The 56650-nt window shown below is 59.8% G+C and carries 53 protein-coding genes and 3 pseudogenes (2 of these 56 only partly in view); 26 read left to right on the top strand and 30 right to left on the bottom strand.

The annotated features are described in order from the left end of the window. The 8 genes in view from trbE to AFIDRAFT_RS04225 are tightly spaced (at most 10 nt apart) and all read left to right on the top strand, a layout consistent with a single transcriptional unit that may run on beyond the window. A protein-coding gene (gene trbE / locus AFIDRAFT_RS04190) for a conjugal transfer protein TrbE (RefSeq protein ID WP_009337889.1) crosses the window boundary here: on the top strand, window positions 1-326 show its end. Its footprint begins 2113 nt before the window's first position; only the last 326 of its 2439 coding nucleotides appear in the window; the start codon falls outside the window, past its left edge; the stop codon is at window positions 324-326. Further along, window positions 323-1078 (top strand): P-type conjugative transfer protein TrbJ, encoded by a 756-nt coding sequence (gene trbJ / locus AFIDRAFT_RS04195; protein WP_009337890.1) that lies wholly within the window; start codon window positions 323-325, stop codon window positions 1076-1078. The genes trbE and trbJ overlap by 4 nt, the downstream gene beginning before the upstream one ends. 10 nt (window positions 1079-1088) lie before the next feature. Continuing rightward, a complete protein-coding gene (trbK-alt, locus tag AFIDRAFT_RS04200; protein ID WP_009337891.1) occupies window positions 1089-1376 on the top strand; it encodes a putative entry exclusion protein TrbK-alt in 288 nt (95 codons plus the stop codon). Window positions 1377-1379: 3 nt separating this feature from the next. Then, a complete protein-coding gene (trbL, locus tag AFIDRAFT_RS04205) occupies window positions 1380-2759 on the top strand; it encodes a P-type conjugative transfer protein TrbL (RefSeq protein WP_009337892.1) in 1380 nt (459 codons plus the stop codon). After that, complete coding sequence (trbF, locus tag AFIDRAFT_RS04210) at window positions 2756-3445, top strand: conjugal transfer protein TrbF (protein ID WP_009337893.1); 690 nt, start codon at window positions 2756-2758, stop codon at window positions 3443-3445. Before trbL ends, trbF begins: the two co-directional genes overlap by 4 nt. After that, window positions 3442-4425, top strand: a complete 984-nt coding sequence (trbG, locus tag AFIDRAFT_RS04215) for a P-type conjugative transfer protein TrbG (RefSeq protein WP_009337894.1) — start codon at window positions 3442-3444, stop codon at window positions 4423-4425. Before trbF ends, trbG begins: the two co-directional genes overlap by 4 nt. Further along, a complete protein-coding gene (locus AFIDRAFT_RS04220; protein WP_009337895.1) occupies window positions 4422-5579 on the top strand; it encodes a TraB/TrbI/VirB10 family type IV secretion system protein in 1158 nt (385 codons plus the stop codon). Before trbG ends, AFIDRAFT_RS04220 begins: the two co-directional genes overlap by 4 nt. Window positions 5580-5581: 2 nt before the next feature. After that, the gene (locus tag AFIDRAFT_RS04225; RefSeq protein ID WP_009337896.1) at window positions 5582-5821 is read left to right on the top strand and encodes a DUF2274 domain-containing protein; all 240 of its coding nucleotides are present in this window, start codon (window positions 5582-5584) and stop codon (window positions 5819-5821) included. A gap of 165 nt (window positions 5822-5986) precedes the next feature. On the opposite strand, the gene AFIDRAFT_RS04230 is transcribed toward AFIDRAFT_RS04225, so the two are convergent. From AFIDRAFT_RS04230 to AFIDRAFT_RS04265, 8 genes are all read right to left on the bottom strand, one after another. Continuing rightward, window positions 5987-6883 carry a LysR family transcriptional regulator gene (locus AFIDRAFT_RS04230; RefSeq protein WP_009337897.1) on the bottom strand — a complete coding sequence of 299 codons (897 nt, stop codon included), beginning with the start codon at window positions 6881-6883 and terminating at the stop codon, window positions 5987-5989. 52 nt (window positions 6884-6935) lie between these two features. Beyond that, a complete protein-coding gene (locus AFIDRAFT_RS04235; protein ID WP_009337898.1) occupies window positions 6936-9584 on the bottom strand; it encodes an ABC transporter permease in 2649 nt (882 codons plus the stop codon). Next, window positions 9581-10984 carry an ABC transporter ATP-binding protein gene (locus AFIDRAFT_RS19290; protein ID WP_009337899.1) on the bottom strand — a complete coding sequence of 468 codons (1404 nt, stop codon included), beginning with the start codon at window positions 10982-10984 and terminating at the stop codon, window positions 9581-9583. The genes AFIDRAFT_RS04235 and AFIDRAFT_RS19290 overlap by 4 nt, the downstream gene beginning before the upstream one ends. A gap of 1 nt (window position 10985) precedes the next feature. Next, window positions 10986-11573 carry a hypothetical protein gene (locus AFIDRAFT_RS04245; RefSeq protein ID WP_009337900.1) on the bottom strand — a complete coding sequence of 196 codons (588 nt, stop codon included), beginning with the start codon at window positions 11571-11573 and terminating at the stop codon, window positions 10986-10988. An 83-nt stretch (window positions 11574-11656) separates the two neighbouring features. After that, window positions 11657-12256 (bottom strand): undecaprenyl-diphosphatase, encoded by a 600-nt coding sequence (locus tag AFIDRAFT_RS04250; protein ID WP_009337901.1) that lies wholly within the window; start codon window positions 12254-12256, stop codon window positions 11657-11659. Between the two features lie 45 nt (window positions 12257-12301). Then, window positions 12302-12562: a PA2433 domain-containing protein gene (locus tag AFIDRAFT_RS04255; RefSeq protein ID WP_009337902.1), complete on the bottom strand. Its 261-nt coding sequence runs from the start codon at window positions 12560-12562 to the stop codon at window positions 12302-12304. Between the two features lie 93 nt (window positions 12563-12655). Next, entirely contained in the window at window positions 12656-13468 is an 813-nt protein-coding gene (locus AFIDRAFT_RS04260) for a COG4705 family protein (RefSeq protein WP_009337903.1), read from the bottom strand. Between the two features lie 433 nt (window positions 13469-13901). Continuing rightward, window positions 13902-14528, bottom strand: coding sequence for a DedA family protein (locus AFIDRAFT_RS04265; protein WP_009337904.1), 627 nt, complete (start codon window positions 14526-14528; stop codon window positions 13902-13904). A 399-nt stretch (window positions 14529-14927) separates the two neighbouring features. Between AFIDRAFT_RS04265 and AFIDRAFT_RS04270 the strand changes: the two genes are divergently transcribed. After that, window positions 14928-15203, top strand: coding sequence for a hypothetical protein (locus AFIDRAFT_RS04270; protein ID WP_009337905.1), 276 nt, complete (start codon window positions 14928-14930; stop codon window positions 15201-15203). A gap of 190 nt (window positions 15204-15393) precedes the next feature. On the opposite strand, the gene AFIDRAFT_RS04275 is transcribed toward AFIDRAFT_RS04270, so the two are convergent. The 3 genes from AFIDRAFT_RS04275 to AFIDRAFT_RS04285 all read right to left on the bottom strand — a co-directional run bounded on the left by AFIDRAFT_RS04275 (window position 15394) and on the right by AFIDRAFT_RS04285 (window position 17473). Then, a complete protein-coding gene (locus tag AFIDRAFT_RS04275; protein WP_009337906.1) occupies window positions 15394-15633 on the bottom strand; it encodes a PilZ domain-containing protein in 240 nt (79 codons plus the stop codon). Between the two features lie 232 nt (window positions 15634-15865). Next, window positions 15866-16195, bottom strand: a complete 330-nt coding sequence (locus tag AFIDRAFT_RS20150) for a hypothetical protein (RefSeq protein ID WP_245258108.1) — start codon at window positions 16193-16195, stop codon at window positions 15866-15868. 495 nt (window positions 16196-16690) lie between these two features. Then, window positions 16691-17473, bottom strand: a complete 783-nt coding sequence (locus AFIDRAFT_RS04285) for a COG4705 family protein (RefSeq protein WP_009337908.1) — start codon at window positions 17471-17473, stop codon at window positions 16691-16693. A gap of 388 nt (window positions 17474-17861) precedes the next feature. Here AFIDRAFT_RS04285 and AFIDRAFT_RS04290 point away from each other — a divergent pair, with 388 nt between their 5' ends. The 3 genes from AFIDRAFT_RS04290 to AFIDRAFT_RS04295 all read left to right on the top strand — a co-directional run bounded on the left by AFIDRAFT_RS04290 (window position 17862) and on the right by AFIDRAFT_RS04295 (window position 21121). Next, window positions 17862-18518: a response regulator transcription factor gene (locus AFIDRAFT_RS04290; RefSeq protein ID WP_009337909.1), complete on the top strand. Its 657-nt coding sequence runs from the start codon at window positions 17862-17864 to the stop codon at window positions 18516-18518. Between the two features lie 442 nt (window positions 18519-18960). Then, on the top strand, window positions 18961-19263 hold the full coding sequence (locus AFIDRAFT_RS19705; protein ID WP_009337910.1) for a hypothetical protein: 303 nt from the start codon (window positions 18961-18963) through the stop codon (window positions 19261-19263). A gap of 256 nt (window positions 19264-19519) precedes the next feature. Then, window positions 19520-21121: a glycosyltransferase family 39 protein gene (locus AFIDRAFT_RS04295; RefSeq protein WP_245258109.1), complete on the top strand. Its 1602-nt coding sequence runs from the start codon at window positions 19520-19522 to the stop codon at window positions 21119-21121. A 297-nt stretch (window positions 21122-21418) separates the two neighbouring features. On the opposite strand, the gene AFIDRAFT_RS04300 is transcribed toward AFIDRAFT_RS04295, so the two are convergent. The 3 genes from AFIDRAFT_RS04300 to AFIDRAFT_RS04310 form a co-directional block, all read right to left on the bottom strand. Beyond that, the gene (locus tag AFIDRAFT_RS04300; RefSeq protein WP_009337913.1) at window positions 21419-22717 is read right to left on the bottom strand and encodes an ATP-binding protein; all 1299 of its coding nucleotides are present in this window, start codon (window positions 22715-22717) and stop codon (window positions 21419-21421) included. Then, window positions 22714-23379, bottom strand: coding sequence for a response regulator (locus AFIDRAFT_RS04305; RefSeq protein ID WP_009337914.1), 666 nt, complete (start codon window positions 23377-23379; stop codon window positions 22714-22716). Before AFIDRAFT_RS04305 ends, AFIDRAFT_RS04300 begins: the two co-directional genes overlap by 4 nt. Window positions 23380-23599: 220 nt before the next feature. Beyond that, window positions 23600-24487: a MurR/RpiR family transcriptional regulator gene (locus AFIDRAFT_RS04310; RefSeq protein ID WP_245258144.1), complete on the bottom strand. Its 888-nt coding sequence runs from the start codon at window positions 24485-24487 to the stop codon at window positions 23600-23602. A 99-nt stretch (window positions 24488-24586) separates the two neighbouring features. Here AFIDRAFT_RS04310 and AFIDRAFT_RS04315 point away from each other — a divergent pair, with 99 nt between their 5' ends. From AFIDRAFT_RS04315 to AFIDRAFT_RS20155, 6 genes and pseudogenes are all read left to right on the top strand, one after another. Further along, window positions 24587-25348 (top strand): COG4280 domain-containing protein, encoded by a 762-nt coding sequence (locus tag AFIDRAFT_RS04315; protein WP_009337916.1) that lies wholly within the window; start codon window positions 24587-24589, stop codon window positions 25346-25348. Beyond that, window positions 25345-25560 (top strand): hypothetical protein, encoded by a 216-nt coding sequence (locus AFIDRAFT_RS04320; RefSeq protein ID WP_009337917.1) that lies wholly within the window; start codon window positions 25345-25347, stop codon window positions 25558-25560. The genes AFIDRAFT_RS04315 and AFIDRAFT_RS04320 overlap by 4 nt, the downstream gene beginning before the upstream one ends. A gap of 298 nt (window positions 25561-25858) precedes the next feature. Beyond that, the gene (locus AFIDRAFT_RS04325; RefSeq protein WP_245258110.1) at window positions 25859-26113 is read left to right on the top strand and encodes a hypothetical protein; all 255 of its coding nucleotides are present in this window, start codon (window positions 25859-25861) and stop codon (window positions 26111-26113) included. Between the two features lie 100 nt (window positions 26114-26213). Further along, a complete protein-coding gene (locus AFIDRAFT_RS04330; RefSeq protein WP_009337919.1) occupies window positions 26214-26531 on the top strand; it encodes a YMGG-like glycine zipper-containing protein in 318 nt (105 codons plus the stop codon). Window positions 26532-27035: 504 nt separating this feature from the next. Then, window positions 27036-29561: a caspase family protein gene (locus AFIDRAFT_RS04335; RefSeq protein WP_009337920.1), complete on the top strand. Its 2526-nt coding sequence runs from the start codon at window positions 27036-27038 to the stop codon at window positions 29559-29561. Window positions 29562-29625: 64 nt separating this feature from the next. Then, window positions 29626-29810 (top strand): annotated as a pseudogene (locus AFIDRAFT_RS20155) (Mu transposase domain-containing protein); the annotation flags it as partial. A gap of 78 nt (window positions 29811-29888) precedes the next feature. On the opposite strand, the gene AFIDRAFT_RS04345 reads toward AFIDRAFT_RS20155, so the two are convergent. Beyond that, window positions 29889-30455, bottom strand: coding sequence for a hypothetical protein (locus AFIDRAFT_RS04345; protein WP_245258111.1), 567 nt, complete (start codon window positions 30453-30455; stop codon window positions 29889-29891). Between the two features lie 25 nt (window positions 30456-30480). On the opposite strand from AFIDRAFT_RS04345, the gene AFIDRAFT_RS04350 reads away from it, so the two are divergent. The 4 genes from AFIDRAFT_RS04350 (at window position 30481) to mdoH (ending at window position 36800) form a co-directional block, all read left to right on the top strand. Next, a complete protein-coding gene (locus AFIDRAFT_RS04350; RefSeq protein WP_198007798.1) occupies window positions 30481-30807 on the top strand; it encodes a PilZ domain-containing protein in 327 nt (108 codons plus the stop codon). A 490-nt stretch (window positions 30808-31297) separates the two neighbouring features. Further along, complete coding sequence (locus AFIDRAFT_RS04360) at window positions 31298-32266, top strand: GGDEF domain-containing protein (protein ID WP_198007799.1); 969 nt, start codon at window positions 31298-31300, stop codon at window positions 32264-32266. Between the two features lie 881 nt (window positions 32267-33147). Then, window positions 33148-34659: a glucan biosynthesis protein G gene (locus AFIDRAFT_RS04365; protein WP_040297797.1), complete on the top strand. Its 1512-nt coding sequence runs from the start codon at window positions 33148-33150 to the stop codon at window positions 34657-34659. Continuing rightward, window positions 34647-36800, top strand: coding sequence for a glucans biosynthesis glucosyltransferase MdoH (mdoH, locus tag AFIDRAFT_RS04370; RefSeq protein WP_009337925.1), 2154 nt, complete (start codon window positions 34647-34649; stop codon window positions 36798-36800). The genes AFIDRAFT_RS04365 and mdoH overlap by 13 nt, the downstream gene beginning before the upstream one ends. A gap of 476 nt (window positions 36801-37276) precedes the next feature. Here mdoH and AFIDRAFT_RS04375 read toward each other — a convergent pair whose 3' ends face one another. The 3 genes from AFIDRAFT_RS04375 to AFIDRAFT_RS04385 all read right to left on the bottom strand — a co-directional run bounded on the left by AFIDRAFT_RS04375 (window position 37277) and on the right by AFIDRAFT_RS04385 (window position 40208). Continuing rightward, a complete protein-coding gene (locus AFIDRAFT_RS04375; RefSeq protein WP_009337926.1) occupies window positions 37277-38485 on the bottom strand; it encodes a sensor histidine kinase in 1209 nt (402 codons plus the stop codon). 169 nt (window positions 38486-38654) lie between these two features. Continuing rightward, window positions 38655-39920, bottom strand: a complete 1266-nt coding sequence (gene dmeF / locus AFIDRAFT_RS04380; protein WP_009337927.1) for a CDF family Co(II)/Ni(II) efflux transporter DmeF — start codon at window positions 39918-39920, stop codon at window positions 38655-38657. Window positions 39921-39929: 9 nt separating this feature from the next. After that, on the bottom strand, window positions 39930-40208 hold the full coding sequence (locus AFIDRAFT_RS04385; RefSeq protein WP_009337928.1) for a metal/formaldehyde-sensitive transcriptional repressor: 279 nt from the start codon (window positions 40206-40208) through the stop codon (window positions 39930-39932). 83 nt (window positions 40209-40291) lie between these two features. On the opposite strand from AFIDRAFT_RS04385, the gene AFIDRAFT_RS04390 reads away from it, so the two are divergent. The 3 genes from AFIDRAFT_RS04390 to AFIDRAFT_RS04400 are packed head-to-tail and all read left to right on the top strand — an operon-like array spanning window position 40292 to window position 45065. After that, complete coding sequence (locus AFIDRAFT_RS04390) at window positions 40292-40570, top strand: metal-sensing transcriptional repressor (RefSeq protein ID WP_009337929.1); 279 nt, start codon at window positions 40292-40294, stop codon at window positions 40568-40570. 37 nt (window positions 40571-40607) lie between these two features. Then, complete coding sequence (locus tag AFIDRAFT_RS04395; protein ID WP_009337930.1) at window positions 40608-41822, top strand: efflux RND transporter periplasmic adaptor subunit; 1215 nt, start codon at window positions 40608-40610, stop codon at window positions 41820-41822. Between the two features lie 3 nt (window positions 41823-41825). Then, complete coding sequence (locus AFIDRAFT_RS04400) at window positions 41826-45065, top strand: efflux RND transporter permease subunit (protein ID WP_009337931.1); 3240 nt, start codon at window positions 41826-41828, stop codon at window positions 45063-45065. 70 nt (window positions 45066-45135) lie between these two features. On the opposite strand, the gene AFIDRAFT_RS04405 is transcribed toward AFIDRAFT_RS04400, so the two are convergent. Then, window positions 45136-45666 carry a cytochrome b gene (locus AFIDRAFT_RS04405; protein ID WP_009337932.1) on the bottom strand — a complete coding sequence of 177 codons (531 nt, stop codon included), beginning with the start codon at window positions 45664-45666 and terminating at the stop codon, window positions 45136-45138. A 2-nt stretch (window positions 45667-45668) separates the two neighbouring features. After that, window positions 45669-46637, bottom strand: coding sequence for an iron exporter MbfA (gene mbfA, locus AFIDRAFT_RS04410; protein ID WP_009337934.1), 969 nt, complete (start codon window positions 46635-46637; stop codon window positions 45669-45671). A 515-nt stretch (window positions 46638-47152) separates the two neighbouring features. Between mbfA and AFIDRAFT_RS20490 the strand changes: the two are divergent. Then, a pseudogene (locus AFIDRAFT_RS20490) lies at window positions 47153-47631 on the top strand (efflux RND transporter permease subunit); the annotation flags it as partial. A gap of 159 nt (window positions 47632-47790) precedes the next feature. Here AFIDRAFT_RS20490 and AFIDRAFT_RS04415 read toward each other — a convergent pair. From AFIDRAFT_RS04415 to AFIDRAFT_RS04455, 10 genes and pseudogenes are all read right to left on the bottom strand, one after another. Continuing rightward, window positions 47791-48357 (bottom strand): c-type cytochrome, encoded by a 567-nt coding sequence (locus tag AFIDRAFT_RS04415; RefSeq protein WP_245258112.1) that lies wholly within the window; start codon window positions 48355-48357, stop codon window positions 47791-47793. A 134-nt stretch (window positions 48358-48491) separates the two neighbouring features. After that, window positions 48492-48626 (bottom strand): hypothetical protein, encoded by a 135-nt coding sequence (locus AFIDRAFT_RS20325; protein WP_009337940.1) that lies wholly within the window; start codon window positions 48624-48626, stop codon window positions 48492-48494. A gap of 11 nt (window positions 48627-48637) precedes the next feature. Then, the gene (locus AFIDRAFT_RS04420; protein WP_009337942.1) at window positions 48638-51823 is read right to left on the bottom strand and encodes an efflux RND transporter permease subunit; all 3186 of its coding nucleotides are present in this window, start codon (window positions 51821-51823) and stop codon (window positions 48638-48640) included. Next, window positions 51820-53234, bottom strand: a pseudogene (locus AFIDRAFT_RS04425) (efflux RND transporter periplasmic adaptor subunit). Before AFIDRAFT_RS04425 ends, AFIDRAFT_RS04420 begins: the two are co-directional and overlap by 4 nt. Further along, window positions 53231-53641, bottom strand: a complete 411-nt coding sequence (locus tag AFIDRAFT_RS04430; protein WP_009337947.1) for a FixH family protein — start codon at window positions 53639-53641, stop codon at window positions 53231-53233. Before AFIDRAFT_RS04430 ends, AFIDRAFT_RS04425 begins: the two are co-directional and overlap by 4 nt. A gap of 95 nt (window positions 53642-53736) precedes the next feature. Next, window positions 53737-54090: a hypothetical protein gene (locus tag AFIDRAFT_RS04435; RefSeq protein ID WP_009337949.1), complete on the bottom strand. Its 354-nt coding sequence runs from the start codon at window positions 54088-54090 to the stop codon at window positions 53737-53739. A 116-nt stretch (window positions 54091-54206) separates the two neighbouring features. Then, window positions 54207-54680, bottom strand: a complete 474-nt coding sequence (locus AFIDRAFT_RS04440; RefSeq protein ID WP_009337951.1) for a DUF411 domain-containing protein — start codon at window positions 54678-54680, stop codon at window positions 54207-54209. A gap of 48 nt (window positions 54681-54728) precedes the next feature. Further along, window positions 54729-55655 carry a copper homeostasis membrane protein CopD gene (copD, locus tag AFIDRAFT_RS04445; RefSeq protein ID WP_009337953.1) on the bottom strand — a complete coding sequence of 309 codons (927 nt, stop codon included), beginning with the start codon at window positions 55653-55655 and terminating at the stop codon, window positions 54729-54731. Then, window positions 55655-56020 carry a copper homeostasis periplasmic binding protein CopC gene (copC, locus tag AFIDRAFT_RS04450; RefSeq protein WP_009337956.1) on the bottom strand — a complete coding sequence of 122 codons (366 nt, stop codon included), beginning with the start codon at window positions 56018-56020 and terminating at the stop codon, window positions 55655-55657. Before copC ends, copD begins: the two co-directional genes overlap by 1 nt. 32 nt (window positions 56021-56052) lie before the next feature. After that, a protein-coding gene (locus tag AFIDRAFT_RS04455; RefSeq protein ID WP_009337958.1) for a multicopper oxidase domain-containing protein crosses the window boundary here: on the bottom strand, window positions 56053-56650 show its 3' end. It continues 1256 nt past the right edge of the window; the window shows 598 of its 1854 coding nt (coding positions 1257-1854); its start codon lies off the right edge, out of view; the stop codon is at window positions 56053-56055.

The raw sequence follows: 56650 nt of genomic DNA on the forward strand, positions 1-56650 counted from the left end.
ACGAGCGCGCCATCGAGCCGCAGATTACTTCGATTTATCGGCGGTTTGGCTTGAACGACCGCCAGATTGAGATTCTGGCGAGGGCGACGCCGAAGCGCGACTACTACTGCCAGTCGCGGCGCGGCAATCGTCTGTTCGAGCTGGGCCTGTCCGATATCGGGCTCGCGCTCTGTGCCGCGTCGTCCAAGTCCGACCAGACGCTGATCGCGCAGATCGTCGCCGAGCACGGCCGCGATGGTTTCCTCACCGCATGGCTCAACGCTCGCGATGTGAGCTGGGCGGTCGATCTCATTCCCAACCTCATCAACAAGGAGGCGTCCTTATGACCCTGCGCCAGTCCCTTAGCTGCCGGCTTGCCATCGCGTTGCTTTCCGCGCCGATCATAATTTCGCCCTTCCTCGTCACGCCCGCACACGCGCTCATCGTGTTCGATCCGTCGAACTATGCGCAAAACGTGCTGACCGCCGCGCGCGCTCTTCAGCAGATCAACAACCAGATCACCAGCCTGCAAAATCAGGCACAGATGCTCATCAACCAGGCGCGCAACCTCGCGAGCCTGCCGTATTCGGCGCTCCAGCAACTTCAACAGAACGTCCAGCGCACCCAGCAGCTCCTAAGTCAGGCCCAGGGCATCGCGTTCAATGCGCAGCAGATCGACCAGGCGTTCCAAAAGCAATACGGCAATGTGGCGATGTCGGCGAGCGATCAGCAACTCGTCGCCGATGCCCGTACCCGCTGGCAGAATACGGTCGGTAGCTTGCAGGACGCGATGCGCGTGCAAGCCGGCGTGGTCGGCAACATAGACGGCAATCGCACGCAAATGTCGACGCTCGTCACCCAGAGCCAGGGGGCGACCGGCGCGCTGCAGGCAACGCAGGCCGGCAACCAGATCCTCGCGCTCCAGTCGCAGCAGCTTTCCGATCTCGTTGCGCTTCTCGCCGCTAACGGCCGGTCGAGCGCGCTGACAGAGGCCGAGCGTGCCACCGCGGCCGAACAGGGGCGCGAGCAACGCCGCCGCTTCCTCACGCCGGGTTCGGGCTACCAGCCTGGCAATGCGCAGATGTTCAACGGCAACTGAGGGCGCGCGCATGGACGGCAAGTTACTGGCGCGGATCGGCGCGATCGTCTTCGTCGCGACCGCCATCACAATGACGGTGATCGAGCTTACTCGCAAGGACGACGCACCGGCAGAGCAGCCGCCACGGCTGATCCAGCCCGAGCGCGATCCGCTGCGCGAGGGCCAGCTTCGGTGCCAGGAGCTTGGCCAGCAGGCCGCGAGCGACGCGGAATGTCTGCGCGTCTGGACCGAAACCCGCAACAGATTCCTCGGCCACAGGCCGGCATCCACGTCGCCGACGTCCAACGAAAGGCGGTGAACCATGAGCGGCGCGGGCGTCATCGACAATTTCCTCGGGGTATTCACCCGATACATCGACTCCGGCTTCGGGCTGTTGTCCGGCGAAGTCGGCTTCATCGCCACCACGCTGATCGTCATCGACGTGACGCTCGCGGCCCTGTTCTGGAGCTGGGGCGCGGACGACGACATCATGGCGCGATTGGTGAAGAAGACACTGTTCGTCGGCGTCTTCGCCTATCTCATTTCCAACTGGAACAATCTCGCGAAGATCATCTTCGACAGTTTCGCCGGCCTTGGTCTGAAGGCGAGCGGCACCGGCTTCACCGTGCAGGATCTGCTCCGCCCCGGCAAGGTCGCGCAGACCGGCCTCGATGCTGCGCGGCCGCTGCTCGAATCCATCTCGCCATTGATGGGCTGGATCGCAGTGTTCGAGAACCTGATCCAGATCGCCTGCCTGCTGTTTGCTTGGGCGCTCGTCATCCTCGCCTTCTTCATTCTGGCGATCCAGCTTTTCGTGACGCTGATCGAGTTCAAGCTGTCCACGCTTGCCGGATTCGTGCTGATCCCGTTCGGCCTGTTTGGCAAGACTGCCTTCATGGCCGAAAGGGTCCTGGGAAACGTCGTCTCGTCCGGCATCAAGGTACTGGTGCTCGCCGTCGTCATCGGTATCGGCTCGACGCTGTTTAGCCAGTTCACGCAAGGATTCGGGGGCAATACGCCGTCCGTTGACGACGCGATGGCCATTGTTCTTGCCGCCTTGTCGCTCCTCGGTCTCGGCATCTTCGGCCCCGGCATCGCCAACGGCCTCGTGTCCGGCGGCCCGCAGCTCGGCGCCGGTGCAGCCATCGGCACCGGCCTTGCGGTTGGAGGCGCTGCCCTTGCCACTGGCGGCGGTGCGATGCTGGCGGCGCGAGGTGGAGCGGCAGCTCTTGCCGGCGGCGCGGCAGCAGTGCGTGGCGGCGCTGCCGCGGCAGGGGCCTCGTCGTCGGCTTACACGCTCGGTTCGCTGGGGCAGTCAGGCGCGGCCGGCGTCGCTTCCGGACTTGGCGGTGTTGCTCGCGCAGCCGGCTCCGTAGCCGTTTCGCCCCTTAAGCGCGCCGCCGCGCGTGCCGCCGACAGCGTTAAATCAAGCTATGTGGGCGGTGCCAATGGTTCGTTCGCGGCGACCGGCGGCTCCTCGACCATGGGCACGGTCGGCGGCGGCGCGGCAGCCGCTAATGACGCCTCCATCTCCGCCAGCGCATCGGCCAGCGCTCCGAACACTCCGCCGGCTTGGGCGCAACGTATGCGGCGCGGCGGACACATGAGTCATGCCGTCCAGACTACCGCACATGCCGTCCGCTCCGGCGATAGCCATGGTTCCGGCTCTTCCGTCAATCTTTCCGAAAGCGATCGCAAATGAGCTTCTTCAAACGACCCGCCACGCATTACGGCAAGTCACCTCAACCGGAAACGCCCTATCAGCGTGCAGCGCAAGTCTGGGACGAGCGCATCGGCTCAGCCCGTGTTCAGGCCCGCAACTGGCGCACTATGGCCTTCGGATCGCTGATCCTCTCGGCCGGCTTCGCCACGGCGCTCGTCTGGCAATCGGCGCGCGGGATCGTCGTTCCCTGGGTGGTGCAGGTCGATAAATTCGGCCAGGCGCAGGCCGTCGCGCCAGCAACGGCCGATTATCGGCCGACTGATCCGCAAGTGGCGTGGCATCTCGCGCGCTTCATCGAGCAGGTCCGTTCGATCCCTGCCGATCCTGTCATCGTCCGGCAGAACTGGTTGCGCGCCTACGAGTGGACGACGGATCGCGGATCGGCGGCGCTCAACGACTATGCGCGCGCCAACGACCCCTTCGCCAAGGTCGGCAAGCAGCAAATCGCCGTCGATGTCTCCAGCGTCATTCGTGCGTCGCCGGATAGCTTCCGTGTCGCCTGGACCGAACGCCGTTACGAGAGCGGCCAGCTCTCCACCACCGAGCGCTGGACCGCGATCCTGACCATCGTGATCCAGCCGCCACGCGACCCCGATCGCCTCAAGGCCAATCCGCTTGGAATCTACGTCAACGCCGTCAACTGGTCGCGGGAGATGAGTCAATGAGCCGGACGACCATCTGCAAAAGCGCAAACACGCCTTTCCGTAAATCCGCACTCGCGGCTTTGCTGCTGTCCGGTTCGATGCTCGCAGGCTGCGCCACGGCGCAAAAGCCGCCGCAGATCAGCTACGACGCCGACGTGCCGCCGCTGCCGGCTGTACCCGCATCCGTCACCGCCGATCGGCCAAAGCCGCTGCATATCCCGCCGGCCTGGACGCCGACGCGCGGCGGAACGGCGGCCAACACGCCGACCGCGCGCGTCGAAAGCGCCAACGCCGCCGCCCGCGTCCAGCCACGCCGCGAAGGCTATTATAACGCCATCCAGATTTATCCCTGGAGCGATGGTGCGCTCTATCAGGTCTATGCCGCACCCGGCCAGATCAGCGACATCGCGCTTGAGCCGGGCGAGAATCTGACTGGCGCCGGACCGATCGCCGCCGGCGATACCGCGCGCTGGATCATCGGCGATACCGAAAGCGGGTCTGGCAACACGCGGCGTGTCCATGTGCTGGTGAAGCCCTCGCGCGCCGACATCACCACCAATCTGGTCATCACGACAGACCGGCGCACCTACATGCTCGAGCTACGCTCCGGCCCGAAACCCTACATGCCGTCCGTATCGTGGGCCTATCCGCAACTGCCGGCCGGGCAGCGGGCGAGCGTCCCGGCAACGCCGGTCATCCCTGCCGCAGCAGCACGCAACTATCGCTACGGCCTCTCCGGTGACAATCCGCCGTGGAAGCCGATCGCAATCTATGACGACGGCAGGCGCGTCTATGTCGAATTCCCGCACGGTATCGTGCAAGGCGAAATGCCGCCGATCTTCGTCATCGGCCCCGACGGCGAGGCGCAGATCGCAAACAGCCGCATCTATCGGAACATCCTGATCGTCGATCGCCTGTTCGGCGCGGCCGAGCTGCGCCTTGGTGGCGGCGACAAGCAACAGACCGTCAGGATCGTCCGAACCGATGGAAGGCCGTCATGAGCGAAAATAATGAACCGACCGCTGCCGCCTCGATGCGGCTTCGCGCGGAGCCGCCGCGCGTCACCCGCCTGTCGCGCAAGATGCTCGGGAGCATCGGCGTCGTCGCGTCCCTCGGTATCGGCGGCGCGCTGATCTACGCCCTTCACACGCGCGATGCAGGCAATAGCGGCCAGGAACTCTATTCCACCGCCAATCGGCAACCCGCCGACGGTCTCGCTGGCCTGCCGCGCGACTATACCGGCCCGGTGCTCGGCCCGCCGCTGCCCGGCGATCTCGGCCGTCCGATCGTCGACGCACAGAACAAGGGACAGCCTGTCGTGCCGCCGTCCATCACGACGCCGGCGGTCGATGAAGCCGAACAGCGCCGACGAGCCGAGGAAGAGGCTGCCCGGACGTCGCGCGTCTTCTTCCAGACCGCGCCGGGCCATACGGTGACGGTCGGGACACAGCCAGATATGACCATGCCGGCTCTCACGGGACTCGGTCTGACCGGCCAGCCGGCTCAGCAGACCGCGCAGGATAAGCAACTCGCTTTCCTCAACGCCGCCGTCGATCGGCGCACGACGTCGTCGGATCGCGTCATGGCTCCGGCATCGCCCTATGTTCTTCAGGCCGGCGCCGTCATCTCCGCCGCCCTGATCACCGGCATCCGCTCCGACTTGCCTGGCCAGATCACGGCGCAAGTGACGGAAAATATCTACGACAGTCCGACCGGTCGCATCCTCCTTGTGCCGCAAGGCACGCGAGTCATCGGCCAGTACGACAACAACGTGCAGTTCGGCCAGCGCCGCGTCCTGCTTGTCTGGAACAGGCTCATCCTGCCGAATGGCCGCTCCATCGTTCTGGAACGCCAACCGGGCGCAGACGGCCAAGGCTACGCCGGTCTCGAGGACGGCGTCGATTATCACTGGTGGGATCTCGCCAAGGCCGCCGGCCTGTCGACGCTGTTGTCGGTCGGAGCCGAGCTTGCCGTCAGTGACGAGAACCGGCTGCTCCGCGCCATCCGTAATGGCGGTCAGGACACCATCAACGATGCGGGTCAGCAAATCATCCGCCGCCAGCTACAGGTCGCGCCGACACTCACCATCCGGCCGGGCTTCCCGGTCAGGATTGTCGTCACCCGCGATCTCGTCCTCGAACCCTACAGGAGTTGACCATGGCCAAGTTGAAACTCGGTCACATCGCCGACGACAAACCCGTGAAAGTGACGCACGAATTGCCTGCAACGGTCTTTCGGGACTTGAAGCTCTATGCCGAAATCCTGGCTCGCGACACGAGCCAGCCTGTCGCCGACCCCATCAAGCTCATTGGGCCCATGCTCGAGCGATTTATGGTTACGGATCGGGAGTTCATAAAAGCGCGACGCTCCTCTCGGTCTCCAAAGGCATCCACCTAGATTTCTAGCCCTCGGTTGAGCGTTCACGTTGCTGATTTCGTCACCCGCAGAACCCGTTCGCCTGATCGGGCCGATGCTGGAGAGGTTCATTGCGACAGATCGGGCTTTGCGAAGGCGAAGCGCGCTGCGCCGGTTCCAAAGCAGGACGCCTGATTTCAACCTGATTCATCGATTGGCCATCGACCGTGCAAGGCTTAACAATCGCCGGCAGGCAGGATTGTCATTTCCCGGCGACCGCACAGCAGAAAATGGAAGGATTTCGTTTGCAACCGGTCGATAGACGATGCCGGGAAATCGCACGACCGTGGTGGCTTCGCTGGTCAGTGTCAATCCGCGTCCAATCGCTACGAGCGCCAGCATGTTGTCACGTCCAACATATTGCAGATGGATATCGGGATGATGGCCGAGACCGGCCAGCCGTTGCACCAGATAGTCGCGGATCTCCTGCCCAGGTGCACCGTCACTGACGATAAAGGATTCGTGGGCGAGATCGGGCCAATCGAGCCTGCTTTTGGCAGTTAGCGGATGGTCGACTGGTAACACTACAAAAACGCGCTCAAACCAAAGATTTTCCGTCTCACACCCCGACCACTCAGATGTCCCAGTGATAAACGCGACGTCGAGCCGAAGCTGTCGGATGGCAGCTACATGTTCAGGCGGGTTGCCGTCGATCAAATCGATCAGAACGCCTGCGTGATCTCTGTCATATGCGCGCAGCAGGTCAGCCAAGAAGCCGGAAGCGAGCGAGGAGAAAATACCGATCCGGATTCGTCCTTCGTCGGAGCGGCCAATTGCGCCAACCTCTTTGGAGCCATCGTCGATCTGCTGGAGTGCCGTGCGTGCTTGGCGTAAAAATCGCTGGCCGGCAAGCGTCAGGAATACACCGCCGCTATATCGCTGGAACAACGATGCGCCAAGTAGATCTTCCATGTCGCGGATACGCCGGCTAATCGCGGATTCTTGAATCGAAAGCGTGTCGGCCGCTTTACGAAAACTGCCATGCTCTGTCGCCGCTACGAAATAGCGCAAATGACGAATTTCGATTTTACGAGCAGAATTCATTGCGCTGCCTACCCACGCTTCGTTCCTTGCAATTGCGGTTTCCGATCTTTGTTCAGCTCCGCAACTCCCGAGCTATCCCATCCTTTGTCCAGGCACTTTGCGCGAGGACGGACAGTGCGACCGCAGCAATCGCGCCAACAAACATGAAGCTCAAGGAACCCAATGGGAAATTCAGATAATCTGGCGGAGGGTCGAATACCCCGCTCAGCAACCGCACGAGCATCCAGGCATCGATCACACCGATGAGCGCGCCAGCCGGAAGGCCGATGCCGGCGACAATCAGCGTTTCGCTCCAGATGAAGGAGCGAACCTCGCGGCGTGAGGCACCGAGCGAGAGCAGAATTGCGTTCGATTTCGTTCGTTCTGATTGACCAAGCCAGAGAATCAGCCCGGTAGCCATTGCTACGAATAGCGCGGCGAATCCGAGTTCCACTGCACCGAGCGTGGCCAAGTCGACAGCCGTCAGACTTGAGCCGATGAGATGTGCGGCTTGAGAGATGTCTGTGACTTTCAGTGGTGGAGACGTCCCCAGCGATTCCCGGATACGTTGAGCCAACACGGCTGTAGAACCGTCGGCTCTAATCAGAACTGTTTCCTCCTGGTTTGCACCGGTTTGGTCCGCGACGTAGCGAGCGTTGGCGACCAGAAAACTATCGCGTGGCGCGGTTGGAAATTCCTTCACGACACCTACGAGATGGAATGCGACAGTTTTTTCCGAACCGTCCGCGGCACGCATGCGCAGATTGAGCAGATCGCCAATCGCGAGTTGAAAGTCGTTCACCGTTTCTTGCGATACGAGGATACCATCGCGTTGTCGCGAAAGCCGCGCCAACGCCTCGCGAGCGCCAATATTCGAGAAGTATCCATCGACGATATCGGTTGCGTTCGTAATCCTGACAGGGTCGATACCGAACAGATCCTGAAGATCCTTGCCGACATACGCGAAGCGATGCTGCATCGGCTCCGCCGCGAGAACACCGGTAATGGTCGATATGCGGCTCAACGCCGCTCCGGCGGGGATCGCCGTAGTCCCGGTCACCGCCACGTCGGCGCCTGTCGTCAACCGGGCGTCGACAAGCTGCTGGCTGCGATAGGTCGAATTGAACACTGTCGTCGCCACCGCAAATGAAGCCGCAATCGCGATGAGCGCCATGCCGGAGGCAAGCCTGCTCCGCTGCCTGATCAGAGAGGAACTGGTCAACGTCGACAGACGACCGGACAGCGGTGATAGCATCTTTGGCAGCCAGGAGCCGGCCCGCCGCAACAGCGCGCGGCCGAGCCGTATCGTCACGAGGCCGGCGCCGAGCCAAAACAGAAGCGGCGCAAGAAACGCGGTATAGTCAACTGCCGTCGAAGCAACGCCCTCCGGCGCCAACACGAGTTGATACCCAGTAGAGGCCGAGCGCCAATAGATAAGCGCCGCGAGCAACAACAGCACAATGTCAAGTTTGCCGCGCTCCCATGAGGCCGCATGTTCGATTGGAAGCCACATCCGCCGGCCCGAAACGCTCGACTGGCGTAAGTCAGCCACTACGGGGCCGATCACGGCAAGACTGGATACGGCAATGGCCGCAAACGCAGTCACGCTCAGCCAAGCCGCCGTTCCATAGATACCGACGTCGACATGCAAAGCGAGTCGCGACAAGGCTATCGACGCCGCGACACCGAAAGACACCGCGAGGAGCGACACGACCATTGTTTCGACCGCAACCAGCGACACCACCTGCGCCGCTCCCGCGCCACGCAATGACAGCAGCGCAAAGTCGTGCCGGCGACGGACGCTGTCAGCGCGCACGACCGAGATCGTCAGCAAGAGCGCCAGAACCGCACCCGGCAATCCGAGAAACAGGAGCAGAATGCGCGCCAGCAGCGCATCTTGCCGCACCGCGTCCAGACGTGCCGAAATGTTGTCGCCAACCACGGCCTCGCCGGCCGCGCGCACTTCAAAATTCTTCGCCATACCGGTCGTCGTCGCGAATGCGACATCCGGCGCGGCAGGCAGACGAGCGTGATCGAGACCGACGTGAAGTTGAAGCCGGGCGCCGCCGCCAGCCAGGCGGGCCGCCTCTCCAAAATGCGTCCGCCAGATTGGATCGGGAAGCATAATGACGTTATCAGGCGGAGCGGTCGGTGACGCCCCGCGTTGCGGGCCGATGACCTGAAACAACGCATCTGCATTGGGAAGATCGATGATGCCGGCGACAGTAACGTCGAATGGCGCCGCGCCAACCGATGCCACAGTGACGATGCTGCCCACCGTCGCGTGCAGGTTGGCCGCCGTCTGCTGAGCGAGCAGCACACCGCTGGATGCGCCCAGTAGAGGTCGAATCTGGCCGGGGAAGAGCAACTGATAATCTGGCGGCAAACCGAGAACCTGGCCCGATCCTGTGGTTTGGGTTGATTCTCTGGTCTTGGAACTCAGTGCGACGGTGTCGGCATAGCCGATCGTCGCGACCGCGCGGACCGGCGCGGCATCGCGCAGCTTCTTCGTCAGTTCCCCCGGGTTTGCGCCCGGAACAAGCGCGACCTGCCAGTCGACGGGTACGGCGGAGAGCGCGCGGGACGTCATTGTTCTCGCGCTCGAAATGCCAAACACGCCGATTAGACCAATGAGTGCCGTGGCGCAGGCAATCCCGGCTCCGGCGGCCAATAAATGACGCCAGCGCGCGGTGACGGTGCCCTTCAACCAGAGCCTAATCATGCCGCATCTCTTTCATTTGGACTGACGGCCACGCGGCCGCGCTCGATGGTCCATTGTTCCTCCATCTCGACAGCGACAGCCTGATCATGCGTGGCCACAACAAGCGTGGCCCCGATGGCGGCGACCGCCTTCAAGAGAGCGCCAACGACCTCATGTGCGGTCGCGCGATCGAGTTGCCCCGTCGGCTCGTCGGCCAGCAATAATTTGGGACGTGTAACGAGCGCGCGGGCAATCGCAACACGCTGCATCTGCCCGCCAGACAACTGATCGGGGAGCTTTTCGGCGAGATCGGAAATCGACAAGCTATGCAAGACTTGCATCGGATCGAGAAAATCGACTGAGTTGCTGCCGGCGAGTTCGAGCGGTAGACGAACATTCTCGATAACGCTCAAAGCAGGAATGAGCGAAGGCGCTTGGAAGACCATGGCGATCTGTTGCGGCCGCAATGGCCGTGATTCGTCAAATCCCGGCCAACTCATCGACCCGGGCTGGTCCGCATCGACCAGCCCCGCCATCAGATTCAACAAAGTTGATTTGCCGCTGCCAGAGCGGCCCACCAATGCTATGCTTTGGCCTGCGCGAATACTGAAATCGACCGACGAGATCGCCCTGAAACTCCGGTCGCCAGACGCAAAACTGCGAGAAAGGTCGTGCGCTGCGACCAGGATAGCGCCGTCACGCTGCTCTCGAATCGATCGGTTGACTTTGGGAACGCCGTCTGTTGCGGCGAGCACATCCGCCGCGATGATTCGGCCGTCCACGATCCTAACGATGCGGGTGGCTTGAGCTGCTATCGCTTGACTGTGAGTGGCGATCAAGGCTGCGGCCCCGTCGCGTCGCCGCATTTCGAGCACATCGAGAATCATGCGTTCGGTTTCCGAATCGACCTCCGCCGTTGGCTCATCTGCCATCAACAGAGGCGGGTCGTTGGCGAGGGCGACGGCAAGCCCGGCTCGTGCCGCCTCACCACCCGACAGGGTCTGCGGCCGTGCATGGCGACGCTCCGACAGTCCGACAAGACTCAAAAGCTCGCCGATCCGCTTTTCGCTATCCTTTGCGCCTCCGAGTTCCAATTGCAGGCGAATGTTTTCGGATACACTCAAGTGGCCAAACAGGTTGCGCGACTGCGCAAGAAACCCGATACAGCGCCCTCGCAGCGCCGCGCGCTCGTCCTCGGCGTGCCGTGTCATGCACTCGCCATCGATGGTAACCAGTCCGCCGTCTGGATCGTCGAGTCCTGCGATACACGCCATGAGAGTCGATTTGCCGCTTCCAGATGCTCCGACGAGAGCGACTGTTTCGCCGCGATCGACGCGGAGACTGGCGCCGCGCAAAGCCCGCACTTCGGTTTCGCCGACATGAAAGAAACGATACAGGTCGTCAGCCACCAGCAGGGTCATGTCACTTCCACCGAAACGATTTACTCATCAATGTCCATTGATCGACATTGTCCGCGCCGGCCGGCGCCGAGAATGTGAGTTCAGCGAGCTTCCCGTTGCGCGACAGATAAAAACGTTCGTTTTCGAGCCGGATCTGCTTGTTCGTGACCGGGTTCGGGTCCGAATTCGACGTATAGACGACCTTGATCGCCGACCCTGCGGGCAGCTTCACTTGCTCGGTCCTCAGGACCTTGACCGCGCGCCCGCTTCTTTCGAGATCTGCAATCTGCTGTGCGCGCAGAATGTCGATCGTAAGCGGCGATGTCGATGGTCGGATGGTGAGTTCGATGCGGCCATATTTGTCCGCAAAGATCGCACCTTCCTTCGTATCCGTCCGAGCCCACCCTTCCGGAACCTTCAAAGCCGCACCCTGCGTCGCCTCGAAAGTAACGAACTGCTGATTGTCAGGAATGTCCCCTGGCGGATTGATTTCCGGCGCGATGGCTCTTTCCTGCGCTGCGGCCGGAACGACGATCCCAATCGCCGGTGCGAGGATGAGCACCAGTCCGATCGCGTGCAAGCGCCGTCTGGTTAGAGGCGAAGATGTCATGGAAAGCTCCTGTTTTGTCGTAACGCAACAAGCCGATGCAGAAGCTCTAACAACGAAGAATGAGCACGAAATGAGCGCGCAGCTCAGTTTTTGCGTTTGCTTAGGAGGTCGAGGGGAAGGCTGTAGAGCTTCTCGGCCAGGTCCGTACCGAGGTCGCGCCAACGATTCAACGAGGACCGGTTGACGCCGTAGGCGGTCACAAGGCCGAGCACTGCAGCGCCGACGATGTCGAGCGGATAATGCGCACCTAGATATATGCGCGACCAGCCAACGGCGCAGGCAACCAGCAGCAACGCCAGCCAAACGCGCTTCAGCCAACCCGGTGGCGTCAGGAGCAGCGACCAGGCGAGCGTAAAGAGAACGATCGCGTGGTCGCTCGGAAACGAGCTGTCCGCCGCGTGATGCAAATAGTTGCGCGCCAGGCCGTCCATGAAAGGACGCGGATGAAAATAGACGGATGAAATCCCGGCGGCCAAAGCCAGCGCCAGAAGCGCACTAAGACAGGCTCCCACGGCAGCACGCCGATCCTGCCTGTCGCCCAGCACCCAAAGCAGAATTAGCGCCGCTGGGCCGGTGAAAATCGCCCACTCGGCGAGCACGAGCGGAAGCAGAAACGCGCCGCCGGAAAGATCCGGCGACGCGACCATCCATTCCAGCCAAGACCGATTGAGAGTGTCGAGCATGGAACGAGACCTTGGAAAGAGTGCAACCAGCGAAACGCCCAGGCGCTATTTCATCTTGAGGCCCGCCTTGCTCAGCCCTTCGGCGACCGCCGCATGACATGTTTTGTCGTCGTCTTTCTTCAGCGCGGCCACCGCCTTGGTCTTCGCCGCGTCGAGAGCCGCCTTGGCGGGCGCGGCGAGATTCGGCGTCGTGAACGCGTGCTCGAGTTGCTTGAGATCGCTTTCGCAATCGGCCCGCGCGGCCGACGTGGCGGCAATCCCGATTGCGGCGGCGAGGATGGCGGTCTTGATCAGCGATTGTGTCATTGAAGTCTCCTGTTTGTTGATGGGCCGTCGATTGTTTCGCTCGCATGAGCGCCAGGGCTGGAGCGGCGCCGGTCACCAGCCTCGATCTGGTGATCAGGCTTCAGCGGAGCGTTTCGCGCCGACGTTCGCAGGGGCACTCTCGATGCGATCGGCCTTGGTGACGGTCAGGAAGACGACCAACGCAAGGATGGCGCTGAGGAACAGCAGGCTGGTGTTGACCGTGCCCCATCCCAGGCCGTCGGCAATGACCGGCTTGGCGAGGAAGTCGCCGACCGATGCGCCGAGCGGGCGGGTCAGGATGTAGGCGATCCAGAAGGCGAGCACCGCGTTCATCCGGGCAAAGCGATAGAGGCCAAAGGTCGCCGCAATCATCGCGGCGAACACGACCGCCGCCGGACCGTATCCGAGGTTGAACCGCTCGGCCATGAGATCGCCGGCCGAGGTGCCGAGCGCGAAAGTAAACAGGATCGCGGCCCAGTAAAAATATTCGCGCCGTCGCGTGACAATCGTGTGGATGGAGAGCGTCCGTTCGCTCAGATACCAGAGCGTGAAGACCGCAGCCAGAATGATCGCGAACGCGGTCGACGTGGTGACGAGGCTAATCCCCATGCCGTCGACGAGATTGTCGGAGATCAGCGTTCCCACGACGCTGATCAGGACGACAGTGAGCCAGTAGGGCGTGGGAATGTAGCGACTGGCGCGCAGCTGCACCACGAGGGCGGCGACGAAGGCGCCGGTCATGATCCACGACGTAACCGTGAGCCCCAATCCGAGGCGGGTGGAGAGCAAATCGGCGGCGGTTTCGCCGACGGTCGTCGCAAGGATTTTGATGATCCAGAAGTAGACGGTGACTTCCGGCACCTTGTTCAGCAACGTCCGCATCCGCACATCCGAACTGTGGGTCATGATCTTCCTCCGATGCCGCCTCTCGGTGTCGACCGACACTGGCGCGCTTGCACAAAATCTGATGAAATCTCGCGTGCCATCGGTAACGGGTGCGACTTAGCAGTGAATGAGCGCACATCACTGATGGATGCGGGACTGGCGCGCGCGACTACAGCGGTGGGCCGGTCTATCGCCTTGGTCGAAGGACGTTCGTAAAGAATTCGAGTCGCATCATGAAGCGGTTCGAGATGCTCGCGATAGGTTAGCGCCGTGACATCGGTCTAAATATTGATCGGGATGTACTGGCGCAGTCGAGGTGACAAATGATGACGTCGCCCGCGGGGTAAGCTGTCTTGGAAACGCGAAATGCACCCCGACTCGCCCGTGCCATCCAGGCGGCGAATGCGTGTGCATATCGGTCACGCTAAAACTTTCGGATCAAATTGAATTAGTGTCACTCTGGCCGCAGGCCTGCATGTATTTTCCACAAGGCGAAAGCCGCCAAGCCAACAAGCATGAGAAGGGTCATGCCCATCGCACCGGCGTGTTGGTGGAGTGCGACGAAAGACGCGCCTGCCGCCGCGGCCGGGACGATGTGTGAGATCGCCCACACGATCGCAGAGGCCACATTTGCAGTATAAAAGCGTCGAGGGTTCATGCCGGAAATCCCGGCGATCAGTGGCACGAATGCTCTCACGACGGGGGTAAAGCGTGCGATCGTGATCGATTTGCCGCCATGGCGTGCGAAGAATTCCTCCGAGCGTCGGATCGCCTCCGGGTAGCGTGCCATTGGCCACATCCGCAGCGCCTGCTCCTGATAGCAATGCCCCAGCCAATACGCTGCGCCATCCCCCGCGATCGCTCCCAGGCAAGCTGAAATGAGAACTGCCCAAACCGGTATCAGTCCAACGCCTGCCATCGCCGAAATCGTCAGAATTGTCGCGGTGCCCGGCACCAGAGCACCGACGACCGGAAGCGACTCGGACAGCGCCAGAACAAACACGAATCCGATAGCGAGTAGCGGCTGCTGCGCGACGAGGTCCGCGGCCTGGTGCAGGAAGCTGCCAATAGAAGGAATCATGATACTTACGAGCCTAAGAGGTCAAAATAATTGTTCGCGCGTATCGACACTTCGAGGCGCGAGACGCGCGGCCTGCCAGTATCTCCCGCCGCGGTTGGGCTGGAGTCTTTCGACGACGACAATTCACGAGCATGTACAAGACGCAGTGATCGCGTCATCGACCGAAATAACGATAGCGCTCTGAACTTAGGGACGAATGAGGGCTGTTTCTGATAGCGCTATACGTTGTTCGCTTGGCCGTCGCCTCATCGCGTTTGCTGGCCACACGGAAGACTTAGGACAAACTTAGAAGCCTCACCGTGAATCGCATTTATTTTATCGATGGACGCCGTAGTTACGTCACCGAACGGGATCACTTTGGCTCATCTTGCAACTTGATCGAACACACGGAGACGGATCATGCGCATTTTTTCAGTGGTGGTGGCTTCACTTTGTCTGGCAGCGACGATCGGTGTCTCCGCCGCCCATGCCGACGACGATGGTTGGCGACGACATGAATGGCGCGAGCATCATTGGCGGGGCGAGCATCGCTATCGCCATCATTCGGCCGAGCCGGGTCAGATTTATGTGGAGCGGCCACGCGTCTACTACGCACCCCCGCCGGTCTATTACGAGCCGCTCCCGAGGGCATTCGGCTTCGCCATCGGTCATGAAGATGACGACGATGAGGAGTAGAAGTCTGGAACGTCGATCCTTCTCGCTGGCGCGTCCAATAGAATCGTCGGCATGGAAGGACCTCGGGAATACGCGGGCGCGTATAGCGTCCGTATTAACGGTCGGCGCACCGCGTGAGCCCGATTTTCAGCCTTCGATGAAATATCGAGGCGTGGTACTTTGGCACCACGCCTTTCTAGTTGAATCTGTCCTAACCGAAATGCACGCCAATCCGTGTCGCCTTACGCCAGGCGACACGGCAAGGTTTCTGGACGTGGTCAACCGCAATGATCAGCGTGAAGTGATCGGGAATCCCCACCGAGCTGACGACATCAAGAGCCGCGCCGGTCTCAGACAGATTGCGAACAGTGCAGTCGACGACTGCCCCACTAAACGCAATTTTGCCGGCTTTCAGAACACGGTGTCGCGTTGATTTGCGCTTCTCGTCCATCGGAAACCTGCCCTGTTGGCGGCACAATGCGGGGCATCTCCAGGTTGTCACCCCATGATCGAGGTGAAGATGCCCTTGCCACCCGCAAGCCGGAAAATCGTTCTGGGTGTGACGATCCATCTTGCGCACCCGAACTTAGCCGGGACTTAGCGCGGATCATGGGCAGCGAGCGTCTGTCGCTGAACGCTGCCCGGCCGCCGCTGGTACGGATTATTCGTAGTGGGTTGCCGGTTCAGAACGTGAACAAAATCGCCGTATACCAGGAATACCGATTTGCGGTCCGTGCGTTCTGAATGCCCTTCGCGGCGTAGCCGAGAAGATGGATATTGTCATTCAGATCGTATTTCGCACCGATGCCGAGGCTTGTCGTTGCCGGGTTTCCGATACCGTCGGCGGTTTGGTGGAAAAGTTCGATGCCGAGTTGTAATGTCGGCGCGATCTGCCGCGTCACGGTGCCGCCATAGAGGCAGAAATCATGCGAACGCCCGGCGGCACTGATCTGGCAACCGCCGCCTCCAAAGGCCGACCATTTGCCCCAGTCCTTCTGCACCCAGATCGGCAACAGAACAGACGCCTGGCGATCGCCGACCGATCGGGAACCGCTTGGCAGAAAGACGCGCGGAAACACGGCACGTCAAACACAAATGTATCTTGATGGAGGATCCGGTACTTTGCCGCGAGTTCGATGTTGCTGAGGCCGAAGGCAGCCGGCCCGTTCGAAGGAAAATCGAAGCCGACGGGCAGCGTTGCTGTGAGTTGCAAGTTGGGGGCCGCGCCGTAGTTGAAGTCGATGCCGCTCGCTCCCGCAAGATCACCCTTTGAACGGGCTCCCTTGTTGAAAGTGTAGATTTCATAGTGGCGATACTCGGTCGGCTCTGGATCGTCGGATTGATAGGGCGGCCCGGCTATCGCCGGAACGAGACACGTGACCGTCAGCCCCGCAGCGAGGGCGGCGGAACTGATCCGCCGCCCCATGTGTCTTCTTGGAGCTCTCCTCACAATGTCCGCAGACGCCCATCTTGTGTCGGTGCGAGGCAGCATATCGTTTCGTCCATGATCATGCCGGGTGCCGGCCGGCGCGCTGAGGCAACAGCAAGATGAGGCCAATGATGATTGCCGCCAGCATTGCCGAAGCAAGCGGCCTGCTCAAGTCGAGACCGCCGTGGCTGATCGGTTTATCGAGGAAGTCACCTACGGTCGCCCCGAGCGGTCGCGTTAAAATAAAGGCCGCCCAGAACAAGAGCACGCGCGATACGTTCGTCCAGTAATAGAGCGCGGCGGTGACGGCCAGTGCCGCACCGAAAACGAGCGCGCCGCCCTGATAGCCTAGCCCGCCAGTATCAGCGAGCCAATCGCCGAGGGCAGTGCCGAGCGTCTGGGAAAAGGTGATCGTCACCCAATAGAAGATTTCGACTTTTGGCGTTGCGACGGTCATGACGTCCACGGAGCCCATGGCAAAATACCAGATCGCAAGAGAAGCTAGGACGAGACAAAAGAGGATCGACGCACCACCGGTGTAACCGATCCCCAGGGAGCGATCGAAGAAATCCGCCATGGCCGTGCCGACGGTCGTCGACGCCACGATGGCGATCCAGTAGACCCAGGCGTTGAATTTCTTCGTGGAGATCTGAGCCGCAACTGCGGCAATGAAGATGGCAAGGAATATTCCGGTGCCGATCAGATATCCGCCGTTGTGTGCATTCTTGTCAGCGTGGAAAACAGTCATTGTGAGCGCATCGCCGCCGGTTTCCCCGAGCGTCGTCGCAAGAATTTTGATGATCCAGAACCCGAGTGTGACTGCGGGGACCTTGCTCAAGCTTTCAGAGAGTTCAGTTTTCATGAGAGATGCCTCAATTGGTATCGTTGTTTCCAAACACGCGCGCGTCGTCTCAGCTTGGTCCGTTACACTCGATTCATAACAGCGACGAGACGGTTGATGGCGCTTCGGAAGGTTTCCTGGACCGGACTCGGTTCAGGCCACTAAAAGGTCTATGTCGGATAACTCCGCCGAATTAGGGAAAACTTAGATGCTGAGCGATGGATCAAGAAATTGAAGCCATCGGAGCTAAGGCGTCGCTAATTGTTCGATGGACTTATATGAAACCATTTCCGAACGCTGAGGCGGAGACCATCCCCGAAGCGAAAGGAGTGCAGCCGCTGAAACAAGCCGATTTGGTTTCACGATTGGCCGAGAGACGTTCCAGCGCACCGTCGGCACGGAGTATTTCATGCTCGTTCTTGTGGTTGGCGATCGCATGATTGGGGAGGCTACGATGCAGGCTCTCAGGGAGGCAACATATGTGGTGGATTGGGTCACGGACGGTCAAACCGCGATCGAAGCCGCGCGTGCAAAAGCCTACGATCTTGCGTTGCTCGGCCTGGGACTATCAGCTGCGAAGGGTACCGAGGTGCTGCGCGAATTCCGGAAGTTGAACGCTCAGTTGCCCGTCATCGTCGTGACCACGCGTGACGGGGTTGACGATCGAATCCACGCGCTCGATCTCGGCGCCGCCGATTGCCTCGTCATGCCTTTCGACATCCGAGAACTCCTGGCGCGCATGCGGGCCATCCTGCGACACAAGGGCAACGGCAATCCACTAATCTTGACCAATGGCCTGATAAGCCTGAACCCGGCAACTCACGAAGTCGTTCACAACGGCGCCAGGGTATACCTGACGGCACGCGAGTCCGCTCTTCTTCAGGCTCTCATGCTCCGTCCAGGAGCAATTTTGTCGCGCACCGACCTTGAACGACACATCTACGGCTGGAATGAGAGGATCGCGAGTAACGCCGTCGAGTTCTTGATCCACGCGATCCGCAGGAAGCTCGGAACATCGTCTATTCGCAACGTAAGAGGTCTTGGCTGGATGGTCGATGGAATATAACCATTCCTTGTTGCGCGGGCGGATTTAAGAGCCACCTGTCGCCATCGTTAGAGCGACGCTTGCGACGGGTGAGCGCCTCCGCAAATGAGCGTCGATGAGGCGATCTCGCGACGCGCGCACCGCAGGTGCGGACAAACCAATGACCCCTGCCTGATTTTGCCAGTGATGGGATCGGCATCGCCGTTTACGCAGAGCCATGGGCAATTACTCCATGCGTCAACGCTATCGTATGCGCTCCTGAAATCTTCGGCGAACATACAGCTCAATCCTGGTCGGCGGAGTCTATCGAAAATCGTTCGGCGGAGCCCTGCACTAATTCGGAGCTAAGTTTCGAGGGACATCAGTGACTGATCTGTTGAGGCGATTATCGCTCGAGGCCGGCGGTACATGTGATGGACGGAGCGCAGGCCGGAGCTATTCGCGATACGATAGGAGAATATAAATGCAACGGGTTCTGCGGATTGCTCTTGTTTTGGCGACGTTACCACTGGTCACTGTCTTTGCACCCCCGGCGCACGCCGGCGAAGACGATGGTGGAATAGCGGCCGGGGTCATTGGCGGCTTGGCGGCAGGAGCATTGCTTGGTGCAGCGGCAGCCGGCCCACACTACGAATACGACGATCCTCCTGCAGAAATCTATGTGACGCCGGAGCAAGAATCAGAATGCCATTGGGTCCGCGGCCGCGCCTACTGGGACGACGATAGCGACCGATGGGTCTACCCACGCGTCAGGATCTGCCATTGATCTCGATCCGACTGAGTCGCCGCTATCTCATCGGACGACGAGGCCGGCGCGATCGAACTGACGCGGAGTCCGAATTGACCGCTCGCGCAGCTTCAGACTGAGTCCACGATCGCGGAAATACGATCGTGCGATCTGTGTCGTTTGCAAATGCAAGGCTGCCTCTGCCGGGTGCAAAGACACTGATCTGACCTTCTGCCGGCAATGGTCTCGGTAAATCTCTGAACCCATCGTCGTCCCTCCCTTAATGTTGGCACCCTTGCGCGAAGATCCCCCAGACAATTTGTTATATCAATCGAACCTAGCGATCTCGTATCCGTCGGATCGCTACGCCACAGCCTGGCGTCGCAATATCATGCTTTGGCTTGATGGAGTTGAACCAGGTTGGGCTATTCCTGCGTTCTTGGTCGGCTTTGTTGCTATTTGGACCCTGACGCTTGTGCTGGCATACTGGAATGCCGGTCTGCACCCGGATGTGTTGGAGACTTGGTCGGTGGGTCGAGATTGGGCCTGGGGAAACGCCAAGCATCCGCCGCTGATGGGTTGGGTGGTCCACGGCTGGACCTTAATTTTTCCCAAGGCCGACTGGTCCTTCCAGCTTCTGGCAACGGTGAACGCGGCTGTCGCGCTGTGGTCGGTGGACTTGATCGCAAGGCGGTTCGTGCGGGGCGACAAGCGGCTCATTGTTCTCTTATTATTGTTTCTACTCCCGGCCTACGATTTTCACGCGCAACGCTTCAATGCCAACAGCGTCCTGCTTGCGGCGTGGCCTCTGGCAACCTACGCATTCCTTCGGTCATTTGAGAAGCGCGATATATTTTGGTCAGTGCTGGCGGGGCTGCTCGGCGCTCTGGCCATGCTCGGCAAATACTATTCCGTATTTCTGCTTGCCGGCTTCTGTTTTGCGGCGCTCTGCCATCCGCGCCGTGCGCAATATTTCGGCTCAAAAGCGCCCTGGATTTCGATTGTCGCCGGGTTGATCGCTCTATCGCCTCACATTCTTTGGCTGCGGACCCATGGTGAACCGTCTTTCCATTACGCGCTCGATCACGCCGGACTTCCGTTCTCCGAGTCCGTATCCGATGTGGCGAAATTTTTCCTCGGAATCGCCGGTTTCATGATCTTGCCGACGATTGTGTGGATCGCAATGATTCGCTTCCGTTGGCACGAATGGCTGCACGATCTCGCCAACTTGGATGAATCGCTATGGTTGCTGGCCATGATATTCGTTGGAACCGTGCTGCTCGCGGGTACGACCGCTCTCGCATTTTCAAGTAGCCTCCCTGGGATTTGGCACCTTCAGGCGTTGTTCATGCCTGTCGTGGTTGCGGTCTGCGCCACACGTTTTCCTGTCGACCGGGTAGATACGACGAACCTTGCCGCGATCGTGCTTTCCCTGCTGCTTATTTTCCTCGTCGGCTCGCCCTTCCATGCGCTTTACCGGAATTGGCATCCCTTCAAGGAGGGGCGCAACTACTATCAAGAAGCAGCCACCGTCGTGACGCAGCGTTGGCGTGCCGCCTTCGGCGTACCTCTATCTCGCGTTGGCGGGGACGACGGGCTGATTTATGCAACGGCTTTTTACAGTGCTGATCACCCGCGTTACAATCGGCCCCTCGAAACGCCGGATGCGCCTATGGTCAGTGATGGATGGACCGCTTTATGTTTCCGCGACGATCCAGTCTGCATGAGTTGGATGAAACAGACCCGCCAGCGCATTGGTCGTGGGTCTTGCCTGGAATTTCAGGCGACCACGCGACTCTGGGGGTATCCGGGACCGTCTCGAAAGGTTGCAGCGATGCTAGTGCCGCCTCTCTCGGCCAAGACCAAACAAGCTGCGATGTCAGGATGCAAATTTTGATCGTGAGCAGGAGCTGAACCGCTGTACGACACTCAAAACATCAAACAACGTGTTTTGAATTAGATGCTTTAGCGACGTACGCGCGCCAAAGTGATCCAGACGCTGGAATTCGAATAATGTCGGTTGTCAAGGGATCGATTGTCCGAGCCTACGGAGGCAACCCGCCAGTAGCGAAATTGGCGGCTCGATCTTCCGCTTGTCTAAGCGAGAAGGACTGCTGCGACATGATCCGGCGAGTTCAGTCAACGTTACTCGAAACGCTGTGGCACTCGAGAACTATAAGCGAGCTGCGCTGTGTCAAGAAACGGAGCCTGATACGCGCGCGATCAATCCTTGGCGATCCGGGCCGTTGACGATCTCGATTTGAAAGCCATGACATCTGGCCACAGAGGCTGCGATTGCCAGACCTAAACCGCTACCTTCAACGTCCAACGGCGCGGCTCGGAAGAAGCGGTCGAACAGGCGCGGAATATCAGCCTCCGCCACGCCCGACCCGGTATCCGTCACCTCGACGACGAACCTGCCGTTCAGCCGCCGAATAGAGACGTTCACGACACCGCCTTTCGGCGTATAGCGAACCGCATTGTCGATCAGGTTGCCGAAAAGAAGCGCAAGATCGCTGCGTGAGCCCACGATCGATACCGGGTCGGATTGCACGATGCCGAGATCCACGCCCTTGGATTCGGCTATCGTAATCACATCGGCGACGCATTGCGTAACGACGTTCGAAAGCTCGATGACTTCTCGTGTCGAGGCGTTCTCTGGTTCGTCAGAACGCGCAAGACGGAGTAATTGCTCGACCAATCGACGCGCGCGCGCCAAGCCATCTCGTAGTTTCGTGGTTGACGCTGGGTCGGTGTCATTGTGCCGTGCATCCAGATTGTCGACCTGAATTTGAAGAGCGGTCAACGGCGTGCGAAGCTCATGAGCTGCATCGGCGACAAAACGCTTCTGTTGGTCCAAGGCGTCGCGCAGCCGGTTGGTGAGCCCATTCATCGCCTCGACCAACGGTACGATTTCGGCCGGCACGTCTGCTATTGGTACGGGCGCTCGACTGTCGAGGCTTTTCCCAGCGATATTCTCTGCGAGGCGCTGCAATCGGCCGGTCAATTGCCCGACGGACCATCCGACAACCAGCCAAGCCAACGGAATAAGGATCAGGATTGGGATCCCTGCCTGGATTGCCGCCGAAGCCGCTATTTCCCGACGAACCTCCATCTGTTGCGCGATTTGCACCGTTCGATCGGCATCTCGCGCCTGATACACACGCCAAGATACTCCCCCTGCGTCGATGGTCGCAAAACCTGCCGAATTCAGGCGCGGAACCGAAGGTGCGTTCGGCGTTCGGCGCAAAAGCGCTCCGGCGCGGGACCACACCTCGATAACAAGTTCATCCTCGGGATCCTGTGGCTCAGTTGGCGCAGGCGTTAACATCACGTTGTCGCCGACGTTGATGGCGATCTGCCGGAGTTGGCCGTCAAGAAAGTCAGCCACTTCCTGTTGCGCGATCACGTATGCGGCGATGAACGCGACTGCTCCTACAATCGTCAAGACGGTCGTCATCCAGATCAGCGCGGCCCGTCGTATTGAGATCATCGCTCGCTCCGCGGGATCATCCATCCGGCGCCGCGGACATTGCGGACGACGTCCTTATCGAATTTCTTCCGTATCGAGTGAATGAGGAAGTCGATCGCATTGCTCTCGACCTCCTCGCCCCAGCCATAAATGCGCTCCTCGATGCGCGATCGTGACAAGATTGCGCCGGGTCTCTCGGCCAGGGCGTGCATCAGCGCGAATTCACGCGCCGGAAGCACGGCCGTTGTCCCACGATAGGTCGCTTCGTGGCTTTCGAGATCCAGCGTGACATCACCGGCAATCAAGATGGATTGAGCGGCGCCGGCATGGCGGCGCAACACCGCCCGCATCCGCGCCAGAAGCTCGCGCATTTCGAACGGCTTCACGATATAATCGTCAGCACCGACATCCAGGCCGATGATCCGATCATCGACGCCATCGCGTGCGGTGATGATGAGGACAGGAGTGGAATTACCTGCCCGTCGTGCATCCTTCAGCAAATCGACGCCCGATCGACCAGGTAAGCCGATATCCAGTAAAACGAGTCCATGGCCGCCATTGGCCAGAGCGTCCTCGCCATCGGCTCCGGTGCGAACCCAGTCGACCGTCATTCCTTCACGCTTCAGCGCCGCGATCAGACTGTCGCCGATCATACGGTCGTCTTCGATCAAAAGAACACGCATTTCATCTCCGGACCGCGCGAACACGCGTGCGATAGCATATCTTCGAAGATCCTTTGCATCGTCGCCGACATGCATGGATAACGTGGCGGAAGGTGAAACTGCAATCGTCCATCGATCATTGGGTGAACAATTCTAGGATCGCTGGGTTAGCCGGAAATGAGCGAAATCATCAGCCGCCGATTCTGCTGAGCGGACATCTCCCGACCACGAGGCACATCCTTCAGCGAGTTTGCGAGCCTGGCATCGGCAAATGCGCACCTTTTCCGGCCAGTCTTTCGCGCAATTGGTTTAAATTTTTCAGGCCGGCGAGCGTTTGACGCGGCCTTGTTGTCGCGACCCCGACCAGAAGCGTCTCGATCAGCCCGAGCGTGGCCGTATGCATGCTCAGCAAATCAGCGCGCCCTCGTGCCACGGGCAAAACGAGATCGACGCGGCGCCGCAGCCTGCCAGCAAGGGTATCCGTCAGGAGCAGCGACGCCAGCCGGCGCCGTTGGATCTCCTCGAGGAGGACTGCCAGTTCCGCATAGACGCGCCCGTAGGCCAGGATGACGACGAGATCGCCATCGCGCAGCTTCCGCAAGTCATCGGCGAAAAGCAGGCCTGTGTTGGTCAGACTCCCGGCATCCAAACCAAAGCGCCCAAGCTGGATGACGAGATAGGCCGCCATGGCGCTCGACGGCCCAAGGCCGAAGACCAGAACGCGCCGCGCTTTGGTGATGCTGCTTACCGCCCTCTTAAACTGATCGGCGGTGATGGTGCGACGGAGGCTTTCGAGCGATCGAAGATGAATCTCGAGCGTCATCTCGAACGCGTTAGAAAGATTTGGACCGACCTCGTTGAGCGTTCGCGTCAACCGCTCGGCCGGAGTGATCAAACTACGCAACTCGCCGGCGAGGGTGCGGCGTAGGTCGTCGAGCCCGGTAAAGCCAAGTGCTTTTGCTGCCCGCACAATCGTGGCGTCGCTGGTCTTCGCCTTGGCAGCCAATGCGGCTGCCGAAGCGATCAGCACTTCCTCCCGATTCTCCTGAAAGAACCGGATCACGCGCTGCTCCGCAGGGCTCATCCGCTCGAAACGGTCTGCAACTCGTTTATCAAACGTGATCGTCACGTCGGTCAACTTTCTTGGGCCAGCTTCCTTGAAACCGTCATAATTACTACGAGAATTATACCATAACGTCGTAAATACTACAAAGCCGTGAGGTGTTGAATGGATGCGGCAACCTGGAGTGTTGCAGCGCCGGCTATCGGCTCCGCGTTCCTCGCCTCGCTCGTTGAGGTGGTGGAGGCGTTCACGATCGTCCTGGCCGTTGGCACGTTGCGCGGTTGGCGACCGGCAGCCCTCGGTACGCTTTCGGCTCTCGCCGTACTCGGCCTCGCGGTCGTGCTTCTCGGCCCGTTGCTGGGCCGCGTCCCGATCCAGCTTCTCCAGCTTGTCATCGGTGTGCTCCTCCTTCTGTTCGGCATGGGATGGCTGCGCAAAGCGACCCTGCGGGCGGCCGGCGTCATCGCCCTGCACAACGAGGACGCCATTTTCACATCCGAGTCGGCTCAATTGTCCAAGACTGCCGATCAGCGACGAGCCTCGCTCGATTGGATCGCAGGTCTGACGGCATTCAAGGCGGTGCTGCTCGAAGGACTTGAGGTTGCATTCATCGTCATAGCGGTTGGTGCGGGTCGTGGTTTGCTGTGGCCCGCCGCATTGGGCGCCCTCGCGGCCTGCCTAGCGGTCCTGACAGTGGGTGTCGCCGTTCACAAACCGCTGGCGAAGGTCCCCGAGAACACCCTGAAATTCGGTGTCGGAGTCATGCTGTCGGCCTTCGGCATTTTCTGGACGGGCGAGGGCCTGGGCATTGATTGGCCCGGTCACGACATCGCCCTGATTGCCTTTGCGGCGCTGTTCTTGGTTGTCGCTCACGCAACGGCAGCTACGCTTCGACGCGTCCACCCGCGCCCGGTGACCGCACGATGAGTATTCTCGTCGATGTTGCCAAGGAGCTTCTCGGCATGTTCCTCGCCGACGCGAGGCTTGCTACAGCGACGCTGCTACTGGTCGCGATCGTGGCTGCTCTGCTCGCGGGACATGTCGAGCCGCTTTTGGGCGGTGCCGTTCTTCTCCTTGGGTGTCTCGCACTTCTGGTCGAAGCAACCGTCCGTGAGGCCAGACATCGAAGTATTTCATGAAGATGGTGACGAGCGCTTGGCCAAAGCGCGTACCAGGACAGCGACGGGTGATCGTCCATCCAATGTTGATGCATTGCTCTGTTGATCGAATCGAAGATCTGCTGGCCAATGTTTCGGCTGGCCCTGAGGGCGCTATCGAAAGCTCCCAGCTTTCCCACATTTTACCACGATCGAACCGTAATCCATTCAACCATGGTTCATTCGGCACGCTCTATGCTGCACTTAGCAACCGATGGAGGCTTCAATGCGAAAGATGTTTCTGGTTGTTACGTGTGCTGCGGCCCTGGGTGGCCTGCCCATGACAGCCGCCAATGCGATGCCGGTCGCTCCGGCGCTGCCCACAGCATCCAATGTGGATCAGGTTCGTTGGGTTTGTAATGAATGGGGCCGCTGCTGGTGGAGTCGGGATTACGATCGCGCTTACCGCTACTATCGTGACGACGACGATGACTGGCGTTGGCGCCGCTACCGGCATGGGAATGGCTATTACGGCTGGCCACATGATCGGGGGTGGCATGGCGGCTGGCATCGTCGCTGGAACGATGACGATTGATGTGCCGATAAGCAAGTATTCACCGGACAATCAGATACTTTCATCATTCTCTGGCACGGCAGCGTAGCCGTCGTGCCCCACCATCGTAGGGGCTCCATTCATGGCTAATCTGAAGACCACAGCGTTTATCGCCCTGCTCGGGGCAGTCCTGGCGGGCTGCGCGCAGACCTATGGAGAGCAGCGCACCGCTACTGGCGCCGTTCTGGGCGGGGCCACGGGCGCACTCCTTGGTCAGGCCATTGGCGGAAATACTGGAAGTACGCTCCTCGGCGCAGGTGCCGGTGCTTTGCTCGGAGCGGCCGTCGCCGATTCAACCAACCCGCGTCCAGGCGGTCCGCCAATGTGCCGCTACCGCGCCCCTGATGGACGCATCTATGTTGCCGAATGCGACGAACGCTATTACCGGGGACGGTACTGATAGCGGACGCCTCAAGTCAGGGGTGAGCCTTCCGCCTCGCTATACCGCAATGGCCCTACCGACACAAAAGCAGCGGCTATCCAACATGGAGGGGCATCGGAACAGGCCACCACACCTGCGTTCCAACGACCATACGCGTCGTTTCGGCGCTTGTTCGATTTGCTAAGTCGGCTACGGGTGGGGCGTTAGAAGCCTTTGAATCGGGTCGCCCACTCGCGCGACTTTCTAAGTTTCAGCTAAGTTGGCAAGCTTGGATTGAAGCTGGGTCGTCATCGCGTCTTAAAAATCGGCAAATGACGAACATCGCCTGACCACACTGGGTTTTCGCCCTCAGCTTGCTCAGTTGCTATGCCACGCAAAGCTGGAGAATTCCAACTTACTGATCGATTGTCTGACAGGCTACCATCAAAACCTCGCCATAATTTGGGTCACTTTCGCTCAGGGGTTGTTCATGGCCTCTTTGATAAGATGCACAGGGCATCTGCGATGATCGGAGCAAGATCCATGCGCCTCCTGGCTTGCATTGCATTCGTACTCGTCGCGTTCACATCACTGCCCCCGGCCAACGCGCAGCAAGCTGAAAAGCGCGTTGCTCTTGTCATCGGCAACGCCGCCTATCAGCCGGAAGCATTACCAACCACGGCAAACGATGCCGGCCTCATCGCCCAAACGCTACAGGCCGCCGGCTTCGACGTGGTCGGCGCGCGCGATCTCGATCAGGATACCCTGCGCCGCACATTCCGCGAGTTTCTCGACAAGGTCAGCGCGTCCGGCCCCGACACCGTCGCCTTTATCTATCTCGGCGGGTATGGCGTGCAGCTCGAGGGTGAGAATTACTTCGTGCCGATCGATGCAAAGCTCGCGCGCGATACCGACGTGCCGTTGGAAGCCTTGCGGCTATCGGACTACATCCGGCCGCTGGCGGCGCTGAACATCAAAGCGGGCATCGTCGTCCTCGATGCCGCGCGCGCGAACCCGTTCGCCCAATCGGGCCAGCCGTTGGCCAGCGGTCTCGCTCTGGTGGAGCCGGAGCCGCACATGTTGATCGCCTTCAACGCGACGCCCGGCACCGTGGCTCCGAAGGAGCAGGGACCGTATGGCGCCTATGCTCAGGCCCTTGCGGAAATGATCCGCACCGGCGGCCTGCCGCTTGCCGAGGTGTTCGATCGGACCCGTCTGCGCGTCAATGAAACAACTAAGGGCGGCGAAGTCCCCTGGGACACGTCGAAGGTCGAAGCGCCGGTGATGTTCTTCGATCGCGCACCCGACGCACCGCCGCCTGCGGCATCCACCGCGCAGACCGCAACGATGCGCACCAAGCCGATCCGCGATCTCGACGCGCAGGATGCTTATGTCGCCGCTCTCGATCGCGACACGTTACGAGGCTATCTCGACTTCCTCGCCGCCTATCCCGACGACCCGATGGCGAGACGGGTTCGCGCCATCGTCGCCGCGCGCCGGGAAGCGATCACCTGGAGGCACACGCGGAATGTAGATACGCCGCAGGCCTATTGGTCGTATCTGCGCCGCTATCCGCGCGGCCCGCATGTCGCCGACGCCCATCGCCGCCTCGCGTATCTCGCCGCGGCATTCGAGCCTCCGCCGACCTTTGCGGCAATCAGCTATGATGTGCCGCCGCCGCCCGAGGACGAGGTGGTGTATTTCCGTCAGCCGATGCTTGTTTTTGACGATCCGGATTACGATTTCGCGCCGCCACCGCCGCCACCGGTCTTTTTCCTGCCGCCGCCGCCACCGGACTTCGTCGTGCTGGCGCCACCGCCCCCCGTCTTCGCGGCGTTTGTCCTGCCGGTCCCCGATTACGTGCCGATGCCGGTATATTACAGCCCGCCGCCATACATCGCGCCGCCGCCGCAGAACATCATCTACAACAACATTCACAACACCGTCGTGATCAACAACACCACCAACATGGTTACGATCACCAGGCCGGGCGGCCAGGCACAGACGGTCACGCCGGTGCAGGCGCTTGCTCCGCAACCGGCCGCTACGAACCCGACGGCAACCTCTCCTGCCGCGCCGCCACCGGGACTGCATGCGACGCCGAATATGCCGAGCGTCGCGGCCGCTCCCTCGCATGGAGCCGCTGTCGGGATCGCGGCGGCAGGTGCCGCAGTCGCCGGCGCCGCTTTGCTGGCGCCGTCGTTGCCGAAAACAGTGGCGAAAAAGGCGGCGATGACCATGCCGCAGCACAGTCCGCCAACACCCGCGCAGCAGACCAAGCCCCTGATGCCAGGACCACAACCTACGATCAAGCAGCCCGGCCAACTGCCCACCCCGTCGGGCCAACAGGTGCCTGCTTCACTGGATCGCAAAGCGGCTACATCTCCATTGCCGGGCACTCCCGGCGGACAACCGCTGCCGTCAACAAATGGTAAACCGCAAACCCCGCTTGCACCGACCGGCGGCAAACCACCGGTGCAGCCGTTATCTGGCGCCGCGGGCTCACATTCAGCGCCTCCGGCGAGCGCCACAATGCCGTCCTCGACTCAGCCTCCGCATCCGCAGGCGCAGCATGGGACACTGCCGCCACCGGCTGTGCCATCCTTGCAATCGGGCAGCAAAACTGCCGTCCAGCCATTGCCCAGTCAGCGCGGTCGGCCGGCTCCGACAGTCCAGCATCTTCAGCAAGGACTGCGTCCGGTAACAACCATGTCGCCACGCATTGTGCGCCCGGCTCCGCCTCCAACGGCGCACGTCGTCTCACCGCCGAATGCGCGGGTGGCGCCGCGACCCGCGCAGATGGCACGCCCCGCTCCGCCGCCCGCCGTCCGCCCTATCCCACCGCGAGCGGCGGTTGCACGGCCGGCGCCTCCGCCGATGGCGCGGCCGGCTCCTCCACAACCGCCTCAAATGTCGCGCCCTGTTCCGCCGGCCGTTGTGCGCACGGCTCCGCATCCAGTTGCGGTTGCACGACCAGTCGTTCGTCCTCCGCCACCACCCGCGGCCCGTCCGGCACCGCAAGCCGCCAAGCGTTGCGTCCAACCAAACGGACAGCCCTGTAAACGGTAAGGTGATCTTCGATCTGATACGACAGAGTTAGCCGAAACCCGGTCGAGGCGACCAAACAGGTGGGTGCGAAAAGCGGGCTGCGCGGGGCTCGTCGACCATACTGGTGCGCTGCCGCACCGTGTCAACGACTACTCCGCGTCGACCAGTTACGGCTTCCAGGAGGTGACGGTTAAGGACTTTGTCGATGAGGTTGTCATCCTGGGCGGCTGCGAGAAGATCGCCCAGCATCAGCGCTCCGATGGTTCGGGCACCAGGCCGTAGCACAAATGACAGACTTCCAAATATCGCAGCATCTCCCATCGTTTGGCACACTCATGACTCCTTAGACTAGAGATCGTCTGGTCCATGTATGCCGGTGCGTGCGAGATCGCGAAGCAATTTTCTGACAAATATGATGTTCATCCGCTGAAGGTGATGGTTGTTGCCGAACTTGAATTGATTCGTTTCAGAGACAAGCAGCCCATCATCCCGTTCCGCCAGTATTCCCCTTTTCTTCAGCTGGTTCGCGCGCCGCCGTATGGTTTCGATCGGAAGGTTTAGAAAGCGGGACAGCGTCGCTCGCGAGACACCCTGCTTAACCGCGTCTGGTTCAGTCGCATGGACGCTCGCGAACCGCTTATCCAAAGCGTCATCTTTCATCACGTTTAGCACGTTAGCATTCAGGATCGCATGAACGATGAGCAGATCCAGTGGATCGAAATCATAATGGCGGAATAGTTCGCTGATCGAGCATAGGACATACGCCAAGGTATGCCGTGAAACCGCTCTCACGAGATCGTCGGGCAGCGACTTCTCTTCTAAGGCCATCAACGCTTGCTCCTGCCGTTCATGCTTATAAAGCACCATGCCCAAAATGGGTAGGTCAAGTATTGTCACGACGGCAAAGCTGATCAATCAATCGGTCTCGCTTCAGTGCTTCATGATGATCCAGGATAAACGGCAAAAGCCCCGCGTTCGATTTTCAAACGGTATGAAGGTGCAGATCGTCGCATCTGACGGCGCTTGGCAGCATTCGTGCGAGATCATCGACATTTCGGAAACGGGAGCCAAGCTTTGGTTCTCCAACCTGCTCGAGATGGCGGAAATCGAGGAGTTTCTCCTTTTGCTCTCAAGCAATGGCGCAGCCGGTGTGCGCGCCTATCGGCGATGTAAAGTCAGATGGAGGATGAGCAACGAAATGGGCGTAGAATTCCTGCCAAAGGAATTGCCACCGATCAGTCGGCATTCATCCGATTCATTGAAGTAGACCGGAGCTTTGTTGCGTTCTGCAGAGTGTTTGGCGGTACTTTAATGCTGTCTGATCGGAGCGTTAGGTGAAGCGACGATGAGATTCGGCCGTGTCGCCCAAATTAGAGGAAGTTCGTCCAATGCCCGCGCACGACTCCACAAAGTGATCTGGTCTGGCCATCCTTGCCGAAAAGATCCGGGGCACGTCCGGCCAAAAGCTCACCCAACAGGTCTTTCTCGATCGCCGCCGTATGATGTGCCTCGTGCTTCATCACTGTGGCATCAAACACAAGGTTTCTGACTGTCCCCGAGAACCAGTCAAGTCGTCGTTTCCCCAAGAGGCCGATCGCGTACAAATGCACAGAGCAAGTTCATCGAGCGTTGCGCAAGCTCGACTATCGTCCCTCGAATCAAGAAGGTGGCTTAAGCAACGTCGGGAAATACTCTCAGTTCAAGCCCTGAGCTACGTTGCAGGCGCTCTCATTCTGTTGCTCTATGTGCATGCAGGGGTGATCCCGATCACTCTTCCAGCGGCATTTGTTCTTTCCGGCACTGGGCTAACGGCCATCTTTGCCGTCCTGTCGGAAATGAAGATCGGCGACAGATCCAACGATCATTTCCTTACGTTCTATCAGGCCGCGACCAATATCGCGATGCAACTTGCATTTCTGGTCGTAGCCCCAGAAATCGGCATTGTCTTCCTTAGCGTCATTTTCGTGATTTTCGCATCGGCGGGCTTGCGTATGACTGCGCGAGAGGCCGCGACGCTGTGGGTTCTTACAGGTGGCTGCGTAGCAACAATACTCTTCGTCTTGAAAACGACAATTGCCGTTCCTCTGACAACTCCAGCCGAATGGCTAGCCGGAACCAGTCTGTTCGTGACAACAATCGGTCAGTGTGCGTACTTCGGTGTCATTGGCAATTCCGTAAATCGAAAGCTTCATCAACGTACCGTCGAACTCAAGGCCGCCTATCAACAAATCGAAGAGCTTGCCCAGCTGGATGAACTAACAGGAGTACGAAACAGGCGGAACATACTAAAATGCTTAAGCGAGGAGATTGCGCGCGTTCAACGCACCAAAGCTTCTTGCTCTCTCGCCGTTATCGATCTGGATTTTTTTAAGAAGATCAACGATCAGTTCGGCCATCCAGCAGGTGATGAGGCGCTGCGCACTTTCGCGATTGCGATCTTTGCAAATATCAGGGCTATCGACAGACTGGGGCGCTATGGAGGAGAAGAGTTTCTCTTGGTTCTGCCAGACACTGCTCAGGACGAAGCAGTTCGGATGCTGGACCGGCTGCGATCGATTATCTCTGAGGTGGATTGGTCGGCAATCTCAGAAGACTTGAGATTGACCATGTCGGCTGGAATTTGCTCTATCCGACCAACGGATTCGACCGATGAGATTCTGTCTCGAGCGGACGCCGCACTTTATCAAGCAAAAGACGCTGGCCGAAATTGCGTTGTTGCGACTTAGCGCAAGCTTACATCGATGCTCAGGCTTGTTTCGCTATCGCCTTGAAGCGCATACATTCGGACATATTATCGCGATCCCCAAGCTTACATCAAAAACTCAGCAACAAACGGACGGTGCGAAAGCTCCCTGTGTCTCCCTGAAACACTATCTCGAAAACCTCCATCTCAGTAACATCATACACCAGTGGACCCGCCGATGTACCGCCCGCCGTATCCGTTCTCTACATAACCGACACAACCGACTTTCACCGGGCACGCCTACCCTGCATCTCTATCCGTGCAGGTGCGTGGGCCGCCCGTATAGTCGTGGATCGCACGGTGATCAGAGGGTGTCGCAACTCTAGATGTCCTCATGCTCAGCATTCTGAGCACATAGCGTGCAAGACCGTGCTGGCTTTTGTGCATAATATAGGGGCCTGATGAAGAAAGTAGATTTCGATTTGAAACGGACCTTGTCTACGGTCGCTGTAATCATCGGCGCCGCTGTTCCGGTAGAAATCTTCCGTCGCGGTATCTCGTAGTCGATTGAGTTCTTACTAATCGCACGCCATGATTGCCCGCCGGTTTCAACCGTCGGGAAGTCCCCGACCCATTTAGCGGGACCGTTCTTCGGCCTCCTAATCGTGAATGGGGCTTCGCTTTCCCAACCCCATTCTGGCGATACTTTTCCTTGATAGAGTTCGACCGGCTGATGCCGGCATGCAGCCTCAGGGCATGAGCACTAGCAAACGGCGAAAGTCAGCTGGCAGAGATGTTTTGGCCTTTTCAATTGCGTGGAGTATCTTGAAAGTCACGATATCCACAAACATTGCGGAGCCTTATGGAACTCCACGCCTGCGACGTCGTTTTTAACCGATCGCTGCTTAAGCTGCTGGAGCTCGTTTGAACCGTCGAAAATTTCTTTCAACCTCGGCCGCCTTGCCGGTCTTGGCACTTATTCCGCATGCGAGAGTTTCGGCTGCGTCATCGGCATCGGAACCCTTTGGCTCGTCCCGCGTACGTCAACTAGCGCGCGACGCGGCCGGCAAGGAGTTCGTGTCTCCGGATAGCAAACTTCCGGACGCGTTCAAGGATCTCGATTACGATCACTACCGTGCGATCCGCTTTCTGCCGGAACATGCCTTGTGGCATGGCGAAAAGCTGCCGTTCGAGGTGCAGTTCTTTCACCGCGGGTTCTTCTACAAGAACCGCGTTGACATCTACGAAGTCGTGGACGGACAGGCGACGAAGATTCAATACCGGCCCGATTATTTTTCATTCGGCGAGACTAAGCCACCGCCGCCTGACGCCGATCTCGGCTTTGCCGGCTTTCGAATCCACGCTCCCATCAATCGACCCGATTATTACGACGAGGTCTGCGTGTTTCTTGGCGCAAGCTATTTCCGCGCAGTCGCGAAGGGCGAAATTTACGGGCTGTCGGCTCGTGGTCTTTCGATCAATACCGGCGAAGCAAAGGGCGAGGAATTTCCGCTGTTCAAGGCGTTCTGGATCGAAAAGCCCGCGCCGAATGCGACCTCGATCGTTGTGCATGCTTTGCTCGATAGCAAGAGTGCCGCTGCATCCTACCGCTTCACCATCCGTCCGGGAGCGACGACCGTGTTCGACGTCGAGATGTCGCTCTATCCCCGCGTCGATCTTGATCACGCCGGACTTGCCCCGATGACCAGCATGTTCTTCTTCGGGCCGAACGATCGCAACGACGTCGACGATTTTCGTCCCGCGGTCCATGATTCGGATGGCCTTGCGATTTATAATGGGCAGGGCGAGCAGCTTTGGCGTCCGCTCAGCAATCCACGCGATCTCCAGATCAGCACCTTTGCCGACCTCAATCCACACGGATTTGGACTGATGCAGCGGGAGAAGAATTTCTTCGCGTATGAGGATCTGGAATCACAATTTGAGCGTCGGCCGAGTCTGTGGGTCGAGCCGATCGGAGACTGGGGAGAAGGATCCGTTCAGTTGATTGAGATTCCCACCAAAGAGGAGATCCACGACAATATCGCAGGGTTCTGGCATCCAAAATCGGCGCTGCAGTCAAAGGGGGAACATAATTTCACCTATCGTCTGCACTGGGGGCCGGATGCGCCGAAGTCCCACGCATTGGCGAGGTTTTCCCGAACCGGCATCGGAATTCGCGGTGACAACAAGCTTTTCGTATTGGACCTGATCGGAGACATTCTGAAATCGGTCGACCCCAAGAAAGTCAAAGGCGCGGTCAGCGCCGAAAAGGCGGAGATCAAGAATATCGTCACCCAACCGAATCCCGATACTGGCGGCTGGCGATTGAGCTTCGAAATGCCGATCAAGGACAAGACGCCGGTCGAACTGCGGGCTTCACTGATGCAGGACGACAAGGCCCTCTCCGAGGTCTGGGTCTACCGATGGGCACCATAGACGCACCACGCTCGCCCATCGCTAACCGCGCCAAGGATGGATACGGCTTCCTGCCTGCCGAGAATCCATTGACCATGGTTCCATCGCAGCTTTGGAGTGCTGCGCCCCCGGGCCGCGCTCGGGACAAACCGACATCAACGATGCCGTTGCGGCGTATCTACATCTTCGTCGGGACCGCAGCCATGACGCTCGCCGGCGGCTACGAGATGTATGAAGTGCTTCAGGTTGGCGGAGTTACCATCTTGGAAGGTCTGGTCCTCGGGCTGTTTGTCCTGCTGTTCGCCTGGATCGCTTTTTCGTTCGTGTCCGCGCTCGCTGGCTTCGCCGTGTTGCTCCTCCGGAAACGCGAGGTTCTGCGAATCGACACCTTAGGCCCCCTACCGACTGTCATCGGCCGAACAGCGATGCTCTTGCCGACATACAACGAGGATGCGCATCGCATCATGGCGCGTCTGCAGGCCATCTACGAATCCGTCGAAGAAACCGGAGTTGGCCATAGGTTCGACTGGTTCGTGTTGAGCGACACCACCGATCCCTCAATCTGGATCGCCGAGGAAGCGAGCTTCCTGCAACTGCGCCGGAACTGCGATACCGGCCGGTTATACTACCGCCATCGGGCCGACAACACCGCGCGGAAATCCGGCAACATTGCCGAGTGGATCGGGCGGTTCGGCGCAAGCTACGACCATATGATCATCCTCGATGCGGATAGTTTGATGTCCGGCGACACCATCGTGCGGCTGGCCGCGGCGATGGACTTTCATCCGGACGTCGCCCTCATCCAAACGCTACCCATTGTTGTCAACGCTCGCAGCCTTTTTTCGCGGCTCCAGCAATTCGCCGGCCGGCTTTACGGCCCCCTGATCGCGGCAGGAATCGCATGGTGGCACGGCTCGGACGGTAACTACTGGGGCCATAATGCCATCATCCGGGTACGTGCGTTTGCCCAGGATGCCGGGCTTCCGGAATTGCGCGGCCGCAAGCCGTTCGGCGGTCATATTTTGAGCCACGATTTTGTCGAGGCGGCGCTGATGCGGCGCGCTGGCTGGGCCATCCATATGGCGCCGACGCTTGGCGGCAGCTTTGAGGAATGCCCGCCGTCGCTGCTCGATTTCGCCGCGCGCGATCGCCGGTGGTGTCAGGGAAATCTCCAGCATCTGGCGGTATTGCCGGCACGTGGGCTGTATTGGATATCCCGACTGCACCTACTGACCGGAATCGGGTCATACCTTACTGCTCCGCTCTGGCTATTGTTCCTGTTGCTCGGGATCCTGATTTCACTGCAAGCGCAATTTGTCCGACCGGAATATTTCTCGAAAGGTTTTTCGCTGTTCCCTAAATGGCCGGCGCAGGATCCTGTTCTCGCGGCATGGGTGTTCGGGGGCACGATGGGCCTTCTGATCGTCCCGAAGATTCTGGCTTACGTTCTTCTTCTCACTCAACGCGACAATCGCCGAGCATTCGGGGGCGTGAGAGCCTTGGCTGGCATCGTGATTGAGACCTTGCTGTCCGCCCTGATCGCGCCCGTAATGATGATCTTTCAATCGACTGCGGTCGGTGAAATTCTTCTTGGACGTGACTCGGGATGGCAGGTTCAGCGTCGCGACGACGGCGGAGTGACGCCACGTGAACTCTATCGCAAATATGCCGCCCCCACGCTGTGCGGTGTCGCGATGGCTCTCAGCGCTTACGCGGTCTCCGTGCCGCTGTTCTTATGCACATCTCCGGTAATCCTTGGCCTTCTGCTCGCCATCCCGCTGGGATTTGCTACTTCGGCTGGTTCGCGACCGGGCGGGCTGTTTGCGACGCCCGAGGAAACAGCGCCACCGCACGTGCTGCTTCGGGCAAATGAACTGGCGGCTGTTCCGGGGCCTCTTCCAACGGATGCGCTATCGACGCTCCGTGGCGATCCCGCGACGCTGAAACACCATCTGGATTCGATCGCTCCCCGAGTAGGGCGCATGCGCGGCCAGATTGACCATCATCTCGCTGTCGCCCGGGCCAAGATTGATGACGCAGAGACATTTGAGGAGGCCGTCGGCTACCTGACGATGCGAGAGACCGCCGCCGTCCTTAACGACCGACCCATGCTCGAGCGTATGATGACAATGGCACTGGGCGTCACTTCAAATCTCAGGTGACACAGCTAATACTATGACATGATAAAGTGCTTACTGCGCCGGTGACGGAAAGAATCGATCTCGCGGTCGTGCAGTCAACCAACAGTCCCGCCCGCCCTTTTTCTCCCCGAATTATTGGAAAGTAATCCGATTCCGTGAGCTTTGGTTCGATCAAAATGATCTTCTGATTCATCACTCTCAGCACCGTCCGTATTCGCGCGGCCTTACCAATTAGCTATGAATCGCAGCACTGTTGGCCAAGCCGCACGACGCAATTCACGGTCACCCACGCGGCCAAGCAGAACAGGCCGGCCGAAGCCGGGACGCACTCATCGCAGCGCGGCCATCGACGACGAGGTAACGCGAGTTATCGACGTACTTGCCGATCCAGTAAGGTGCGTTCGTCTTAGGACGAGCGCGGCTCATAGACGGTGGCGTACATCGTCGGCCAGCCTGACGCTGGAATGGGTAGATGGTGGCGAAACGGGGAGCACCGGTTAACTCGCGCTCAGCTCCAATGGAAAATCAAGTTGGACGACTGTGCCGTTTGGCGTGTTGGAGGCTACCGCAATACGACCGTCGAGCTGAGCGACCAAACTCTTGATGACCTTGAAGCCCAGGCTCGCCCGTGGCTGGTCGATATCGAAATCTTGCGGAAGACCAACTCCTTGATCCGATACATCCACGTGCAGGTCGGCTCCACGCGGCTCGCCCGCTACCTTAATCTCGCCGGATCCCCCGGGGTAAGCATGCTTGGCCGAATTTGTTACGAGCTCGTTGATCAGAAGGCCCAGCGGAATCGCCTTGTCAGCAGAAATCATCAGATGGCCGAAAGCGAAGCTTACCTTATGTGCAACGGTTTCCTGCAGGTTCCTGCACAGTTCGCCCGCGAAGTCGGCGATGTCGACAAACCCGATTCTTGTGCTACGCCATAAATGATCGTGCACCTGGGCAATCGTGGTAATGCGAGAGGCAGCATCCTGAAGCGCATTCTGGACGTCTGCCGACTGCGCGTTGCGGCTTTGCACGCGGAGCAATCCAACGACGGATGCGAGGCTGTTCTTAACGCGGTGGCTCATCTCGCGCGTCAACATGGCTTGGTGATCGAGAGCCTTCTGAAGGTCCGCGTCGGCATGTTGGCGCTCGATGGCGATGCCAAGCAACCCCGCGAAGCCGGCAAGGAATTCCGCATCCGCAACATCGAATTGCCCGGAGTCCGGACTGTCGACTTCAAGGACACCAAACGGCAGAGCACCTTCGCCACCCCGCGCGATCAGAACGTTGATTGCGCGCTTTATGCCGTGATCCGACAAAAGTTTTGGCGTACGAAAGCGGGTTTCTTGATGAAGATGATTGGAAATGACCGTTCGTCCAGTTTGGAACGCGTAGCCAGCAGGGGATTCCAGGTCGATCGCAAAAGACACTTGGCCAATCGTCCCTGGCGCCCAGCCGACGCCGGCGCACACCAACAGCCGTTTGTCGTCGGCGGTATACTCCAGGACTTTGGCGAACGGGGTTTCGAGGCCTTGGGCACAAAGCTCGGTGGCCCTCTGCAGGATTTGTCCGATGTCGCGGGTCTGCAGCGCGGAACGGCCGAACTCGCCCAGCAAGGACTGTTGCCGCAGGCGGTAAGGAAGCTCTTGCCTGGTGACATCGGTCGCTGCGGTAGGGACCGATACCGACTCCTTCCCTGGCGTGGCGGGCATAACATTGTTTCCGTCAAATTGGGGGTGCGACCTCGACACCCGACGACGTAGCACGGCGCGATTGAGAAAGCAGAGATTTTAGCCCAGAACCGTGCGTGTGCGGTAAGTTGCAACGATTGCGCCAATTTGTTGAGCTGGAAGGCACGCGTGATGCAAATTTCGCATTGATCTAAGCAGAGGACACTTGGTCACTGACCTCGATCGTGAGGTGGGACAAATCACGGAACTTGCTGAGATTGCGGCGATAATATTCGGCTCCACGGTGTTTCTCGGTCGTGACGGCGACGATTGCTCCGAGGTGCCCGGGCCCCAACCGCCAGAGATGCAAATCGGTCACCCGATCTCCATCGCTCTCGATCGTCTGCCTGACCTTATCCGCCATGCGCGGGTCCGGATTGCGGTCCAGCAGGATGCCACCTGTGTCCCGCAACAGGCCGAACGACCAGTTCGCAATAACGACCGCGCCGATCAAACCGGCGAGCGGATCCATCCAAAGCCATCCGAAGGCTCGTGCGAGGAGAAGTCCGACGATCACCAACACCGAAACGGCGGCATCGGCCGCGACATGGACGATCGCCGCCCGCATATTGTTATCCCGATGATGGGCGCTCCCAGACGCTTCGTGAGCATGCTCTTCGAATCTCTCTTCGAATTCCTTGAGCCGACCGCCCTGCTCCAGACGGACCTTGGCCACGAACTCATGAGGTTCCGGAATCTCGTCGATCGATTCCAGATATCGTCCACGATCCGCGAATGTGAATGTCTCTCTACTGCCAGCAGGTCTTATGGTCTCTACGGTGACGTGCGAAGCATCCAACTGCAGACCATCCGGAAGCTGCAGTCGGAAACGCGGCGGCACACCATTTTCAAAAACCTTAAGTTCGACCACGCCGGCTCCGAGATCGATCCGGCGAACATCCTCACCGTGATCGTGTGGATGTTCGTGACCATGTGAATGACCGTGTCCGTGATGACCGCCGGACAACAACCACGCGCTTGCGAGATTAACACCAAGGCCGAGCACGGCGATCGGAATGGCCTCATTGAAACTGATGGCGACGGGGGACAGGAAACGCGATACCGCCTCATAACCGATCAGCAACGCGATCATCGCCAATATGATCGCGCTGCTGTATCCGGCGAGATCCCCGAACTTCCCGGTGCCGAAGGTGAAATTCCGGTCGTTGGCATGCTTGCGCGCATATGTATAAGCCAATGCCGCCAACAGAAGCGCGCCGGCATGGGTCGACATATGCAGACCGTCGGCGATCAGGGCCAACGATCCGAACAGTGCGCCGCCGACGATCTCCGCGATCATCATGACGCCACACAGCACGATGACCGCCCAGGTCCGGCGCGCGGCCTTGTCGTGGTCTTCTCCTAAAAATACGTGATCATGCGCGGCGAAAGGATCGAACGTTCGGTCGTCGGTCATGGCGCGTCCTTACTTCAGGTAGGTATGAACGACTTCGATCAGTTGATCTGCCGCATCTGCATTGAGCGCGCCGGGGTTCTTCTGGGGATCGACCAGATGGGTGCGGATGTGATCTTCCACCACCTCGGCCATCAGACCTGCGACACTTCCACGGATGCCGGCAATCATGTGCATGATGCGCTCGCACTCAGCTTCTTCGCTCAACGCACGTTCGATGGCCTCAACCTGCCCGCGTATACGGCGGACGCGCGCAAGCAGCCTCTTTTTCTCTCGGATGGTATGGCTCATGCGACAATATAGCCTACCCCCCTATCCTTTTCAAGCCGCAGCTCTGGATTGGCTTATCCCCCTGGGGAGGATAAGCTCTGCGGATGGCAAAAGTTCATGTTCACGAAACTCATCCCAATATCGTCAAGCGACTCCGTCGCGCGGAGGGGCACCTTCGCCGGGTCATCGGCATGTTCGACGAAGGCCGGTCGTGCCTGGATCTGGCTCAGCAGCTTCATGCGGTCGAGAAGGCCGTCGGCGAGGCGAAGCGAACGCTGATCCACGACCACGTGGACCACTGCCTCGATATCGCCGTGAGCGGTCCCGGCAAATCGACAAGAACCGTCGTCGACGAGTTCAAGGCCATTTCCAAATATCTGTGACGGCGCCGCGCTGGCAGCACGTCGGAAGAGTATCATAATGAGTCGCTCGACAATCGTTGCGCTTGCGTTCGCGGCAGGAGCCGGGATTGTCGCGCTCACGCCGGTGCTGTCGACGATCGCCCAACGGGCGGTCGGAACAGGCCCCCAGTCGAAGATAGCAATTTCGCCGAAGCCGTCGGCACCTGAGCCGATCTCCGGCCTTCTTTCTATGAGCGATGAGCAAATCAAGCTCGCGCAGATCGATCTGGTCGAGGTCGGACCGGCAGCAATCGCCAGGCGTCTCGTCGTTCCGGGTTCGGTCGTTCCCGACGCGAACCTGATCGCGCATGTCTCGGTCAAGCTATCCGGGACGGTCGCAGAGCTGCGCAAGAATATCGGTGAAGATGTCGCAAAGGATGAAGTGATCGCCGTCCTCGAAAGTCGCGAGGTCGCTGATGCCAAGAGCGAATACTTGGCAGCCAAGCTCACAAACGATCTGCAACAGGACTTGTCCACACGCGACAAGACGCTTTGGGACAGCCGTGTAGGCACCGAACAGCAATACCTGCGCTCCCGCAACGCTGCGGCGCAAACCGAAATGCGCGTCAAAATCGCGCGACAGAAATTGCTCGCGCTGGGCCTCGGCGAAAAGGAGATCACCGCGGTGCCCGGGGCTCCTGAGGCTTCGCTTCGACGTCAGGATGTACGCTCGCCAATCTCTGGGCGGGTGGCCGAACGCAAGGTGGAGTTGGGCACAGCCGTTGGACGGGACAGTCTGGAGACCGAATTGTTCGTCGTGGTCGACCTGAGCCGCGTCTGGGTCGAATTGTCTGTAGCCTCTTCCGACCTCCAGTTGATCAAGGAAGGCCAGTCGGTCAAAATTTCCGCACGAGGTCTTGCCGAGACAACCATCGGCAAGATCATCTTCGTGAGCCCTCTGGTCGACAAGGATACGCGCACCGCGCGCGTCGTGGCTGAAATCTCGAATCCCGACCAGACCTGGCGTCCGGGATCGTTCGTCACGGCGGGGATCATGCTCAACGAGCGGACCGTAGCTGTCGCGGTGCCCGCGACCGCGATCCAGAAGCTGGATGGCCAACCGATCGTGTTCGTTCGGACCAAAGACGGCTTTGAGAAGCGCAACGTCGTGGTTGGTGAGAGCGAGGATCAGGCCATCGAGATCGTATCCGGTGTCACTCCCGGCGAGACGATCGCCACGACGAACACGTTCTCGCTCAAGGCCGAGCTTTCGAAGCTACGGGACGAGGACTGAGCTATGATCGAACGCGTCATCGATTTTTCGGTCCGGCGCCGATGGCTCGTCCTGCTGATCACGCTGGCGGCGGTCGCCTCGGGTTTCTGGTCGCTGACCAGGCTTCCGATCGATGCAGTTCCGGATGTCACCAACGTCCAGGTTCAGGTCAACGCCGTAGCTCCGGCACTGACGCCGGTCGAAATCGAGAAGCAGGTCACCGTAACACTAGAGACGGTGCTGGCCGGCACGCCCGGCCTGGAATCGACGCGGTCGTTTTCGCGAAACGGCTTTGCCCAGATCACGGCCGTGTTCACCGACCGCACCAATATCTACTTTGCGCGCCAGCAGGTTTCGGAGCGCATCAACGAAGCCAAGGCCAATCTTCCGCCCGGCGTCGATATCAAGCTCGGGCCAATCTCAACGGGACTTGGCGAGATCTATTGGTGGGCGGTCGAATACGCCAAGCCGGGCGCAGGCAGCCCGGTGCAGGATGGGCAACCCGGCTGGCAATCCGACGGGACATATCTCACGCCCGAAGGTGAGCGACTGACCGACGAATTTCAGAGGACGGTGTATCTGCGCACCGTGCAGGATTGGATCATCCGCCCGCAGATGAAGACGGTCCCCGGTGTGGCCGGCGCCGATGCCATCGGGGGTTTCGTCAAGCAGTTCCAGGTGCAGCCCGACCCGGCGCGGCTGATCAGCTTCGGACTGTCCCTCAATCAGGTCATCGAGGCGATTGAGGCCAACAACATCAGCCGGGGCGCCAACTACATCGAACAAAATGGCGAAGGGTACGTGGTCCGCGCCAGTGGCCGGGTCGAAAACATCGAGGACATCGCGCAAATCGTCGTGTCTACGCGGGCCGGCGTCCCTATCCGCGTCAAGGACGTTGCCAACGTCGTGATCGGTAAGGAGTTGCGCACCGGCAGCGCCAGCGTCAACGGCCGCGAGGTCGTCCTCGGAACGGCGCTGATGCTGATCGGTGGCAACAGCCGCACGGTCGCGGCCGCGGCGGATGCGAAAATCAAGGAAATCAGCCGCACGCTTCCGCCGGGCATCTACGCCCATACCGTGCTCAACCGGACGCAATTGGTCGACGCCACGATCAAGACCGTCGCCACCAACCTGGCGGAAGGCGCCCTGCTCGTCATCGTCGTGCTGTTCCTCTTGCTAGGCAATCTGCGGGCCGCGGTGGTGACTGCGTGCGTGATCCCAGTCACCATGATGCTGACAGCAACGGGCATGCTACAGGGCAAGATCAGCGCCAATCTCATGAGCCTGGGTGCCTTGGATTTCGGACTGATCGTCGACGGCGCCGTGATCATCGCCGAAAACAGTCTGCGCCACCTCGCCGAGCGTCAGCGCGAGTTTGGGCGAGCGCTGGCGTTGGAGGAACGGCTCCAGACCGTCAAGGAATCCGCCGTCGAAATGATCCGGCCGACGGTCTACGGCCAGCTCATCATCATTCTCGTCTACGTGCCATTGCTGACGTTCACGGGCGTCGAGGGCAAGACGTTCGAGCCGATGGCGCTGACGGTCATCATCGCGCTCGTTGCGGCCTTCGTCGTCTCGTTGACGTTCGTCCCGGCCATGGTCGCCCTCACCGTCACCAAACCCGTCCGCGAGGAAGAAAACGCCATCATTCGCAAGCTGAAGGCAGCTTATGCGCCGCTGTTAACACGGGTGATCGCGTCGCCGCTGCCGGCGATCGGCGTTGCCACAGTGCTGTTCATCGCGGCCGGTTTGCTCTTCACCCGGTTGGGGCAGGAGTTCACGCCGACACTGGATGAGAAGAACATCGTGATGGAGGTTAAGCGGATCCCGAGTACGTCGATTACCCAATCGCAGGCGATGCAACTCCAGATCGAGAGCGTCGTCAGCAAATTTCCCCAAGTGGCGTTCGTGTTCTCCCGCACCGGAACGCCGGACCTTGCCGCCGACCCCATGCCGCCGAACGCGTCTGACACCTATATTATCGTCAAACCACGGGCCGAGTGGCCCGACCCGTCGATGACAAAGGACGACCTCATCAAGCAGATCGAAGCGGAAGCCTCGAAACTGCCGGGCAACAAGCTTGGCTTCTCTCAACCGATTGAAATGCGATTCAATGAGCTGATCGCAGGCGTGCGCGAGGATCTGGCGGTCAAAGTCTTCGGCGACGATTTCGAGCAAATGCAGCGGACCGCTGGTAGTATCGCCAATGTGCTGCGGCGCATCGACGGCGCCCAGAACGTGAAGGTGGAAGAGACCACCGGTCTTCCGTTCCTGGAGATCAAGATCGACAAGGCCGAAATCGCACGCCGCGGCCTCAGCTTGCTTGCGGTCCAGGACGTGATCGAAGCCGCGGTCGGCGGCCGGGTCGCCGGACTGGTTTTCGAAGGAGATCGGCGTTTCCAGATCATCGTCAGGTTGAATGACACGCTGCGCAACGATATCACGGCCCTCGAAAACCTGCCGGTCCAATTGCCACGACTAACTGCAAATGCTGCCGTGGCGTCCGTGCCCCTTCGCGCTCTGGCGACGTTCGAACAAACAGAGGGCGCCAACCAGATCAGCCGCGAGAACGGCAAGCGACGTGTCGTCGCGACGGCCGAAGTTCGTGGGCGTGATATTGGATCGCTGGTTGCCGAGGCACAGGCGGCGGTTGGAGAGAAGGTCAAACTGGCGCCCGGCACCTGGCTCTCCTGGGGCGGGCAGTTCGAGAATTTCTCGATCGCTCGACAGCGTCTGATGTTCGTGGTCCCCGGATGTTTCCTCCTGATCTTCCTGCTGCTATTCGGCGCGCTCGGCTCCGCACGCGATGCATTACTGGTCTTCAGCGCGGTGCCCCTCGCGCTAACTGGCGGCATCGCCGCGCTTTGGCTGCGAGGAATGCCGTTCTCGATCTCGGCCGCCGTCGGCTTTATCGCACTTTCCGGAGTTGCCGTCCTGAACGGATTGGTGATGCTGAGCCAGATTCGAAGATTGATTTCGGAAGGTGTGGGTACGAGCGCCGCTATCAGCCAAGGCGCTCTGACGCGGTTTCGTCCGGTCATCATGACCGCGCTGGTCGCCTCGCTCGGCTTCGTGCCGATGGCGCTTGCGACCGGAACGGGAGCAGAAGTGCAGAAGCCGCTGGCGACCGTGGTGATCGGTGGCCTGTTGAGCGCGACACTGCTCACGCTGCTCGTTCTGCCGGCGCTTTATTCCTACTTCGCGTCCTTCGAAAGCCAGACAAAGCCCGACCGCGCGTTCATCCCGAGCCGGGCAGCAGAGTAGAGGCTCTGTTGGATTGCAAAGACGTACATTGCGTCTCCCGTTCATACGAATAGCGAGCGCGTTTCCGGAATCACCACGGCAGCATTCGCTGCATCACACGATCACGATGGATTAAGAGGTGTGCCATTGCCGCCGCAACGTGAACGCCGATCACTACGAGCAACGACCATTCCATAATTTGATGCCAGCCGTCGATCGCACGAACGCCGGAGGCGCTTTCGGAGGCCAGCATCGGCAGACGGATCAAGAAGAAATACGACAGGCTCCATCCGCGAAACGAGGCGAACAGCCAGCCGGTTATGGTCGTTGCCAATACAAGCGCATAAAGCAGCCAGTGGACAGCTTCTGATGTCAGGCGTTGCCAGGGAGGAAGCGAGTCTTCCGGCGCCACCGGATGCGTGATTCGCCACCCGAAACGAAGAACGATCAGCGCGAGGATGGTGAGCCCGAAGGAGACGTGAAACACCATGGCGCTGCCCGGCTGCGCGCCACGGTGAATGTCCGGCATGAACCAACCGATGGGATACTGCACCACCAGCAGCGCAACAATGAGCCAATGAAAGACTTTGGCCGTTTTTCCGTAGTACAATCGCTGGCCCATGACTATGCCGCTCCGATCAGGATGCCGACCGCCAGCACGATCGCGCCGCCAAGCACGATCTGGAATACCGCCTGCAGGAACGGCGTGTCCATGTACCGCGTGCGAATGTAGGCAATCGCCCACAATTCAAGGAAGACGACGACGCCGGCGATCGTTGTTGCGATCCAGAACGCATTAAGCCAGGAATCGGGAACCAGATAGGGCAGCGTGTGGCCGAGGCCGCCCAACGTCGTCATCAGTCCGCAGATAGCTCCGCGCAGCCACGGCGAACCACGTCCCGTCATCGATCCATCGTCTGACAGGGCCTCCGCGAACCCCATGCTGATGCCAGCGCCGATCGAGGCCGCGAGACCGACCAGGAATGTCTGCCAGTTGTTGTGCGTCGCGAATGCCGCGGCGAAGAGCGGCGCAAGCGTCGACACCGAGCCGTCCATCAATCCGGCAAGGCCCGGTTGAACATATTGCAGCACGAACATTCGCTTGCGGGTTTTGTCCTCCTCCTCGCGGGCGTCAGGGCTGAGGTTGCCAGTCAGTCTCGCAGCGAAGCTTTCGTGACCTTTCTCAATCTCGGCAAGATCGCCAAGCAGCTTGCGGACTCCAATGTCGCGGGTCTGTTCGGCGGCTTTTGTATAAAAACGCTCAGCCTCGAACTCCATTGTTTCGGCTTCTTTGCGGATAGTATCGAGGGAGAGATTTTTGGTCAGCCAGATTGGACGGCGACGCAGAAATCCCCGGACGTTGTTGCGCCGGATCGGCGGCAGATTGGGACCGAATTGTTGTTCGTACATTTCGAGAAGCAGGTGGCGATGGTTCTTTTCTTCCTCGGCCATCCGCTCAAAAATCCGGGCGGAGTCGGGATATCTGCTCATCAGATCCTCCGCGAAGCTCATGTAGATGCGGCTGTCCTCCTCCTCGCCCGAGATCGCGACGGCCAGCACCTCCCTTTCGGTCAGGTCCGCGAAATTCTTCATCGAAAGCTCCAACGCCACAATTTAGAATGATTCTAAATTTAATAGGGATGCTGCGGCGACAGGTCAAGCCCAGAGTCGCGTTGCCATTCCGAGAACGATCAACGCGATGTGCTGCGAGCGAGGGCAAAAATGCAGAAGGTCAAATATCGTCTGATCAACCCGCGGCTGGCGCCGCGACGGACCGAGTTGGAGCTACCTGGAGGGCGGGAGAGCTTCAGCCGCGCGCGAATGGTTCGCGCGAACAGGTCTGGCATTGTGTGCTCTTTTCGGAAGGCGCTCAGCACGGGATCGAGTTGCTTTTATCCTTACGACAACGAGCTTTGCGTGACTCGACGGTAATTTTGAACCAGCGGAATAGAGACTACTGCATCGCGCCGTTCCGATCCAGATGCTGCAGCGTTGGCGCCGATGTTTGCGGTGCCGGGGGCCGGTAGCTCAGCGATGAGTGCGGTCAGATCAGATCGTGTTGAAGCGCTTGCGCCATTGCACGATAACGACAAGGGCTTCCTTCAGGCAAGCTCGCGCGGGGCAGCTTTCTGACCTGGGACTGCCGGTTTGAGAGCTTCTCAGTCACGCGTCAGCGCCTGATGATTGCCGTGTCGGGCTGTTCCTGCTGATCTACCCTCTGCTATTCGGCGCATTGGGCTCTCTGCGGGATGCTCTTCTCAATTTCGGCCGCGGTCGACTTCATAGCGCTGTAAGGCATCACCGTTCTCAATCGCCTGGTGATGCTGACGCAGATCCGCAAACTGATCAATGAGGGCCTTGATGCTGAAACGGCGATTGAAGAAGGCGCGCTGACACGCTTCCGCCTCGCGTCATGACAGCGCGGGTCGCCTCGCTTGGTTTCGTTTCTATGGCACTCGCGACCGGAACCGGTGCGGAGGTAGAGAAGCCGCTGGCGACCGTCGTGATCGGCGGACTCATCACCGCTACGTTGATAACATTGGTCGTCCTTCCCGCACCGTACTCATGTTTTCTCGACTGGCGATGATCATCGAAGCTGATATCAAGCCCAATCGTCGATACAAATGGACCGATGCAGCGCGCTCGTTGCTCGTGTCGTCCGACGATCGCTGGATTGCAGCTTCCCGCGAACTAAATATTTTTCCTTCCCCTGCGCAAGCTGGCGTGAATTCAGGATCTCGAAAGACTAGCATTTCGGCTGAATGAACTTTCCGATCTCATTGGGATTTGCAAAGATTACGGCCGCTCGATCGCCCATCATTCCCGCGGGCATGATTGCGGAGACATCTTTCTCCGGCCCATCCTTACTTGAATCGGTCATAAAACGGAGATTGCGTTCCCAGAACGTGCGCGTCTTCCCATCGACGGTGGTGACCCGATAGGTATCACGACAATAGGTGAGCGCCTTCACCTGTCTGGCAGGCTCGATCTTTTTCAGGTTCGGGTCGCGACCGCCACTCACCATTCCGCCCATGCCCTTCATCGGCATCTGTGTGGATTGTTTCGGCGCGGCCCCCGGTTTGGTAGCCTCCTTGAGGAATGCCAAAAGATCGGCGCGAACCCCGGCTTCTTTGATACCCTCGAACGGCATGAGATTGTCCGGAACCATGTGCTGCGGATCGATCAACCATTCATCGAGAGTCTTGTCGTTCCAGACAATTCCGGACGACTTCAGCGCATCCGAATAGCGCTCGAAGCTCGCCAAGCCACCCGCCTTGCGACCCCAAAGATCGGCCAGGCTCGGTCCCGTCATGTTGCGACCCGGTTCGAGGGAATGGCACGCCGCGCATGCCCTGAAGTCGCTCTGTCCCCGATCGACGTCACCGGGTTGTGCAATCGCTCCGGAAGCAACGGCGACGCCAGCGAACACCAACATCCATAACCTCTTCATCGGTCTCCTCCCCTGTTGGACGAGCGCAGATATTTGACGAGCGCCACCGCCGCGAGCAGCAGGACGATCACCACCAACAGTCCGATGAGTCCCATTCCCAACATCATGCCGGGCGCCATTTCGTGCATCATGGATCATCTCCTCAGTTAACAGGCTCTGGAATGCGTGGCCGCCGTTTCGTTGTCGGGGTTGATGGCGTCATCGGCCCGTGAGGACCTTCCGGCAACCGAAAGCCCTTGATCAGGCCGAAGATCGCCGGGATCACGACCAGCGTCAGCAGCGTCGAGGAAACCATGCCGCCGATCATCGGCACCGCAATCCTCTGCATGATTTCCGATCCGGTACCGGTGCTCCACATGATCGGCAACAACCCCGCCATGATCGCGACGACGGTCATCATCTTGGGGCGGACGCGTTCGACCGCGCCTTCCATGACAGCATCGTAAAGATCCGCTCGCGTGACCGCCCGCCTCTCAGCCGCGCGCTTTGTTTCGATCTCGGAATAGGCATGGTTGAGATAGATCAGCATGACGACACCGGTCTCGGCAGCGACGCCCGCAAGTGCAATGAACCCGACGGCGACGGCGACGGAAAGGTTGAATCCGAGCCACCACATCAGCCAGAGGCCACCCACCAAGGAGAATGGCAGCGACAGCATGACGATCATGGTCTCGGTGATCGAACGGAAGTTCAGGTACAGCAGCAGGAAGATGATCAGCAACGTCACCGGGACAACGATCTTGAGACGCGCGGTGGCACGCTCGAGATATTCATACTGCCCGCTCCACATCACGTAGTAACCAGGCGGAAACTGAATGCTGGCCTGCACCGCTTTTTGCGCATCGGCGACATACCCGCCGAGATCGCGGTCACGAATATCAACGTAGACGTAGGTCGCGAGTTGCCCGTTTTCGGTCCGGATCGAGGTTGGCCCACGATCCAGGCTGATCTTGGCCACCTCGCCCAGTGGTACAGCACCGCCCTGTGGCATTGGCACAAGCACGTCGGACGCGATCTTGCGAGGATTGTCACGGAGGTCGCGAGGATACCGCATGTTGACCGTAAAGCGCTGACGGCCCTCGACGGTGGTGGTCACCGTCTGTCCGCCGAGGGCAGTGGCGATGGTGTCCTGCACGTCCTGGACCATGATGCCGTAACGCGCGAGCGCCATCCGATCAGGCGTGATGTTCAGATAGTAACCGCCGATGCCGCGCTCGGCATAGGCCGACGAGGTGCCCGGCACAGCCTTCAGGACGCGCTCAACCTGCTTGGCGAGCTTGTCGATCTCCACCAGATCCGGACCGATCACCTTGACACCAACCGGGGTGCGAATTCCGGTTGACAGCATGTCGATGCGCGCCTTGATCGGCATGGTCCACGCATTGGAGACGCCCGGAAATTGCAGCGCCTTGTCCATCTTGGCGATCAGACTGTCGATGGTCACGCCGGGCGGCCACTGCTCCTTCGGCTTGAGATTGATGATGGTTTCAAACATTTCCGATGGTGCCGGATCGGTCGCGGTCGCGGCACGCCCGGCCTTGCCGAACACCGATGCCACTTCCGGGAACGAGCGGATAATCCGATCCTGCATTTGCAGCAGTTCGCCCGCCTTGGTGACGGAAATGCCCGGCAACGTCGTCGGCATGTAGAGCAACGTGCCCTCGTTGAGGTCGGGCATAAATTCCGTGCCGAGTTGGCGCGCGGGCCATATGGTGACGGCGAGGATCGCGAGCGCGAGAAGGATGACCAGCATTTTCGCCCGCATCACGCCCTTGATGACAGGTCGATAGATCCAGATCAGGAAACGATTGATCGGATTTTTGTGTTCCGGAATGATCCGCCCCCGGACGAAAATCACCATCAGCGCCGGGACCAGCGTTACCGACAGAAGCGCGGCCGCCGCCATGGAAAACGTCTTGGTGAAGGCCAGCGGGCTGAATAGCCGCCCCTCCTGCGATTCCAACGTAAAAATCGGCATGAAGGAGACAGTGATGATCAGCAGGCTGAAGAACAGCGCAGGTCCGACTTCGGATGCGGCGTCTATCAGGATTTGAAGACGCGACTGACCGGGCACGGCTCGTTCCAGACGTTTGTGCGCATTCTCGATCATCACGATCGCCGCATCCACCATGGCGCCAATCGCGATCGCGATCCCGCCGAGGCTCATGATATTGGAGCCGATCCCGAGCAGCTTCATGGCCCCGAACGCCATCAGGATGCCGACAGGCAGCATCAGAATGGCGACCAGCGCGCTCCTGACATGCAGCAGGAAGACGATACAGACCAGTGCGACGATGATGCTCTCCTCGAACAAGGTATGCTTGAGCGTCGCGATAGCGGCATTGATCAAGGTCGAGCGATCGTAGACCGGAACAATCTCGACCGACTTCGGCAGGCTGCTCGCGATCTCCTTGAACCGTTCCTTGACGTTGTTGATGACGTCGAGGGCGTTGAGGCCAAATCGTTGCAGAATGATGCCGCTGGTGACCTCTCCTTCTCCGTTTAATTCCGTAATACCGCGCCGTTCGTCCGGGCCAAGTTCGACGCGGGCCACGTCGCGCAACAGCACGGGCGTGCCGTTGTCCGTCTTGAGCACGATGTTGCCAAGGTCGTTGATGTCCTTGATATACCCCCTGCCGCGGATGACGTATTCGAACTCGGACAGTTCGACGGTTCGTCCGCCGACGTCGGCGTTGCTGGCGCGGATCGCGTCGCGCATCTTCTGCATGGTGATGCCGCGGTCGCGCATGCGCTGTGGGTCGAGAACCACGTTGTATTGGCGCACGAAGCCACCGGCGCTCGCGACCTCCGCGACGCCTCCCGCTTTCGCCAGCGCAAATTTCAGATTCCAGTCCTGAATGGCCCGCGTATCTGCAAGATTGAGTTCCTTGGAGACTACGGCGTACTGGTAGACCCAGCCGACCCCGGTGGCGTCGGGGCCAATGGTCGGCGTCACGCCCGACGGCAATCGCGGCGCGGCACCGTTGAGGAATTCGAGCACGCGCGAACGCGCCCAGTAGATGTCCGTTCCGTCCTCAAAGATCACGTAGACAAAGGACACGCCGAAGAACGAAAACCCGCGTACCACCTTCGATTTCGGCACCGTCAGCATCGCGGTCGCGAGCGGATAGGTTACCTGATCCTCGACCACCTGCGGCGCCTGACCGGAATATTCCGTGTAGACGATGACCTGGGTGTCCGAGAGGTCCGGAATGGCATCGAGCGGCAGGTGCACCAATGCATAGATGCCTGCAGCAGCCGCGAAACCCGCGCCGAACAATACCAACAGCAGATTGCGGGCTGACCAGGCGATCAGGCGGGCGATCATGGCTGGCCTCCCACTTCCGAGAAACCCTTCAGCGCAGCCTTCAGATTGCTTTCGGCATCGATCAGGAAGTTCGCCGACACCACCACGGGTTCGCCGTCGCGGAGACCGTCCTTACCTCGACGTAACCATTGCCGCGCTGGCCAAGCTTCACCTCCCGCGGCTCGAAGCGGCCCTGCCCCTTGTCCACCAACACCGACTGTCGCGTGCCGGCATCGAGCACCGCGCTTTCCGGAATTGCCAGCACCGGTGCCGGATTGCCCGTATCGATCTCGGCGTCGACATACATGTCAGGAAGCAAGGCGCGATCGGGGTTGGAAAGTTCGACCCTGATCCGTGCGGTACGGGTTTCGCGGTTCACCTGCGGATAAATGACGCCGATCTTTCCGGAAAACGTGCGCCCCGGAAAACTGCGCGCCCTCACGGTGACCGTTTGGCCTACGCGCACCGCGCCGAGATCTCGTTCGGCCACATCCACCAGGGCCCACACCATGGAGACGTCGGCGACACGGAACAGGACATCCCCGGGCTGTGCCCGCATGCCCTCGATGGCGTTGCGTTCCAGCACGATGCCGTCACGTGGCGCGGACCATTCAATCGCAATCGGAACTGTGCGACTCTTTTCCATGGCGACGATCGCCGCGTCCGGAACGTCGAGATTCATCAACCGCTGTCGCGATCCGCGGCCGTAGCGCTCGATGCCGCCTGTGGTCGGCGAATTGATCGTTGAAATGTATTCCGCGGCCGCCGAGGAAATCGCCGGGCTGTAAATCTCCATCAGCGGCTGCCCCTTCTTGACGGCAGCTCCGGTGGTGACGTTGGAGACCTTCTGCACCCAGCTTTCCGCACGCATCGAAATGACGGATATCCGCCGCTCATCGAGTTGAATCGTGCCGGGCGCCCGAACCAGCGTTCGGACCACGCGGGGCGCGGCGCGTTCGGATTGCACGCCCGTGCGTTGGATCTTGCCCGGCGACAGCTTGACCGAGCCGTCACCGGTGTCCTCGCCCTCATAGACGGGGATGTAATCCATGCCCATCGAATCCTTCTTCGGCACTGGCGACGTGTCCGGAAGGCCCATCGGGTTGCGGTAGTATTTGATCTTGCGCTCGATACCCTTGGTGTCGGCAACCTTGGTGCCCATCTCCTCGTGCACGGGATTATCAAAGCTGAGGTCCGCGCCGGGCGGCACCGCACGGTACGCCCGCCCATCCGCCGTTTTCTTCGGCGTCAACGAGTAGAACGGCTTGTCATCTGGATCCCGATAGTAAATCGGTGCCGCGGCGGACTCGGCCGCCGCCGACATCGTGAGATGAACCAAGCCAACCCTGTGCACATGGTCGGCGATGAATGCGCCGCCGACCGCCGCAATTATTGCGACGGCGGCAACACCTGTAAGGACAGCCCGGCTCATTTCTGCGCCGTGATGACGAGCTTGTTTTCGACAGTGCCGGTCTCGCCCTGCACCTTGGCGCCGAGCGACAATTGCCAACGGCCCGCCATGCCGAACGTCGCCTTGAACTTGTAGATGCCAGGCTCGCTTCCCGGCATCGGCGTGATCTTCGTCGCCATCTCCTGCATACCGTCTGGCGCCATATCGAGGCGGATCGCGAAGATCACCGCGTCGGGGACCGGCTTTCCGGTCTTGTTATTGATCAACTTGACGGCGATGACTTTGTCAGGTCCAGCCTGGACGGTCTGATCGATCAGTTCAAACTTGTAGTCCTTGATGTCCGCGAAGGCCGCGGTGCTGGCAGCACCGATTGCGGCCATAGCGATCAACGCACCCCGGAGGGCGCGCGCATAACCTGACATAATCATCTGTAAATCCTCGAACGTCGTTGGTCTGCCGTATGACGGCGCGCATCATCCGCGCAGATTCGACCGCGCGGTATCGAACGGCGCTGATGCGCCGATCAGACCAGGGTTCGAGGAGGATGGTCGGGCGGTGGACGATCGAGCCCGTCGCTCATGAGATCATCATGGAGCGCGATTTGGTGATGCCGAGCTACACGCACGACAATCGCCTCGACAGCGGGATGCGACGCCAAATTCTTCACTGCGCAAATCGCAAGTAGCGGGCAATCCTTGCAGTCATTCTTCTTTTGCGTGTCCGGGCAGCATGGCATGTCGCCGGCCATCGACGCCATGTCGGACATCGCGACGTTGGACGGCCCTATCTCGGCGGCTGGCGATACCAGCGGCGCTGCGACGAGCCCTACGATCGCGACGACCGCAAGCACCCGACCTATGAGATGGCGAATATCCATACTCTACCCTGACACGACCTCTGGAACCGGAAAAGTGGGAATCCTTCACATATTCGGCAACGACGGATCAGTATGCAAAATGCAGAAGCCGAACTGGTTAATGAAATCGATCTGCTTTAGCCGACCGACCGCGTCCCCTCAAACTCCATGTAGGTACGTCGACCATCCGGCCCGAACAGAACGACGGCATATCGTTCGGGCGTGCCGCCCTCCATGCCGGGCGACCCCATTGGCATTCCCGGCACGGCCACGCCCGTCGCAACGGGACGCTCCTTCAGCAAGCGCTGAATGGCCGCCACCGGAACATGTCCCTCGATAATGTACCCGCCCGCTTCTGCCGTATGGCATGCGGCCAGATCGGTCGGGACGCCCAAGCGCTTCCGGATATTCTGAAGGTTTCTCTCTTCCTGAACTGTGACGTTAAATCCTGCCACTTCCAGATGGCGCACCCACCCCGAGCAGCAACCGCAACTCGGATCCTTGTGAACACGGATGATGGTGCTCTCTACAGCCTCGGAAACCGTCGGAGCAATCAATGCCGCCGCGACAATTCCCAGTGCGCTCCGCCGCGATACGTTACCTGTGTTCATCTTGAGACTCCTTCCAAGCGGATCATCCTTCACGTAATTCCATTGTCACTACCCGACGGCCGGCTGCATCGTACCGAGGATGCTGACCGCCAGAAGAACCATCCATCCCAAGACCTGCTCTCCGAGCACATGATTGCGCAGCCTTGCGGACGACCTCGTCAATCCCTCAACCGCATCCGCTCGAATCCTGCCCATCGATGGAACGAGCCAGAACCGGTTCGCGACCGCGAGCGCCAGCATTCCACCGAACAAGGCAAGCTTCCCGAGAAGGATTTGGCCGTACGGCGTGTCCAGCAACCCGGACGGCGATCCGACCAAAAACCAGCCGTTGACGAGGCCCGACCCGATCAACGCGGCGACCGCAAGATATCCCATGCCGGAAAACCGCATCAGGATTCGATCCATGTCGTTCGGTCCAACATTCAGGTCCGTCCCGAGATAGCGATGCAGGATCAACGCCAATGGAATGAGACCACCGAGCCAGACTCCGGCGGCGAGAAGGTGTATGGCATCGGCAACAGTGTGCATGACGCCAGCCCAGCCTTCCTCAATTTGGGTGTGACCCGTCCCGGCCAACGACGCCAAAAGGATTGCGGCGAGGAGCGGCATCATCCAGTTCTGGCGATGCGCCGCACGAAGGCCCCATGCCGCCACGCCAACCGTGAGGGCCGCAAGGAGCATGCGCGACGTCCAAACGGCACCGAAACCCGTGTCATGGAGGATCGCCCATACTGTCTCTGCATCGACGAGATCGGCCATGCTGCCGCTCATATTCGCGGCCGCAAACGCAAACCAGCCTAGGCCGCTGAACAGCGCCGCAACGGCGGTCCACAAAAGCCACCCTTGCCGCCAACGACCCAAGACGTCCGGTTCGGCTCCCGCGTATGCATAGAGTGGAAACAACGACAGCCCCGCGAGGGCCGTTGTCGCCAGATAGTGCAGGAACCGCGCGATGATAAGTCCGACCTCGATCATCAGCGGGTCACGCGAAATGAATAGGAGCCCCTGACGCGATGGGTGTCGTCCGAGACGGCGTGCCATTCGACCTTGTAGTCACCGGGAGCCATGTCTTCCTTGACGGGGACCACCAAGCGCTTCTTGTCGGCCGGATCGATCGTGGACTTTCCAGTGGCGATCTTGCGTCCCGCCTTGTCCTTGATCTCGATCCCTGAAAATTGCGGGATGACGCCTTCATTGAAGGTGATCCTGATTTCCTTGGGCGGCACCGTTGCCGCACCCGCGGCAGGGTCGGACGTTTGAAGCTGCGGGTGAGCGACGGCTGCCCCGCCGGAAAAGATTGCTGCGATCAATGCAATGATAGCCGTTGAAGTCTTCGACATCTGTTCTTCCCGTCTGGATGTAAAGTGGAATTTCATTTCACGTCGAGAACGAGCATCAGGCCTCCGCCGCCCTGCTGCTCGACATTGTTGTTCGCGGTGTGATGCGGGATGTGACAATGCACGAGCCATTTGCCCGGCTTGCGGGCGGTCCATATGACGTCATAGCGTTGGCCTGGGCCGACGTTGACGGTGTCCGCCTGATAACGCGCGCTTTCGTTCAACGTCACGCCATCGACCGCGACGACCTCGAACGGGCCGCCGTGGACATGCATGGGATGAATGAAGTTATTGTTGGTGCCGATGAACCGCAGCTTGATGGTTTGCCCGACCTTCATTGCAATCGTGTCGGTCGAAGGATAGGCCTTGCCGTTAATGGTGAAGTAGTTCGGCATCGCTCCTTCCATCGACATGGCGGGATAGGTCAGCCATTCGCGTTTCAGCCATTCCTGCAACTGGATCGTGTAATCCAGATCGGCTTTCACTTCGGTCAATGGATCCTTGGGCGCAATCAGCAATGCGCCGTAGAGCCCGAGCGCCTGCTGCCGGTCCGGGTGGTCGTGGCTGTGGTAAAAATACGTACCGCTTTGCCCGACCGTGAATTCGTAGGTGTAGGAACCGCCTGGAGGCACC

The organism is Afipia sp. 1NLS2, assembly GCF_000178995.1.
In the GTDB taxonomy this organism is placed as follows: Bacteria; Pseudomonadota; Alphaproteobacteria; order Rhizobiales; family Xanthobacteraceae; genus Afipia.

What these genes read in the sequence shown, in the direction of transcription:
- trbK-alt (WP_009337891.1), top strand. Translation starts at nt 1,089, where the DNA reads ATGGACGGCAAGTTACTGGCGCGGATCGGCGCGATCGTCTTCGTCGCG.
- AFIDRAFT_RS04225 (WP_009337896.1), top strand. Translation starts at nt 5,582, where the DNA reads ATGGCCAAGTTGAAACTCGGTCACATCGCCGACGACAAACCCGTGAAA.
- mdoH (WP_009337925.1), top strand. Translation starts at nt 34,647, where the DNA reads ATGGGCACCATAGACGCACCACGCTCGCCCATCGCTAACCGCGCCAAG.
- AFIDRAFT_RS04440 (WP_009337951.1), bottom strand. Translation starts at nt 54,680, where the DNA reads ATGAACACAGGTAACGTATCGCGGCGGAGCGCACTGGGAATTGTCGCG.
- AFIDRAFT_RS04400 (WP_009337931.1), top strand. Translation starts at nt 41,826, where the DNA reads ATGATCGAACGCGTCATCGATTTTTCGGTCCGGCGCCGATGGCTCGTC.
- AFIDRAFT_RS04255 (WP_009337902.1), bottom strand. Translation starts at nt 12,562, where the DNA reads ATGACACAATCGCTGATCAAGACCGCCATCCTCGCCGCCGCAATCGGG.
- AFIDRAFT_RS04275 (WP_009337906.1), bottom strand. Translation starts at nt 15,633, where the DNA reads ATGGACGAGAAGCGCAAATCAACGCGACACCGTGTTCTGAAAGCCGGC.
- AFIDRAFT_RS19705 (WP_009337910.1), top strand. Translation starts at nt 18,961, where the DNA reads ATGCAACGGGTTCTGCGGATTGCTCTTGTTTTGGCGACGTTACCACTG.
- AFIDRAFT_RS20325 (WP_009337940.1), bottom strand. Translation starts at nt 48,626, where the DNA reads ATGATGCACGAAATGGCGCCCGGCATGATGTTGGGAATGGGACTCATC.
- AFIDRAFT_RS04235 (WP_009337898.1), bottom strand. Translation starts at nt 9,584, where the DNA reads ATGATTAGGCTCTGGTTGAAGGGCACCGTCACCGCGCGCTGGCGTCAT.
- AFIDRAFT_RS04230 (WP_009337897.1), bottom strand. Translation starts at nt 6,883, where the DNA reads ATGAATTCTGCTCGTAAAATCGAAATTCGTCATTTGCGCTATTTCGTA.
- AFIDRAFT_RS04270 (WP_009337905.1), top strand. Translation starts at nt 14,928, where the DNA reads ATGCGCATTTTTTCAGTGGTGGTGGCTTCACTTTGTCTGGCAGCGACG.
- AFIDRAFT_RS04220 (WP_009337895.1), top strand. Translation starts at nt 4,422, where the DNA reads ATGAGCGAAAATAATGAACCGACCGCTGCCGCCTCGATGCGGCTTCGC.
- trbL (WP_009337892.1), top strand. Translation starts at nt 1,380, where the DNA reads ATGAGCGGCGCGGGCGTCATCGACAATTTCCTCGGGGTATTCACCCGA.
- trbJ (WP_009337890.1), top strand. Translation starts at nt 323, where the DNA reads ATGACCCTGCGCCAGTCCCTTAGCTGCCGGCTTGCCATCGCGTTGCTT.
- trbF (WP_009337893.1), top strand. Translation starts at nt 2,756, where the DNA reads ATGAGCTTCTTCAAACGACCCGCCACGCATTACGGCAAGTCACCTCAA.
- AFIDRAFT_RS04390 (WP_009337929.1), top strand. Translation starts at nt 40,292, where the DNA reads ATGGCAAAAGTTCATGTTCACGAAACTCATCCCAATATCGTCAAGCGA.
- AFIDRAFT_RS04375 (WP_009337926.1), bottom strand. Translation starts at nt 38,485, where the DNA reads ATGCCCGCCACGCCAGGGAAGGAGTCGGTATCGGTCCCTACCGCAGCG.
- AFIDRAFT_RS04325 (WP_245258110.1), top strand. Translation starts at nt 25,859, where the DNA reads ATGACAGCCGCCAATGCGATGCCGGTCGCTCCGGCGCTGCCCACAGCA.
- AFIDRAFT_RS04260 (WP_009337903.1), bottom strand. Translation starts at nt 13,468, where the DNA reads ATGACCCACAGTTCGGATGTGCGGATGCGGACGTTGCTGAACAAGGTG.
- mbfA (WP_009337934.1), bottom strand. Translation starts at nt 46,637, where the DNA reads ATGAAGAATTTCGCGGACCTGACCGAAAGGGAGGTGCTGGCCGTCGCG.
- AFIDRAFT_RS04245 (WP_009337900.1), bottom strand. Translation starts at nt 11,573, where the DNA reads ATGACATCTTCGCCTCTAACCAGACGGCGCTTGCACGCGATCGGACTG.
- AFIDRAFT_RS04315 (WP_009337916.1), top strand. Translation starts at nt 24,587, where the DNA reads ATGGATGCGGCAACCTGGAGTGTTGCAGCGCCGGCTATCGGCTCCGCG.
- trbG (WP_009337894.1), top strand. Translation starts at nt 3,442, where the DNA reads ATGAGCCGGACGACCATCTGCAAAAGCGCAAACACGCCTTTCCGTAAA.
- AFIDRAFT_RS19290 (WP_009337899.1), bottom strand. Translation starts at nt 10,984, where the DNA reads ATGACCCTGCTGGTGGCTGACGACCTGTATCGTTTCTTTCATGTCGGC.
- copC (WP_009337956.1), bottom strand. Translation starts at nt 56,020, where the DNA reads ATGTCGAAGACTTCAACGGCTATCATTGCATTGATCGCAGCAATCTTT.
- AFIDRAFT_RS04385 (WP_009337928.1), bottom strand. Translation starts at nt 40,208, where the DNA reads ATGAGCCATACCATCCGAGAGAAAAAGAGGCTGCTTGCGCGCGTCCGC.
- AFIDRAFT_RS04430 (WP_009337947.1), bottom strand. Translation starts at nt 53,641, where the DNA reads ATGATTATGTCAGGTTATGCGCGCGCCCTCCGGGGTGCGTTGATCGCT.
- AFIDRAFT_RS04290 (WP_009337909.1), top strand. Translation starts at nt 17,862, where the DNA reads ATGCTCGTTCTTGTGGTTGGCGATCGCATGATTGGGGAGGCTACGATG.
- AFIDRAFT_RS04435 (WP_009337949.1), bottom strand. Translation starts at nt 54,090, where the DNA reads ATGGATATTCGCCATCTCATAGGTCGGGTGCTTGCGGTCGTCGCGATC.
- AFIDRAFT_RS04335 (WP_009337920.1), top strand. Translation starts at nt 27,036, where the DNA reads ATGCGCCTCCTGGCTTGCATTGCATTCGTACTCGTCGCGTTCACATCA.
- AFIDRAFT_RS04405 (WP_009337932.1), bottom strand. Translation starts at nt 45,666, where the DNA reads ATGGGCCAGCGATTGTACTACGGAAAAACGGCCAAAGTCTTTCATTGG.
- AFIDRAFT_RS04350 (WP_198007798.1), top strand. Translation starts at nt 30,481, where the DNA reads ATGATGATCCAGGATAAACGGCAAAAGCCCCGCGTTCGATTTTCAAAC.
- AFIDRAFT_RS04415 (WP_245258112.1), bottom strand. Translation starts at nt 48,357, where the DNA reads ATGACGGGACCGAGCCTGGCCGATCTTTGGGGTCGCAAGGCGGGTGGC.
- AFIDRAFT_RS04250 (WP_009337901.1), bottom strand. Translation starts at nt 12,256, where the DNA reads ATGCTCGACACTCTCAATCGGTCTTGGCTGGAATGGATGGTCGCGTCG.
- AFIDRAFT_RS04420 (WP_009337942.1), bottom strand. Translation starts at nt 51,823, where the DNA reads ATGATCGCCCGCCTGATCGCCTGGTCAGCCCGCAATCTGCTGTTGGTA.
- AFIDRAFT_RS04300 (WP_009337913.1), bottom strand. Translation starts at nt 22,717, where the DNA reads ATGATCTCAATACGACGGGCCGCGCTGATCTGGATGACGACCGTCTTG.
- dmeF (WP_009337927.1), bottom strand. Translation starts at nt 39,920, where the DNA reads ATGACCGACGACCGAACGTTCGATCCTTTCGCCGCGCATGATCACGTA.
- AFIDRAFT_RS04265 (WP_009337904.1), bottom strand. Translation starts at nt 14,528, where the DNA reads ATGATTCCTTCTATTGGCAGCTTCCTGCACCAGGCCGCGGACCTCGTC.
- AFIDRAFT_RS04395 (WP_009337930.1), top strand. Translation starts at nt 40,608, where the DNA reads ATGAGTCGCTCGACAATCGTTGCGCTTGCGTTCGCGGCAGGAGCCGGG.
- AFIDRAFT_RS04330 (WP_009337919.1), top strand. Translation starts at nt 26,214, where the DNA reads ATGGCTAATCTGAAGACCACAGCGTTTATCGCCCTGCTCGGGGCAGTC.
- copD (WP_009337953.1), bottom strand. Translation starts at nt 55,655, where the DNA reads ATGATCGAGGTCGGACTTATCATCGCGCGGTTCCTGCACTATCTGGCG.
- AFIDRAFT_RS04285 (WP_009337908.1), bottom strand. Translation starts at nt 17,473, where the DNA reads ATGAAAACTGAACTCTCTGAAAGCTTGAGCAAGGTCCCCGCAGTCACA.
- AFIDRAFT_RS04305 (WP_009337914.1), bottom strand. Translation starts at nt 23,379, where the DNA reads ATGCGTGTTCTTTTGATCGAAGACGACCGTATGATCGGCGACAGTCTG.
- AFIDRAFT_RS04320 (WP_009337917.1), top strand. Translation starts at nt 25,345, where the DNA reads ATGAGTATTCTCGTCGATGTTGCCAAGGAGCTTCTCGGCATGTTCCTC.